The 57,671-nt window shown below is 56.9% G+C and carries 45 protein-coding genes and 11 pseudogenes (1 of these 56 running past the window's edge); 18 read left to right on the top strand and 38 right to left on the bottom strand.

Features of this window, described 5'->3' with window-relative positions; all coding sequences use genetic code 11:
- A pseudogene (locus tag JCM25354_RS18980) lies at positions 1–1,603 on the bottom strand (TonB-dependent receptor plug domain-containing protein) (it extends 784 nt beyond the left edge of the window).
- 559 nt (positions 1,604–2,162) lie between these two features.
- Here JCM25354_RS18980 and JCM25354_RS18975 point away from each other — a divergent pair.
- A pseudogene (locus JCM25354_RS18975) lies at positions 2,163–3,217 on the top strand (Rieske 2Fe-2S domain-containing protein).
- A gap of 8 nt (positions 3,218–3,225) precedes the next feature.
- The gene (locus tag JCM25354_RS13080) at positions 3,226–4,188 is read left to right on the top strand and encodes a bifunctional GNAT family N-acetyltransferase/(deoxy)nucleoside triphosphate pyrophosphohydrolase (RefSeq protein WP_025886338.1); all 963 of its coding nucleotides are present in this window, start codon (positions 3,226–3,228) and stop codon (positions 4,186–4,188) included.
- Here the strand turns inward: JCM25354_RS13080 and JCM25354_RS13075 are convergent.
- Positions 4,177–5,082, bottom strand: a complete 906-nt coding sequence (locus JCM25354_RS13075) for an SMP-30/gluconolactonase/LRE family protein (RefSeq protein WP_025886337.1) — start codon at positions 5,080–5,082, stop codon at positions 4,177–4,179. The genes JCM25354_RS13080 and JCM25354_RS13075 overlap by 12 nt on opposite strands.
- Before the next feature lie 105 nt (positions 5,083–5,187).
- On the opposite strand from JCM25354_RS13075, the gene JCM25354_RS13070 reads away from it, so the two are divergent.
- Complete coding sequence (locus JCM25354_RS13070) at positions 5,188–5,940, top strand: competence/damage-inducible protein A (RefSeq protein WP_025886336.1); 753 nt, start codon at positions 5,188–5,190, stop codon at positions 5,938–5,940.
- 73 nt (positions 5,941–6,013) lie between these two features.
- Here the strand turns inward: JCM25354_RS13070 and JCM25354_RS13065 are convergent, their stop codons facing one another.
- Genes JCM25354_RS13065 through JCM25354_RS13055 form a run of 3 tightly spaced genes read right to left on the bottom strand, consistent with a single transcriptional unit; the run spans position 6,014 to position 8,196 of the window.
- On the bottom strand, positions 6,014–6,970 hold the full coding sequence (locus JCM25354_RS13065) for an acetyl-CoA carboxylase carboxyltransferase subunit alpha (protein WP_025886335.1): 957 nt from the start codon (positions 6,968–6,970) through the stop codon (positions 6,014–6,016).
- Between the two features lie 45 nt (positions 6,971–7,015).
- The gene (locus JCM25354_RS13060; RefSeq protein ID WP_025886334.1) at positions 7,016–7,945 is read right to left on the bottom strand and encodes a tyrosine recombinase; all 930 of its coding nucleotides are present in this window, start codon (positions 7,943–7,945) and stop codon (positions 7,016–7,018) included.
- A gap of 14 nt (positions 7,946–7,959) precedes the next feature.
- Complete coding sequence (locus tag JCM25354_RS13055; protein WP_025886333.1) at positions 7,960–8,196, bottom strand: hypothetical protein; 237 nt, start codon at positions 8,194–8,196, stop codon at positions 7,960–7,962.
- Positions 8,197–8,343: 147 nt separating this feature from the next.
- Here JCM25354_RS13055 and aroB point away from each other — a divergent pair, with 147 nt between their 5' ends.
- The 3 genes and pseudogenes from aroB to JCM25354_RS21420 all read left to right on the top strand — a co-directional run bounded on the left by aroB (position 8,344) and on the right by JCM25354_RS21420 (position 11,797).
- On the top strand, positions 8,344–10,026 hold the full coding sequence (aroB, locus tag JCM25354_RS13050; RefSeq protein ID WP_025886332.1) for a 3-dehydroquinate synthase: 1,683 nt from the start codon (positions 8,344–8,346) through the stop codon (positions 10,024–10,026).
- Positions 10,027–10,335: 309 nt separating this feature from the next.
- Positions 10,336–11,474: pseudogene (locus tag JCM25354_RS18970) on the top strand (OmpA family protein).
- Between the two features lie 179 nt (positions 11,475–11,653).
- Positions 11,654–11,797 (top strand): hypothetical protein, encoded by a 144-nt coding sequence (locus JCM25354_RS21420; protein ID WP_159103502.1) that lies wholly within the window; start codon positions 11,654–11,656, stop codon positions 11,795–11,797.
- A 164-nt stretch (positions 11,798–11,961) separates the two neighbouring features.
- Here the strand turns inward: JCM25354_RS21420 and JCM25354_RS13030 are convergent, their stop codons facing one another.
- Entirely contained in the window at positions 11,962–13,524 is a 1,563-nt protein-coding gene (locus JCM25354_RS13030; RefSeq protein ID WP_025886330.1) for a peptide chain release factor 3, read from the bottom strand.
- 105 nt (positions 13,525–13,629) lie between these two features.
- The gene (gene rpsD / locus JCM25354_RS13025) at positions 13,630–14,247 is read right to left on the bottom strand and encodes a 30S ribosomal protein S4 (protein WP_025841209.1); all 618 of its coding nucleotides are present in this window, start codon (positions 14,245–14,247) and stop codon (positions 13,630–13,632) included.
- Between the two features lie 335 nt (positions 14,248–14,582).
- On the opposite strand from rpsD, the gene JCM25354_RS13020 reads away from it, so the two are divergent.
- Positions 14,583–15,053 (top strand): LysM peptidoglycan-binding domain-containing protein, encoded by a 471-nt coding sequence (locus JCM25354_RS13020; protein WP_025886329.1) that lies wholly within the window; start codon positions 14,583–14,585, stop codon positions 15,051–15,053.
- Between the two features lie 11 nt (positions 15,054–15,064).
- Here the strand turns inward: JCM25354_RS13020 and JCM25354_RS18965 are convergent, their stop codons facing one another.
- Both JCM25354_RS18965 and JCM25354_RS21415 read right to left on the bottom strand, forming a co-directional pair.
- Entirely contained in the window at positions 15,065–16,321 is a 1,257-nt protein-coding gene (locus JCM25354_RS18965) for an MATE family efflux transporter (protein WP_051537413.1), read from the bottom strand.
- A gap of 5 nt (positions 16,322–16,326) precedes the next feature.
- Entirely contained in the window at positions 16,327–16,491 is a 165-nt protein-coding gene (locus tag JCM25354_RS21415; protein WP_159103501.1) for a hypothetical protein, read from the bottom strand.
- A gap of 96 nt (positions 16,492–16,587) precedes the next feature.
- On the opposite strand from JCM25354_RS21415, the pseudogene cysS reads away from it, so the two are divergent.
- The 3 genes and pseudogenes from cysS (at position 16,588) to gloA2 (ending at position 19,108) form a co-directional block, all read left to right on the top strand.
- Positions 16,588–17,941: pseudogene (gene cysS / locus JCM25354_RS18960) on the top strand (cysteine--tRNA ligase).
- Positions 17,938–18,717, top strand: coding sequence for an RNA methyltransferase (locus JCM25354_RS13005; RefSeq protein ID WP_025886328.1), 780 nt, complete (start codon positions 17,938–17,940; stop codon positions 18,715–18,717). Before cysS ends, JCM25354_RS13005 begins: the two are co-directional and overlap by 4 nt.
- A gap of 10 nt (positions 18,718–18,727) precedes the next feature.
- Positions 18,728–19,108: an SMU1112c/YaeR family gloxylase I-like metalloprotein gene (gloA2, locus tag JCM25354_RS13000; protein WP_025886327.1), complete on the top strand. Its 381-nt coding sequence runs from the start codon at positions 18,728–18,730 to the stop codon at positions 19,106–19,108.
- A 24-nt stretch (positions 19,109–19,132) separates the two neighbouring features.
- Here the strand turns inward: gloA2 and JCM25354_RS12995 are convergent, their stop codons facing one another.
- The 11 genes and pseudogenes from JCM25354_RS12995 to tkt form a co-directional block, all read right to left on the bottom strand.
- Entirely contained in the window at positions 19,133–20,515 is a 1,383-nt protein-coding gene (locus JCM25354_RS12995; protein ID WP_035447850.1) for an MFS transporter, read from the bottom strand.
- 220 nt (positions 20,516–20,735) lie between these two features.
- Positions 20,736–21,644, bottom strand: a complete 909-nt coding sequence (locus tag JCM25354_RS12990) for a DUF4349 domain-containing protein (protein WP_159103500.1) — start codon at positions 21,642–21,644, stop codon at positions 20,736–20,738.
- Positions 21,645–21,899: 255 nt separating this feature from the next.
- On the bottom strand, positions 21,900–22,205 hold the full coding sequence (locus tag JCM25354_RS23580; protein WP_369345790.1) for a hypothetical protein: 306 nt from the start codon (positions 22,203–22,205) through the stop codon (positions 21,900–21,902).
- Positions 22,154–22,423 (bottom strand): gluconokinase, encoded by a 270-nt coding sequence (locus JCM25354_RS23575; RefSeq protein ID WP_369345789.1) that lies wholly within the window; start codon positions 22,421–22,423, stop codon positions 22,154–22,156. The genes JCM25354_RS23580 and JCM25354_RS23575 overlap by 52 nt, the downstream gene beginning before the upstream one ends.
- Positions 22,420–23,135: pseudogene (gene rpiA, locus JCM25354_RS18950) on the bottom strand (ribose-5-phosphate isomerase RpiA). The gene JCM25354_RS23575 and the pseudogene rpiA overlap by 4 nt, the downstream one beginning before the upstream one ends.
- Positions 23,128–23,877, bottom strand: a complete 750-nt coding sequence (pgl, locus tag JCM25354_RS12975; protein WP_025886324.1) for a 6-phosphogluconolactonase — start codon at positions 23,875–23,877, stop codon at positions 23,128–23,130. The pseudogene rpiA and the gene pgl overlap by 8 nt, the downstream one beginning before the upstream one ends.
- A 17-nt stretch (positions 23,878–23,894) precedes the next feature.
- Entirely contained in the window at positions 23,895–24,758 is an 864-nt protein-coding gene (locus tag JCM25354_RS12970) for a Cof-type HAD-IIB family hydrolase (RefSeq protein WP_025886323.1), read from the bottom strand.
- Positions 24,759–24,786: 28 nt separating this feature from the next.
- Positions 24,787–26,334, bottom strand: a complete 1,548-nt coding sequence (gene zwf, locus JCM25354_RS12965) for a glucose-6-phosphate dehydrogenase (RefSeq protein ID WP_025886322.1) — start codon at positions 26,332–26,334, stop codon at positions 24,787–24,789.
- A 134-nt stretch (positions 26,335–26,468) separates the two neighbouring features.
- Positions 26,469–27,464, bottom strand: a complete 996-nt coding sequence (gene gnd, locus JCM25354_RS12960; protein WP_025886321.1) for a phosphogluconate dehydrogenase (NAD(+)-dependent, decarboxylating) — start codon at positions 27,462–27,464, stop codon at positions 26,469–26,471.
- A 91-nt stretch (positions 27,465–27,555) separates the two neighbouring features.
- Positions 27,556–30,423: a bifunctional transaldolase/phosoglucose isomerase gene (locus tag JCM25354_RS12955; RefSeq protein WP_025886320.1), complete on the bottom strand. Its 2,868-nt coding sequence runs from the start codon at positions 30,421–30,423 to the stop codon at positions 27,556–27,558.
- A 156-nt stretch (positions 30,424–30,579) separates the two neighbouring features.
- Positions 30,580–32,699, bottom strand: a pseudogene (tkt, locus tag JCM25354_RS18945) (transketolase).
- Between the two features lie 387 nt (positions 32,700–33,086).
- Between tkt and JCM25354_RS12945 the strand changes: the two are divergent.
- From JCM25354_RS12945 to JCM25354_RS12915, 7 genes and pseudogenes are all read left to right on the top strand, one after another.
- Positions 33,087–34,097 carry an MBL fold metallo-hydrolase gene (locus JCM25354_RS12945; protein ID WP_025886319.1) on the top strand — a complete coding sequence of 337 codons (1,011 nt, stop codon included), beginning with the start codon at positions 33,087–33,089 and terminating at the stop codon, positions 34,095–34,097.
- A 106-nt stretch (positions 34,098–34,203) separates the two neighbouring features.
- Positions 34,204–34,719 (top strand): ankyrin repeat domain-containing protein, encoded by a 516-nt coding sequence (locus JCM25354_RS12940; protein WP_025886318.1) that lies wholly within the window; start codon positions 34,204–34,206, stop codon positions 34,717–34,719.
- Positions 34,716–35,782: pseudogene (locus tag JCM25354_RS18940) on the top strand (pyridoxal phosphate-dependent aminotransferase). The gene JCM25354_RS12940 and the pseudogene JCM25354_RS18940 overlap by 4 nt, the downstream one beginning before the upstream one ends.
- 127 nt (positions 35,783–35,909) lie before the next feature.
- A complete protein-coding gene (locus JCM25354_RS12930; RefSeq protein WP_025886317.1) occupies positions 35,910–36,194 on the top strand; it encodes a hypothetical protein in 285 nt (94 codons plus the stop codon).
- A 58-nt stretch (positions 36,195–36,252) separates the two neighbouring features.
- Positions 36,253–37,494, top strand: coding sequence for an aminopeptidase (locus tag JCM25354_RS12925; protein ID WP_025886316.1), 1,242 nt, complete (start codon positions 36,253–36,255; stop codon positions 37,492–37,494).
- Positions 37,494–37,997, top strand: a complete 504-nt coding sequence (locus tag JCM25354_RS12920) for a hypothetical protein (protein ID WP_025886315.1) — start codon at positions 37,494–37,496, stop codon at positions 37,995–37,997. The genes JCM25354_RS12925 and JCM25354_RS12920 overlap by 1 nt, the downstream gene beginning before the upstream one ends.
- Positions 37,998–38,015: 18 nt before the next feature.
- On the top strand, positions 38,016–38,432 hold the full coding sequence (locus JCM25354_RS12915) for a hypothetical protein (protein ID WP_025886314.1): 417 nt from the start codon (positions 38,016–38,018) through the stop codon (positions 38,430–38,432).
- A 59-nt stretch (positions 38,433–38,491) separates the two neighbouring features.
- On the opposite strand, the gene JCM25354_RS12910 is transcribed toward JCM25354_RS12915, so the two are convergent.
- Complete coding sequence (locus JCM25354_RS12910; protein ID WP_025886313.1) at positions 38,492–38,815, bottom strand: hypothetical protein; 324 nt, start codon at positions 38,813–38,815, stop codon at positions 38,492–38,494.
- 474 nt (positions 38,816–39,289) lie between these two features.
- Here JCM25354_RS12910 and JCM25354_RS12905 point away from each other — a divergent pair, with 474 nt between their 5' ends.
- Positions 39,290–40,033 carry a response regulator transcription factor gene (locus JCM25354_RS12905; RefSeq protein ID WP_025886312.1) on the top strand — a complete coding sequence of 248 codons (744 nt, stop codon included), beginning with the start codon at positions 39,290–39,292 and terminating at the stop codon, positions 40,031–40,033.
- Here the strand turns inward: JCM25354_RS12905 and thiD are convergent.
- The 17 genes and pseudogenes from thiD to JCM25354_RS21820 all read right to left on the bottom strand — a co-directional run.
- Complete coding sequence (gene thiD / locus JCM25354_RS12900) at positions 40,018–40,812, bottom strand: bifunctional hydroxymethylpyrimidine kinase/phosphomethylpyrimidine kinase (RefSeq protein WP_025886311.1); 795 nt, start codon at positions 40,810–40,812, stop codon at positions 40,018–40,020. The two genes, JCM25354_RS12905 and thiD, sit on opposite strands and share 16 nt — an antisense overlap.
- A pseudogene (gene glmM, locus JCM25354_RS18935) lies at positions 40,812–42,176 on the bottom strand (phosphoglucosamine mutase). Before glmM ends, thiD begins: the two are co-directional and overlap by 1 nt.
- Before the next feature lie 114 nt (positions 42,177–42,290).
- The gene (gene ftsH, locus JCM25354_RS12890) at positions 42,291–44,213 is read right to left on the bottom strand and encodes an ATP-dependent zinc metalloprotease FtsH (RefSeq protein ID WP_025886310.1); all 1,923 of its coding nucleotides are present in this window, start codon (positions 44,211–44,213) and stop codon (positions 42,291–42,293) included.
- A gap of 145 nt (positions 44,214–44,358) precedes the next feature.
- A complete protein-coding gene (tilS, locus tag JCM25354_RS12885; protein ID WP_148301515.1) occupies positions 44,359–45,570 on the bottom strand; it encodes a tRNA lysidine(34) synthetase TilS in 1,212 nt (403 codons plus the stop codon).
- Positions 45,571–45,611: 41 nt separating this feature from the next.
- Entirely contained in the window at positions 45,612–46,448 is an 837-nt protein-coding gene (locus JCM25354_RS12880) for a tol-pal system YbgF family protein (RefSeq protein ID WP_025886308.1), read from the bottom strand.
- Between the two features lie 229 nt (positions 46,449–46,677).
- Entirely contained in the window at positions 46,678–47,154 is a 477-nt protein-coding gene (pal, locus tag JCM25354_RS12875) for a peptidoglycan-associated lipoprotein Pal (protein ID WP_025886307.1), read from the bottom strand.
- Positions 47,155–47,420: 266 nt separating this feature from the next.
- On the bottom strand, positions 47,421–48,767 hold the full coding sequence (tolB, locus tag JCM25354_RS12870) for a Tol-Pal system beta propeller repeat protein TolB (RefSeq protein WP_035447839.1): 1,347 nt from the start codon (positions 48,765–48,767) through the stop codon (positions 47,421–47,423).
- 41 nt (positions 48,768–48,808) lie between these two features.
- Positions 48,809–49,802: pseudogene (locus tag JCM25354_RS18930) on the bottom strand (energy transducer TonB).
- Between the two features lie 17 nt (positions 49,803–49,819).
- Positions 49,820–50,254 carry a protein TolR gene (gene tolR / locus JCM25354_RS12850; RefSeq protein ID WP_025886303.1) on the bottom strand — a complete coding sequence of 145 codons (435 nt, stop codon included), beginning with the start codon at positions 50,252–50,254 and terminating at the stop codon, positions 49,820–49,822.
- Between the two features lie 5 nt (positions 50,255–50,259).
- The gene (tolQ, locus tag JCM25354_RS12845) at positions 50,260–51,003 is read right to left on the bottom strand and encodes a protein TolQ (RefSeq protein WP_199899958.1); all 744 of its coding nucleotides are present in this window, start codon (positions 51,001–51,003) and stop codon (positions 50,260–50,262) included.
- 70 nt (positions 51,004–51,073) lie between these two features.
- The gene (gene ybgC, locus JCM25354_RS22700; protein ID WP_243444067.1) at positions 51,074–51,499 is read right to left on the bottom strand and encodes a tol-pal system-associated acyl-CoA thioesterase; all 426 of its coding nucleotides are present in this window, start codon (positions 51,497–51,499) and stop codon (positions 51,074–51,076) included.
- Positions 51,488–52,531, bottom strand: a pseudogene (ruvB, locus tag JCM25354_RS18925) (Holliday junction branch migration DNA helicase RuvB); the annotation flags it as partial. The pseudogene ruvB and the gene ybgC, both read right to left, overlap by 12 nt.
- Positions 52,532–52,595: 64 nt before the next feature.
- Positions 52,596–53,201 carry a Holliday junction branch migration protein RuvA gene (gene ruvA, locus JCM25354_RS12835; protein WP_025886300.1) on the bottom strand — a complete coding sequence of 202 codons (606 nt, stop codon included), beginning with the start codon at positions 53,199–53,201 and terminating at the stop codon, positions 52,596–52,598.
- On the bottom strand, positions 53,198–53,704 hold the full coding sequence (gene ruvC, locus JCM25354_RS12830; RefSeq protein WP_025886299.1) for a crossover junction endodeoxyribonuclease RuvC: 507 nt from the start codon (positions 53,702–53,704) through the stop codon (positions 53,198–53,200). Before ruvC ends, ruvA begins: the two co-directional genes overlap by 4 nt.
- Positions 53,701–54,449, bottom strand: a pseudogene (locus JCM25354_RS18920) (YebC/PmpR family DNA-binding transcriptional regulator). Before JCM25354_RS18920 ends, ruvC begins: the two are co-directional and overlap by 4 nt.
- Before the next feature lie 26 nt (positions 54,450–54,475).
- Entirely contained in the window at positions 54,476–57,202 is a 2,727-nt protein-coding gene (gene secA / locus JCM25354_RS12820; RefSeq protein WP_025886298.1) for a preprotein translocase subunit SecA, read from the bottom strand.
- Between the two features lie 197 nt (positions 57,203–57,399).
- Positions 57,400–57,671: hypothetical protein (locus JCM25354_RS21820; protein WP_206777982.1), on the bottom strand; the 272-nt coding region annotated here is incomplete at its 5' end.

Here is a 57,671-nt window from a genome sequence, read left to right as displayed (position 1 = left end):
CGCTGGGCGCCGATCGATTTTCCGGCGGCACCCACAGTCTGCAACAGTCCCGTGGCACCGGTCGGCGAAACATTGAGCGCTGAGTAATATTGTTCGGCCATGGTCGGGGCTCGGAAACCATTGCTGATAGTCGCACGTACAGCCAGCTTACTGGTGATGTCGTATCGCGTAGTCACCTTGCCATTTTCGGTATTCCCGACATCGGTATAATGCTCGAAGCGTCCTGCAAAATCGAGATCCCAATGCGGCAGGGGATGGAAATCACCATCCAGATAGCCCGCCCAGATATTACGCTGCCACTTGCCTGCGTTCTGAGGCGTCAAACCGGCAAAACCCTGTGTACCCCCCAGTTCATAGGAAGCCGGCTCGCCAGCCTTGATCTGGTACATCTCAAGACGATGCTCAGCACCGAAAGCCAACGTCATCGGCACGACGTCTGCAATACGGAAATTGCGGCGTGCATCGAAGTTACTGGTCCACTGTGCCAGAGAATAACTCTGACCACGCACAGTCGTAGGGGAGAACCCATAAGTCTTGTAGTAGTTGGGGTTGAAGGTATTCTTGTTCCCGATATCGTCATCATCCTGGCCGTAAAGGGTGCTCAGATCCCAGCTGAAACCGAGCAGGTTATCACCCTTGATACCCAGATTGGCCTGGAAGTCGTTTTCCTCGATCGTTTCCAGAGGCGAGAAGCCATAAGGATAGGCGCTCGGCGCTACGGTCGGCACACGATAATTCTCATAAGCCTCGGAATGACGATGAGCATAGGTGATCAGACCATAGGTCTCTATGCCTTCCGTAATGCCCTTGCCCCACTCGATCGAGAGATTTTCGCGGGTTTCCTCCGGGTTGGACAGAATGTTGTTGGAGTTGGCTGGCCAGCTGGAAGTCGGTGTCCAGCGATGATCGTTTGTGCTCTTGAGCTTTGAGACCCAGTGATCAGTGTGATAAACCTGCCCGCTCAGATGGACGAAGCCGTCATTACCCCATTTCAGACCGCCGTCAGCACCAATCAGATACTGCCAGCCAGTGCCGTTATACGCATTGGCGCCTGTCTGAGCGACAGTATTGATGCCGTGACTGGTCTTCTTGGTGATAATGTTCACCACGCCCGCAATGGCGTCCGACCCGTACAGGGCTGCAGCACCATCACGCAAGATCTCGATGTGATCGATTGCACCCGCCGGGATCATGTTCAGATCAACCGGGGTCGAGCCCTGCTGGGGACCTGCATCGGCATAGATATTGGCGGTCGTGTTGCGACGTTTGCCATCGACCAGTACGAGACTTCGTTGGGATTGAGGCCACGCATGCGAATAGCCGAGGTCAGCGCGCCAGCATCGGCACCATTTGCTGTCACCGTGATCGACGGATCAACGCGCGTAATGGCATCGGCCAGGTTGAGCTGACCCGAACGACGCAGGGTTGCTGCTGAAACGACCGTGACCGGTACCGCGCTGTCACGTGCCTTGCGATTGAAAGCATGAGTGCCGGTCACGATGACCGATTCACCGGCATCCCCACTTGCATCCCGGGATCTCCGGGTACGAATCTTCGGTACTGAAGCCAGAGCCTGGTTCGAACCGATAGATGTTCTGTGCAGGGCGGCACCCGGTTTTTTTTCTCCTTCGAGACGGTGTGCCCGGCTGGCTGCACAGCGGCCTGGGCATAAGCAAACCCAAACGGAAAGGAGAGAAGGGTCGCTGCGGCAAGTATTCTTCGTTTTGTGAACATCGTTCGAGCTGTCTCTCCATGGGATCATCAACAGGAGACAGTCTAGGCAGCAATGGAAAATCGTTACAACATCGGAATGTATTTTTCTTTCGCAAGCGGATTGATTGCGACCAAAAAAACACAGTTTGTCGCATGATACCAGCGTTAATGAGCTCTTATACGCAATATTCTTTCTCATTTTTTTATCCAGGCGCATGAAACTTACCTCACTCAGCAACGGCCCGAGAAAGGCGCTGTTCCTCTAGGCGGCAAGCCTGCTAATGTCCGGCTGCGTATGATTATGCACGGTCCCGAGGCGAGAGAATCCGGGGGTTTTCCCTCATGAAGCTTTCAGTCACGAGGCTGTCACGACAGGGATACCCATGACGGAAAGCCTAACCATCGACACGACAGCCGTTAATCACGCTGAACAACGCTGCTCTGATGCCCTGCGACTGGGCAAGGACACGGTCGACCTTCGAAAGGTCAAATGCGATCCGGATTACTGGTATCCTGTTGCCTGGTCGCACGAGCTGAAAAAAGGCAAGACAATTGCCACGCGTTTCGGTGGCCAGCCCATCGCTCTCGTCAGACCTCAGGAAGGCAGTGTTTTTGCTCTGGAGGACCGCTGTGCGCATCGTCAGGTCCCGCTCAGCAAGGGGCGTGTTGAAGGAGAGGCGGTGCAATGCTGCTATCACGGATGGGCGTATGGCCGTTCAGGGCGTTGCATCGATGTACCCTATCTCGGCAAGGGTAAACTGCCCAACGGCGTGCGTACCTATCCCTGCCGGGAAGTCGAAGGACTGATTTTCATTTTCCCGGGCGATGCGGAGAAAGCTGAAAGTACAGCTTTTCCGAAACTGGGCTCGGTAGCAGACCCGGCCTATAAAACCCGTCGCTTCGGCGAACAGGTGAAATGTCATTACAGTTTCATGCATGAAAACCTGATGGATATGAATCATCAGTTCATGCACTCCAAACAGATGGGGAAAATGAAACCCCGCTATCTGGGAGGTGAAAACGAGCCGCGCATGGTCGAAGCGCGCTACAGCTTTGCCCGTGTCGGTGGCAAACAACCCTGGGGCGAGACACTGATTTTTGGCGAACGTCGTGATGCAGCGCGAAATTCGCGCATCGCGATGTCATGACAATCCGTACTGTCTATCCCTACCAGACCCTGCACATCCGTACAGGTGATGAGCCACCCGTCATGGATCTGTGGATTGTCTATGTACCTCAGGATGAGGACCATCTGACCTGCCGCGTTTTCGGGCTCCTGTCGATACGCCGCCCCAAACTGAAAGGCGCGCTCGAACTGGCCTGGCCCCTTCTGGTTGGCTTTACAAACCGTATCTTTGCCGAGGACCGCGAAATCGTCGAGCTTGAACAGCAGGCATGGCGCGATCTTGGTGGTGACCGCAATCAGGAGGTATTCCCAGTCATCAACGCACTTCGTGATCTTTTGCGCCGTTCCGGTATCCAGCCTGATACTGCTGCGGAGTAGTTTCCCGGATGAGCCTCCAGCTCGACATCGCGCCCTATACGCTGCGCCCCCTCAGATCCTCTGATGGTGCAGAGGTACATCGCCTGGTCAATGACTGGAGTGTGGTTCGCATGCTCAGTCATCTCCCTTTTCCTTACCCGAGGGATTTGGCTGATCAGTGGATCACGAGCACCATCGATCGTCAGAGTGCCGGAACAGCCTGGCATTTCGCCATCTGCGAAGGTGAAACACTGATAGGCTGTGTTGGCCTCTCTCTCGGTCATCCGAACCAGGCAGCCAAGATCGGCTACTGGATCGGCCGTCCCTATTGGCAGCAAGGGATCGCAACTCTCTGCGTTCGGCAGGTAATTGAATGGGCGTTCGCCACACTACCTGTCTCGGAAATCATTGCCGATGTCGCACAAGACAATCTGGCATCGATTGCCCTGCTCGATCGCCTGGGGTTCGGGCGTTCAGGGGCAACACGCACCCCATTCCTCTCGCGCGGGCCTGACCCCTACCCTGTCCTGATCTACAGCAAGAAAAAAGAGAAACCGATCGACAGCACAGGTTCAAAGCCGGCTACGTCGCGCGTTCTGCTTGTAGTCGCTGGAATCCTGATCGATCAGGAGGGACGGATCCTCCTGGCACAACGGCCGCCAGGCAAACCCCTGGCCGGCATGTGGGAGTTTCCCGGTGGCAAGGTCGAGCCTCACGAATCCCCTGAGCAGGCGCTGGTCCGGGAACTCCATGAAGAGCTGGGCGTGGATGTCTCCGCCGGCTGTATCGCGCCGTTTGCTTTTGTCTCGGAAAATATTGGTGCCCGACACCTGCTTATGCCGCTCTATGTCTGTCGACGCTGGCGCAATCAGCCGGTCGGGAAGGAAGGGCAGGAATTGGCCTGGGTAACCGCTGATCAGCTCGAATCCTACCCGATGCCGGCCCCTGACCGACCGCTCATTCCCCTGATCCGAGAACTCTCACTCGGCTGAAAGAACGATATGGTGCTGGGGAAGGCCTGCCTTGTCAGCCCGGAATGCAAAGAGGCCACCAGATTGCGGCTGCCTGATCAGATCCTGCTGCGACATGCCCTTTCGGGCTGTCGTGACATACGCGGTTTGGCGATCATCCCCGCCAAAACAGACCTTGGTCACATTGGCGGCGGGAATATGGATGGAGAAACGCTCGACACCCTCAGGGGTGAAGCATCGCACGTGCCCGCCGCTCCAGGTCGAGCACCAGACATTTCCTTCGCAATCAGTCACGACACCATCAGGGTAACCTTTTTCCTCCGGCAGGTGAACAAAGACACGTTTGTTCTCCAGCGCTCCGTCAGGTGTGACATCGAAACAGTAGATCAGGCCATTTGGCGTATCACAGACATAGAGCCGAGTTCCGTCAGGCGAAACAGTAGGACCATTCGACACTGTGTAACCGGTATCATGACGTCTCAGAACGAACCCGTCTGCACCATGCGCTACGCTGTAAAGCGACCCTGAAGGACTCTCTTCCGAATCATCCATTGTGCCAAACCAGCCGCGACCATGCAGATCGACACAACCATCATTCAGACGATTGCCGGGCAGATCCGGCTCGACATCCAGCATTTTCACAAAACTGCCTTCCTGTGGATCGAACCGGTAGAGGCCGTCAGGCAAGCCAGCGAGAAAGCTGCCGTCGTTCACCGGCAAAAGGAAGGCAACCCTTCCAGGAGCCGCCCAGTGACTGGCTTCCCCAAGAGCCGGGATGAACCGATGCACTCTGGATCCGTTGATATCAACGAAATAGACGGCGTTTTCGCCAGAGATCCAGACGGGGCCCTCACCAAGCTCCGCGCGGACGTCATGAACACATGACGCATAGGCCTCATTACCTGATTCGGCCATTTCAGTTCTCCCGCGTAAAAGTCATATTATCAGCAGAGTGTAACGCAGAAAGACCCTCCGTGGTTGTTAACCTTTCGGTTCCTCGCAAAAGAGAGAAATTTTTCTATGCCCCCTACAGCCTGTCTCCTGATTATCGGTAACGAGATTCTTTCGGGCCGTACGCAGGACGCCAATATCCGCTTTATCGCAACAGGCCTTGCCCAGGCCGGAATAGCCCTCGAAGAAATCCGCGTCATTCCGGACAAGGCACGAAAGATTGTCGAGACAGTCGCCACCTGCCGCACGCAGTTCGATCATGTCTTCACCACAGGAGGGATTGGCCCGACTCATGATGACATCACGGCAGGCTGCGTGGCTGAAGCCGTAGGTGTGCCGCTGGAATGTCATGAGGAAAGCTTCAAGGCACTCGAAGCCTATCTTGGCAAAGAGAAATTCAACAAGGCCCGTCAGCGTATGGCCTGGCTTCCCAGAGGGGCCGTACCCATCAGGAACAGCGTCTCGATTGCACCGGGCTTCAGCATTGCGAATGTTCATGTGATGGCCGGGGTACCGTCCATCATGCAATCCATGTTCAGTACCCTGCTTCCCACATTGCAGGGAGGAGCGCCGCTCTGCTCGGTTGCATGGCATGCCGATCTACGGGAGGGGAGCCTTGCAGAGGGTCTGGAAGCGATACAGAACGACTTTCCCGAACTTGATCTGGGATCTTACCCGTTTGAAAGAAACGATGGGCGCAAAGGTGTCTCGCTTGTCGCCAAAGGATACGATGAAGAAAAGGTCAAAGCTGCCGGCAATCGTATCCGTGACCTGATTGTTTCTCTCGGAGTGATGCCTGTAGAGGGGGAACCCTCCCCCTGAAATGGCAAGACGCCCGGTTTTAAGGCCGGGCGTCTTGTCGGTCATCTGAAAGGAACGTTGTTTTTCAACAGTCTCACAGGGTGTCGCGTCCCATTGCCAGGAATTTCTCACGACGTTTGGCTACCAGGTTCTGGCTTTCGAATGGCATGAGCTCACCCAGCATGTCACTGATAGCCTCACCCACGGAAGCAATCGCCTCGGCCGGGAAGCGCTGAGCACCACCAATCGGCTCCGGAATGATCCGGTCAATCAGACGCAGCTTGAGCAGATCCTGCGCCGTCAGCTTCAACGCCTCTGCAGCAGTAGATGCCTGTTTTGGATCGCGCCAGAGAATCGAGGCCGCCCCTTCGGGGGCGATAACCGAGTAGATGGAATGTTCAAGCATCAGCACCCGGTCGCCGGCACCAAGCGCAACAGCGCCCCCGGAACCACCCTCGCCAATGATAATTGCAATCAACGGCACTGGGGCACGCAGGCAACAATCAGTGGAACGGGCGATGGCCTGAGCCTGGCCACGCTCTTCAGCATCGATTCCAGGCCAGGCGCCAGAGGTGTCGATGAAGGTAAGAATCGGCAAACCGAAACGCCCGGCCATTTCGACAAGGCGCTGAGCCTTGCGATAGCCTTCGGGCTTGGGCATGCCGAAATTGTGACGGAGGCGCGACTCCATATCAAAACCGCGCTCTGTGCCAATCACCATCACAGCCTGACCGCGGAAGCGGGCCAGGCCACCAACGACCGCCTGGTCATCATGGCCAAGGCGATCCCCGGCCAGAGGCGTATATTCCTCAAGCAGTCCCTTGAAATAATCGAGGGCACGCGGGCGCTGCGCATGGCGGGCGACCATGACCTTCTGCCAGGGCGTCAGCTTTGTATAGGCGGCCCGGAGCTGCTTCTCCGCCTTGTCGGAGAGCTTGCCGATTTCGTCGGCAATGTTGATGCCTTCGCCGTCCTTCGCCATCTGACGAAGTTCGGCAATCTTGTTTTCAAGCTCGGCAACCGGCTTTTCGAAATCGAGATACTGACGCATGACCCGCGGATAGCACGGCTTCCATCCTGACAACAATCCGTTGCGTCACGAGATTGTCTCGTCTGAGAGCGGATGATGCTGGGCAAGCACCTGCCTGAGACGTTCCTGCATCACATGGGTATAGATCTGCGTCGTGGCGATATCGGCATGACCAAGCAGCATCTGCAGCGCACGCAGATCGGCTCCACGCTCCAGAAGGTGAGTCGCAAAGGAGTGACGCAGCACGTGGGGAGAGACCATATCCGGATCGATACCAGCCCGAAGCGCCACCTGATAGAGAATCTTGTCAAACCCCTGACGGGTCAGCGGTCTCGATGGCTGACGTCCGGGGAAGAGATACGGACTGTCGAGATCACGATCATGATGCAGAAGGGCAAGGGCTGCTTCTCTTGCTCCCCGGGAGACAGGAATGAGACGCTCGCGACCCCCTTTCCCTCTGATCAGCACCATGGGTGCATCACGCACAAACACACGACCAGGCAGAGCCAGCAGCTCCGAGATACGCAATCCGGTCGTGTAAAGCAGCTCAAGAGCTGCCCGACTCACCACATCACGCCGGGGCTCGTCATGGCCGGTACAACCCTGCTCAATGAGTGCAGTCACCTGATCCTGGGAGAGGAGCCTGGGCAAGGCAGTCTGATGCCTAGGCATGGCAACACCCTCGGTTGGATCAGAAACGCACCATCCCTCCCTTACGGCAAAGCGATAGAACTGCCGGAGACAGGAAAGACGCCGTGCTGTCGTTCGTGAAGAGAGCCCGGCTTTTTCCTGCAAAACAGCATAAGCCGAGATCCACCCGCGATCGGCGTCCAGAAGCGTTTCTGACGCCCCGTCTTTGCCGTGGCGGAGGAAAGTCACAAAATCCTCCAGATCGGCACCATAAGCCTGACATGTGCGTGGGGCAGCATTACGCTCTGCCACCAGCATTTCAAGAAACGCCTCCGCTGCAGGCGGCAAGGCGCTCTCCCGTTTCATGCCGTCACCCGACCTCAGTGCTGGAGAGTTGGAGCAGCAACGGGCTCAGGCATTGCAGGCAGCGTTTGGCCAGACTGGGACACAGATTGCTGTTGGGTTGCAGCGAATTGCGTGCCGGGCAGATCCTTGTGCACGATTGTCTGAACCGGGAGTGGCGGGTTCATTCCCAGCTTGAGAAACGCTCCGCCAAGTCCCAGCACGATCAGAAGAAGAAGGGCAAGGGCAATTCGTGGAAAGCTCAGCGTGGACATGAAGGCTCCTGGACAAGCGGCGCGAAAGCAATGTTTTCGACACGAAGCCTGACCCTGTGGGGGTCTGGTCGGTGGCGAGCGGCTTTCCTGTATGTTAGCCTTGCATGAATGTCACGCCCCACCTTTTTCTCTGAACGAAATCGAACAATGTCTGACCTGCCTGATCCTGCCTGGGGATCGGTTTCCACCCTGCCTGTCTCCTCTCCCGGTATTATTGTTCTGGTCGGACTGATGGGAGCAGGAAAGACGACGATCGGGCGCAGACTTGCAGCCCGACTCGGTCTTGATTTTGTTGATGCCGACCATGAGATCGAACGCGCGGCTGGATGCACCATAGCAGAAATCTTTGCGCGCCATGGTGAGCCCGCTTTCCGGGACGGCGAACGGCGTGTGATCCAGCGATTACTTCAGGGCCCACCCAAGGTTCTGGCCACCGGCGGCGGGGCCTTTGTCGACATGCAGACACGCAGACTCGTCAAAACCCATGCCCGCTCGATCTGGCTGCGTTGCCCCTTGCCGATCCTGGTCAGGCGTGTCTCCGGACGGACGGGGCGCCCGCTCCTCGACAAAGGCAATGTCGAAACCACTCTGGCAACGCTCCAGGCACAACGTCACCCTATTTATGCAGAGGCAGATATCATCGTGGATTGTGGAGATGACAGCGTCGATCACGGCGCCCAGCGTATCATCGAGGCTCTCAATTCGTATGCGCATCCGCTCAGAGTCCCCGTCACGCTCGAATCCCATCGTTACGAGGTGCTGATCGGGTCGGATCTGATCAGTCGCGCCGGAGCCTATCTGGCGCCGGTCCTGCCGCAGAAACGCGCTGTTGTCATAACAGATGAAACGGTTGCCGCGCTGCATCTGCCACGCCTCATGTCCGCCCTTTCAGAAACGGGAATCCAGGCGAAAGCCTTTGTGGTGCCGGTTGGCGAGGAATCGAAATCGCTCACGCGCTACAGCCAGCTGATCAATGACATCCTCGATCATGGTATGGAGCGACGTACAACTGTCATTGGCCTGGGCGGTGGCGTTGTCGGAGATCTCTCGGGCTTCGTGGCATCAAGCATTCTGCGCGGCGTTCCCTTTGTGCAGATTCCGACAACACTTCTCTCCCAGGTGGACAGTTCGGTAGGCGGCAAGACGGGTCTGAACGCCCGCGCAGGCAAAAATCTGGTCGGCGCCTTTTATCAGCCGCAAATCGTGCTGGCTGACAGTTCCGCCCTGGCCACTCTCTCCCGGCGCGAGCGAGTGGCTGGCTATGCCGAGATCGTCAAGGCCGGTCTGATTGCTGACCCAGCACTCTTCAGCTGGTGTGAAGCCAATGGCGCCGATATTCTTGATGGTGATCCATCGGCCTTGGCCGAGGCCGTTCAGCGCGCCTGCATGTTCAAGGCACGTGTCGTGATGGATGATGAAAAGGAAACGGCGGCTCAGAACGGTCGCGCCTTGCTTAATCTGGGGCATTCTTTCGGTCACGCACTTGAGGCCCATTTCAACTACGATGGACGCCTGCTTCATGGCGAGGGCGTTTCGATCGGATTGCATCTGGCGGCAGCCCTCTCTGTTGCACTTGGTTATTGTCCCGAAAGCGATCTCCACCGGCTGGATACTCATCTGCGTGGTCTGGGCATGCCAGCAGGACTGGACTGGCTTGATGAACAGCTGAGTGCCTCGGAACTGATCGGCTCCATGGCCCGCGACAAAAAGGTTCAGGACGGACGCCTGTCATTCGTGCTGCTGCACGGAATCGGCAAGGCATTCACCAGCCGCGATGTTGAAATGGACACGGTGCGTGACGTTTTGGTGCAGGCAGGCTGCAAGCCGTGATGTTCCGAGACAAATTTATTGATTTTCTTACGAATCAGTCAGCTGCCTCACGATCCCTTGATGAGGTTACACCTGAAAAAACCCGTTAGAACGACGTGTTGCATAAGAAATCATTAATCTCTCGGAATGAAGTGTTGCAGTTTGGACACGGCTATTTTGTCTAATCGTCAAATACCTGTGGAACTCACTTCTCGAACAGGAACTGACGGCTCTATACGCACTTATGCATCGCGCTGGGCTTGTTGTTGCTTCGCCTCTCCGGAGGCAACACGGCAAGCTTGAATGGATGAATTTATGAGGACGAAACTAATGCGTCTCCGCACGGCACTTCTGGCCATGACGTCGATGGCAGCCGCCCCGACGATCGCCATGGCGAGCACCATCACCGGCCCGTATGTCAATATCGGCGGTGGCTATAACCTGGTTCAGCAGCAGCACGCTCACTTCTCCCCGACGACGCAGGCTGACGGCAGCACGGGCAACAATGCGACCAAGTCGCGTTATCGCCACAAGGACGGCTTCACGGGCTTCGGTTCGTTCGGCTGGGGCTTCGGCAACGGTCTGCGCGCTGAAGTCGAGGGTGTCTACAACTACTCCCAGATCAACCACCGTCGCCCGACCTGGGCCAATGGCACGACCAGCGGCTCCGATCAGTCCTATGGTGGCTTCATCAACGTCCTGTATGACATTGATCTCGCCCAGTTCGGCATCAACCTGCCGATCACCCCGTTTGTTGGCGTTGGCGCAGGTTACCTGTGGCAGCACTACAACCCGATCACCACGGCTTACACCAATGGCGCTGTAAACCGCGTTGGCGGCACGCAGGGTGGCTTTGCCTATCAGGCATCGTCGGTGCGGCTTATGACATTCCGGGCGTTCCGGGTCTTGCCCTTACCGGTGAATACCGCATGATCGGCCAGACCTTCTCTGATGGTGCATACCGCTCCACCTCGTGGAACAGCACCGGCCTGCACAAAGGCAACGTGAACTTCGATCAGCGCTTCAACCATCAGTTCATTGTTGGTCTGCGTTATGCCTTTGACACGGCTCCCCCGCCGCCGCCGCCGGTTGCAGTTGTTGTTCCCCCCCCGGTTCAGCCTGCACGCACCTATCTGGTGTTCTTCGATTGGGACAAGTCGAACCTGACGGGCCGCGCTCGTGAGATCGTTGCCCAGGCAGCTCAGGCTTCCACGCACGTCCAGACGACGCGCATCGAAGTCAACGGCTACACCGACAACTCTGCTGCACACCCCGGTGCTCGCGGCCAGAAGTACAACCAGGGCCTCTCGGTCCGTCGTGCACAGTCGGTCAAGGCTGAGCTGATCCGTGACGGCGTTCCTGCTGCTGCGATCGACATCCATGGTTACGGTGAGCAGCACCCGCTGGTCCCGACGGGTCCGAACACCCGTGAACCGCAGAACCGTCGCGTCGAAATCATCCTTCGCTGATTTCGACCTGATCTGAAGACTGCTTCGGTAGCCTTCAGATTGGTTCAGAAAGGCCCTTGGCAGTTATGCCAAGGGCCTTTTTCTTTGCCTGCCAGCCATGCAGAAACTACAGTTCATTACAAGCTCGTAATTCAGGAGAATCACCTGGCGTCATCGATTCCATTCAGGAGGATTACGTCATGACCAGAATTGCTCATTTCAGTGAAATACCAGACCTGCATCGCGCAACGCTCAGCACCCGAAAAAATGGCCTGGGCCTCGTATGTGGAGCCATACTGGGAGGACTGATCGCGCTCGGAAGCATTGCCCTGCTTATGCTGTGAGCAACCCGCTCCTGTGATGTAAGACACCACTTCACGGCGCGGGAGTTTTTCTCACTTCAGCCAGAGACCATCATTGCGACATTTTCCGGGTTTGCGACATATAAAAAAGGCCCCGGTATTAACCGGAGCCCCCAATCAAAAACATGGAATGCCTGCTAACCTGGTCAGCTGCTGAGACCAATCTGCTTGATATCGTGAAAAGCAAGGTCAGCATTCATTTCGACCGTCCGTCTCATCATGAAATTGGAACTGGCGAGAAAAACCGGATCTCCATCAAGATCATCTGCCATGGCAGATCGATTGACCATCGAGAAGGTTTCGACCTTTGAGCGATCTCCTGTCACCCATCGCGCAATCGTATAGGGCGTTGATTCGAACCCGATCGCCACTCCATACTCTCCCTGCAGACGCGATTGCAGAACGTCCAGCTGGAGAGTCCCGACCACACCCACGATCGGTGGAAGACCATCCTGAGGGCGGAAAAGCTGCACAACCCCCTCCTCTGCAAGCTCAACGAGGGCCTGACGCAGCTTTTTGGCTTTCATCGCGTCATCAAGACGCACACGCCTGAGAATTTCCGGCGCAAAATGTGGTACGCCGGTAAAGCGCAGTTCTTCATTTTCCGAAAGTGTATCACCAATGCGCAAAGTGCCATGATTGGGTAGCCCCACGACATCACCGGCAAAAGCTTCCTCTGCCAGCTGACGATCTCGGGCAAAAAAGAACTGTGGTGTATGCAGTGCAAACTGCTTGCCGGTACGAACATGCTTCAGACGCATGCCTCGCGTCAGCCGGCCTGAACAGATGCGGGCGAAGGCCATGCGATCACGATGGTTGGGATCCATGTTAGCCTGGATCTTGAAAATCAGGGCAGTCACCTGCGGCTCATCAGCCTTTACTTCACGTGTCTCGCTGGGCTGGGCGCGTGGCTCAGGTCCGTAGGCAACCAGGGCGTCCAGAAGATCGGTCACACCGATCTCCTTCATGGCGCTACCAAAGAAGACAGGTGTGAGATGGCCTGCATCAAAAGATTCACGGTCGAAAAGCGGCAAGGCTGCCTCTGCCAGTTCCAGCTCCTCTGAAAGTGCAATCATACGGGCGTCCGACTGCGGCAAGCTGACGGCCTCCCCACGGATCTCACGCGTACGCATATCATAGGTACCGGCAAACTGGCCGGCACGCCCGATCGGCCAGGTGGCAGGTGACGTATCAAGCGCCAGTGTTGAGGCGATTTCGTCCAGCAACCCGAAGCAATCCTGCGCTTCACGGTCCATCTTGTTGATGAAGGTCACGATAGGAATATCACGCAGGCGGCAGATTTCGAAAAGCTTACGCGTACGATCCTCAATACCCTTGGCAGCGTCGATCACCATGACAGCGCAATCCACAGCGGTCAGGGTGCGATAGGTATCTTCGGAGAAGTCCTCATGGCCCGGCGTGTCGAGCAGGTTGAAGACACAGCCGCCATATTCGAAAGTCATGACCGAGGTAACGACCGAAATACCACGATCGCGCTCGATGCCCATCCAGTCCGATTTGGTGCGGCGGCGCTCACCCTTTGCACGCACATTACCGGCAAGCTGGATAGCGCCACCAGCGCGCAGGATACGCTCCGTCAGGGTCGTCTTACCGGCGTCGGGATGGGAAATGATGGCAAAGGTCCGGCGGCGCCGGATCTCGCTGGCAAGGCCGGTGGCAGAAACGGGGGCGGACGCGGCTTCGGACATCGAAAAAGCCTTCGGTAAACGGCAAATACCTGAAACGACAAATGCCGGACCGGGGGTGAACCCGATCCGGCATTGGCCAGAAACACCCGGTAGGAAAACCGGAGTTTAGCGCGAGTAGAACTCGACCACGAGGTTCGGTTCCATCTGCACGGGGTACGGCACATCGGACAGACGCGGGCTGCGAACGAACTTGCCCTTCATCTGGCGATGATCGACCTCGATGTATTCCGGCACGTCGCGCTCAGCAGACTGGGCGGCGTCGAGAACAACAGCAAGCTGCTTGGACTTTTCACGAACTTCGATCACGTCGCCATCGCGAACCAGATACGAAGGAATGTTCACCTTGCGACCGTTAACCGTCACGTGACCGTGGTTCACGAACTGACGGGCAGCGAAGGGGGTGATCGCGAATTTGAGGCGGTAGATCACCGCATCCAGGCGACGCTCCAGCAGGTCGATCAGGTTCTCCGACGTATCGCCCTTGCGACGCACGGCCTCATCATAATACTTGCGGAACTGCTTCTCGCTGATGTTGCCGTAGTAGCCCTTCAGCTTCTGCTTGGCCATCAGCTGGATCGAGAAGTCGGAGGGCTTCTGCTTGCGGCGCTGGCCATGCTGACCAGGACCGTATTCCCGCTTGTTGACCGGCGACTTGGCGCGGCCCCACAGGTTCACGCCCAGACGGCGGTTGATTTTATACTTGCTCTCTTGGCGCTTGCTCATGTGCAAGAACTCGCTTCGACTTCGGGCTGCCCTGTGCTGCGCGGCAACCACATGTTGCACCGGTAGGCCTTCCCCCTAATTAGGAAAGACGGGCGCATCCCTCGAACCGCAACCTCGGGATGCAGATCCCGGTCTGGTTACGGCCGGCATGTCCACGTTCCCGGCAATAGCGGCGGCAGGTATAGGACCTGCCCCGGACTGTCAATGAAAATCATCTCCGAAGCTGGCATGAACAAAGGGAACAAAGACAGGACTGACACGTCAGAAAACACAGGAATACCGTGCGTGTATTTCTCATGCGTTTGCCCTAACACCTGCTGCAGGAACGTCCTATCATGGCTATTTTCAAGTTCAATCGTGCTGCCGGTCGCAAACTGAATGACAAGGCAGAAGTTGAGGCCATCAACCTCGCTGGATCACCTGTACCACGCGCCCCTCATGAAAGCCTGATCAAGCGCGCTTTCAAACAATACGGGCTTTCCCAGCTCTCAGTCTCACATATTACTGTCCGTGATACGACAATTGCTGTGAAAGCCCAAGTGGAGAGCGCGGCAGAGCGAGATGCACTCATTCTTGCAGCAGGCAATATTGCCGGGATTGATACAGTTCATGCCGATATTTCGGTACCAGAGGGTACCCCTGCTCCGATTTTTCATCAGGTTGCACCAGGCGAGACGCTTGCTACCATTGCTGACGAAACAGACGCTGATGTGACGGCGCGCGAACTGCATGATGCGAACAAGGATGAGCTTGTCCATAGCGAGGGTGTCTATCCCGGTCAGACCATCCGAATTCCAAAGGTATAATCTGCCTATCTTTAAGCCGGGTCCGCCAGATCTTGTGAAACGCCTGTTCCAGTTTCTCTCAGCCTGCGTCTGAACGTGATGGTCAGGCGCACGGAAAGAAGAATGGCCAGAATACCCAGCCCGGTTGCAAGACCTATCCACAGACCTGCCGCGCCATAGCCTGCATGAAAGGCAAGCCAGTCACCACCGAATATGGAGACCGGCAGGTAGGTCAGAACCATAAGAACCATGGGCATGAAAGTATCATGACACCCCCGCAGCGCGCCGGCACAGACACACTGCACACCGTCAAGAACCTGAAAGACACCCGCAATCTTGAGCAGGGAGACAGCAATGGGCATGACCTGGGCGGCGTCTGAACTTTTCCCGTTCAGATAGAAGCCGGCAATATATTCTGGAAAAACGATCAGCACCGTTGCCGTAAAGCAGGTCCATGCAATGACCAGCATCAATGCCCCGAGAGTCGACCGCAAGGCAGCCTGAGGGGAACCTGCTCCCAGCCAATAGGCCACCCGGATATTGACTGCCTGTGACAGCGCGAGGCTGATCATGAAGGCGGTACTCGTCACGCTGAGCGCAATCTGATGCGCTGCAGAGGAAACTGCCCCCAGCGCGCCAGCATGAAGCCCGGTCATCTGAAAAGCGAGCAATTCCGCTCCTGTTGCCCCCATCATGGGCAGACCAAGACGCAGCATCTCGATCATTGCCCGATGGTCGGGGCGCGTCAGACGCAGATGGTGCTTCAGATGCGCCTGGCGACGCGCCAGCACGACCAGTAACAGGGCTACCGACCAACCCGTCACGATCGTGGCACAGGCAGAGCCCCAGAGTCCCATTTGCGGCAGACCGAAACGTCCATGAATCAGTCCGGCATTAAGAAACCCGTTCATGACCGCCATACCTGGCATCGTCCAGAGCAGCAGACGCTCACTGCCGAATGCGGGCAGAATGATCCGCAAAAGGCCGATCACCACCAGATTTGGCAAAAGCGCCCAGAGCAGGAGATGCATGAACCGGCTGCCCTGCGTCACGATCTGCGCAGGCTCATTGAAGTAGGCAAGCAATGAACCTGCGGGGAGCAGGATTGCCAGAACCGGCAGACAGAGCAGAAGCGCCAGGACAACTCCGGATGACACGATGCCCGACAGATCCTCAAGTGTCTTCTGGGCGGCAAAGGCCTGTCCTCTTGCCCGCGATATGAGAATACTCGCCCCACCCAGAGCCGCCTGGAAAGTAATGAACGTGCAGAAAAACAGGTTGGTTGTCATACCGCCTATGGCGAGCGCCGAGCGCCGAGGCTGCCAAGCAGGACCGTATCGGTCACATTCATGGCCATCTCGCTCAACTGGGAAAAGCTGAGCGGAGCGGCGATCCTGACCAGCGCACTCAAGTGCTGACCCCAGCGTAGAGCCGTTATTATAGGACGATTTTCTGTCATAATGCTCTGCTTATACAACCGGAGACAGAAAACCAGCGTTGTTGGTCGTAAATTAGAGTTGCACTGCGCACGGGGCTGACGCATCTACTCTGAATCATGGCCACCCCTCTTTATTCCCTGTCCCTCCATGACAGCCAGACACGGCAGAAACAGGTTTTCGCGCCGCTGGACCCAGCCAATGTGCGCGTCTACTACTGTGGGCCTACGGTCTATGACGCTGTGCATATAGGCAATCTGCGCGCAATGCTGAGCGCCGATATTCTCGTACGCCTGCTGCGCCGGCTTTATCCCGCTGTCACTTTCGTACGCAATATCACCGATGTTGATGACAAGATCACTGCCCGCGCCCGGGAGAACGGCGAAGATATTGCCAGCCTGACGACACGCACCACCATTGCCTTTCATGAAGATGTGGCAGCGCTGGGCATTCTGCCGCCAGACATCGAACCCCGCGCCACGCATCATATCGATGACATGCTGAGCATGATTGCGCAGCTGATTGCCAATGGCCATGCTTATGAAGCCGAAGGCCATGTGCTGTTCGCTGTCGATCGCTGCGCCAGTTATGGCAGCCTCTCAGGGCGCAGCTGATGATCTTCTGGCAGGTGCCCGCGTGGACGTAGCCCCCTATAAACGTCATCCGGGCGATTTCGTATTATGGAAGCCCTCTACCCCTGAGCAGCCCGGATGGGACAGTCCTTACGGGCGCGGTCGCCCCGGTTGGCATATCGAATGCTCGGCCATGTCCCACCGCTATCTCGGCGCCAGCTTCGATATTCATGGTGGTGGCGACGATCTGATGTTCCCGCATCACGAAAACGAACGTGCACAGTCGCTCTGCTGCCATCCCGGCAGCAGTTTTGCGCGCTATTGGCTGCATAATGCCATGCTCCTTTCCAATGGCGAGAAAATGTCCAAATCCCTGGGCAATTTCTTCACCATACGCGAGGTTCTCACGCGCACACCTGCCGAAGCCTTGCGTCTTCTGATTCTTGGAACGCATTACCGTTCGGTTCTGGATTTCACCTGGGAAAAACTCGAGGAAGCCAAACGTGTCCTTGATCGCTTCTATCGCGCCCTCGAAAAGACACCTCCTGATGATAAAGGGCTCGTCCCGGATACGTTCATGAACGCTCTGTGCGATGACATGAACACGCCTCTGGCCCTCTCCTGCCTGCATCCCCTGGCCGATGCCGCTCTGGGGGGTGATATTCAGGCTGCATCATCACTCAGGGCATGCGGTGCGGTTATCGGTCTGCTGCAATCCTCACCTGATGAATGGTTCCGCGCAGGTTCGGATGAAACCGCCATCAATGCCCTGATCAGCCAGCGCGTTGCAGCCAAGAAGGCACGTGATTTCGCCCTTGCTGACAGTATTCGCTCCCAGCTTGCCGGACAGGGTATTATTCTAGAAGACACAGCACAGGGTACGACATGGAGGCGCGCATGACCGGGCGAGACGGCGGCGCCGATATCGGACCGATCGGGGAATTCAGCCCGGTGGTTATTCTTGTGCGCCCGCAGCTGGCTGAGAACATCGGCACCACTGCACGCGCCATGGCCAATGGTGGCTTGTTCCATATGCGTCTCGTCGCGCCACGCGATGGCTGGCCGCAGGAGCGTGCCTGGTATGCCTCATCTGGCGCCGATCGTATTCTTGATGCTGCACAGGTTTTCGACACAGTCGATGAGGCCGTTGCCGATCTGCACCATGTCATGGCCACCTGCCCCCGGCCGCGTCATATCGTAAAAACTGTCATGACAGCACGTGGGGCGGCCTCGGAACTGCGGGCCATTGCTGATCGCGGGCTGAAGGCCGGACTGCTTTTCGGCCCTGAGCGTGCCGGGCTTGATAACGAGGACATGGCCCGCGCCGATGTACTGATACGTTATCCCCTTAACCCCGATTTCATGTCACTCAATCTGGCTCAGGCCGTCCTGATCATGGCTTATGAGTGGTGGATGGCAAGCGAGACCACCCCCCCGCGAACGCTCATGACCAACGAAACCCATGTCGCGACGAAGGGCGAACTCGAGAATTTTCTCGGACATCTGACCCGGGATCTCGACGAGTGCGGTTTTCTCCGTAATGAGCAAAAACGACCCGGCATGGTACGCAATCTGCGCCATCTCTTTCAGCGTGGTGAAGTGACCGAGCAGGAGTTACGCACCATGCACGGTGTTGTCACCGAATTATCCAATGGCCGCAAAGCCCGTCAGAAATAGGTCACAGACGATGTTCAATTGCGTCCATCATATTGCGATCATCGCATCGGATTATCAGAAATCGCGTGCGTTCTATACGGAGATCCTTGGCTTCCGCATTGTTCGGGAAGTCTGGCGTGCCCAGAGACAATCCTGGAAGTGCGATATCGCCGTCGGGGATATGCAGATTGAGCTTTTCTCTTTCCCGACGCCTCCGACACGCCCCACGCAGCCGGAAGCGGCAGGACTTCGACATCTGGCGTTCAGCGTGGAACATATGCAGGAAGCCGTTGCTCATCTTGAGCAGAGCGGTATTGTCTGCGAACCTGTCAGAACCGACCCCTATACAGGGAAACTCTTCACTTTTTTCTCTGACCCTGACGGTTTGCCGCTCGAACTGTACCAGATCTGAAATCGACTTCCGGGACGCATAACATCAGATAACGCGCCCCTCCTCTTTGGCATAATATTCCGATAGAGGGGGCGCGACTTCCTCCAGCGATCGGTTTTCGGCATCCACCCCCCAGATCCACGCGACCATACTGGCCACAAGCATCAGGATCGCGGCGACAACATAGCCCATGACAAGCAATGACAACCGGCCTGTCCCGATCAGATGACCAAAGATGACTGGTGCCGCAACCCCACCGAAAAGAGTGCCGACAGCATAAAAAACGGCGATCGCAAAGGCGCGCATTTCGAGCGGGAACAGTTCGCTCGCCGTCAGATAGGCGGATGAGGCGGCCGCCGACGCAAAAAAGAAGATCCCGCACCAGGATAGCGTCTGGGTAGCGGCCGTCAAAGCATGAGTACCCATGGCGTAGGCAACTGCAATCATGAGTATGCCTGAAATGGCATAGCTCAGCCCGATCATACGTCGGCGCCCCCAGGTATCGAACCAGCGAGCCAGAACCAATGGGCCGCACAGATTGCCAACAGCCAGAGGAAGAATATACCAGCCAACTTCTGTGGGTGGAACACCATGGTATTTTGTCAGAACCATTCCATAGGTAAAGAATACAGCATTATAAAGAAAAGCTTGGGAAATCATCAGAACAAGGACGTAGAGAGAGCGTGTTCGATAACGCTGCACCATAATTTTGATCATGTCAGTCGGACTGAAGACACCAGCGGGGTAGATAAGCACTTTGGGTAAAGGGCTCTCCCAGCCACCTGAAGGCTCTGTACAGTGCGATTCGACGTGACTGACAATTGCATCCGCTTCCTTGACGCGACGATGGGTCATGAGCCATCGGGGGCTTTCGGGAACAAAGCTGCGAAGGAACAGGACAGCCACACCGAGAAGCGCCCCCAGCGCAAAGGCTACGCGCCAGGCCAGCCAGACCGGTATGATCGCCGAATTCAGCAGCCAGACAGAACCGAGCGCACCAAAAGCGGCTCCTGCCCAGAATGTACCATTGACCATAACATCAACACGCCCCCGTAAACGGGCAGGTACGAGTTCATCGATAGCCGAGTTTATGGCTGAATATTCCCCGCCAATACCCATGCCCGTTACAAAGCGCGCGATGGCGAAGCTCGTCAGGTTCCATGAAAAGGCAGAAGCGCTCACACCAACAACGTAGAGAGCAAGGGTCAGAAAGAAGATCTGTTTGCGACCGAGCTGATCAGTCATCCAGCCAAAGATCAGGGCACCAAGTACGGCCCCTGCAACATAGGTCGAAGAAGCAAAACCGATGCCGTCAGCGGAAAGCCCAAGCGTATCACCGCGCTGCAACGAGGGAGCAAGTGAACCTATTACCGTGACTTCGAGCCCGTCGAGTATCCATGTAATACCGAGCGCCACAACGATGAGCATGTGAAACCGCGACCAGGGCAGACGATCCAGCCTGGCAGGAATATCCGTCTCGATAGGTCTGCTATGGGTTTTATTGCCATAGAGCTTCTCGCCTTGATGCCTGGACAATTGCAACGGGTCGACCTCACTACGATTACAGAAAATTCATCCTCTGATATCGACTCTGACGCGCAAAGGCGGCAAGGGTTCGCCCCGTCACAATTCCCTGAGTGAAACAGAGCTATCCCCTGCTGAACCACCCCCGACGAATGGCGCGTCTGACGACAAGCATTCCGAGTATGACAAGCGGTGCCCAGACCACTGCCTGGATCAGGAAAGCCCACACATCCGCAATGGTCTCGCTGAACAGAGCTCCGCTTTCTTTCCAGCTGCGCCGTAACGGACCGAGGGTTTCAACTGCGCTTTCGTAAGTAACATTGACCTCTTCCGTATCGACCTGACGTGAAAGATCCTTCTTTTCTTTTGCAGCCCCCTCCAGCGCCGACTGAGCCTCGGAGAGTTCTTTCGCCACCTTGATCAGATCATCCGTCTTGCCCGCACTCTGCGTCTCCAGAGCTTCGAGACGGTCCCGATACGCCGTCATCTGAGCAAGACGTCTGTCAACATCGACAATATCGTTGTGGAGATCGCGCTCATTGGTACGGAATTGCCGGGTTACCACCTTACTGGCGACCTCTCCTGCCAGTGGTGCTGCGGCTACCGCAAGAAAGGCTTCAACCTTGTCATGAGGCAGGCGCGCTGAGAGCCGCGCATAGCGTCGTGTTGCGCCCCGATCACTGTCATCAGTATCTTCCGAGGCTGAAGCGAGCTCACAGCCGGCCGTTGCAAGGCAGTAGTCCCGCAGATGCGCCAGATGGTCGCCAACCTTCCCGGTTGGAACTGTCAGCGAAATACTATGGTCATAGGCGATGGACCCCTGTCCCGCTTTGCGCAGGAAAGACCGCCCCATTGAAGCAGGAACCACAACCGCCATGGGAGGGGGGGGCGGCGAAGCAGAGTCGTAATCAGCCTCGCTTTGACCTGGCAGGGAATGTCTGTGTTTGCAACCGCCAAGACCAATCATGACAACGCCTAATGCGGCGATACCGCTCAGGCGGATGATCTTGAGCCTGGGTCTTTCCTCAATCATTTTCTGCTTCCGTTTCTGCTGAGGCAAAACAGGACCATGGAGAAGCTGTACCATGAAGTCCAACGGATAAGGCGTGAGGTGCAGATACATGGATCAGGAAGCATCCCTGCACAAAAGACTTATCCCCAGATTCAGGGAACAACTCTGCGGATCATCTTGTGCATAAGCTGTTAATGGCGTGGGACAGAATACTCCTCCCTGCCCTTTGGATCGATCCATCGACTTTCGACAGACCAATCCAGACCGCTCTGGATCTCAGACTGCGCGGGACTTCAATGACGCCAGCAGCTTGGCCATTACAATATCGGGCGTGCCTGCACTATCCACAGTGATGACATTCTCATCCTTTCCCGGCGGCTCCAGAGTGGCGAGCTGACTCGGGAGAAGACTGGGCGGCATGAAATGGCCAATCCGGAGCTTCAGACGTTCTGCAATCGTTTTCTCGCTCGTCTCAAGATAGACGAACGTAATATCCAGCCCGTTGCGCAGCGTATCGCGATACTTGCGCTTTAGGCGGAACAGGTGAGGACCCCCCCTGTTTCTACGTGCATTCTGAGCCATTCATGGCAGATCTGCAGCCAGGGCGCCCGGTCAGCATCATTCAGGGGAATGCCGCTATGCATCTTGGCGACATTCGCAGCCGGATGGAGGTCATCCCCTTCCTGAAAGGGATACCCGAAATGATTGGCAAGCCCCTGGGCCACGGTTGTCTTGCCACAACCCGAGACACCCATCACGACAAAGAGACCGGAACCGGCCTTTACGCCAAACCCCGTCATGCCTTCAGCCTCTGAAGGCCTGACGCACCGGCAACCAGCACTTCGGTTGTCATATCAAGGAAAAGCCCATGATCGACGACACCAGTGATGGAAATAATGCGATCGGCCAGCGCACGCGGATCATCGATACGCTCATAATCGCAATCGATGATCACGTTGTGATTATCCGTCATATAGAGCGAACCATCCCCGTTGCGACGCGGCACACAGCTCTTGGCACCGGTTTTTTTCAGGAGATTTTCGACGCGTTCCCATCCCCAGGGAATGATTTCCACAGGCACAGGCATATGGGTACCGAGGTCAGCCACGATCTTGCTTTCATCAACGATCACAATGAATTTGCGTGCTGATACGGCAACAATCTTCTCGCGCAAGAGAGCCCCCCACGCCCCTTGATGAGAAAGAGAGACCCGGTCTGGACTTCATCCGCACCATCGATCGCAACATCGAGATAGGGATCGTCAGCAAAATTGGTAATGGGAATATCGAGGCTCTGCGCCTGTTCGGCGCTCGCCTCCGATGTCGGAATAGCCCGGATTTTCAGCCCTTCACGACGTACGCGCTCACCCAGTGCATCGATCATGAATTTCGCCGTACTGCCCGTACCGAGCCCCACCGCCATACCATCCTCGATATAGGAAATAGCATGGGTTGCGGCTTCACGCTTCAGCTCTGCCACGCGAGACGCGGCGTCTTGTATGATTTCAGCCATTTTCGAGCGCTCCAGCTGCGGCCTTGTCCACCAGAAAAACCACCTCACCTTCTGAGGTGATATGCGCTGCAGGCAACGATTCATCACCGCTGCGGACACGGGCAAGCATCTCTGCCTTGCCCTCGCCCTCGATCAGAAAAACCACATTACAGCTTGAGTGAATCGCCTGATATGTCAGTGAAACGCGATCATGAGGCGCGTTGTCCGGTGTGCAGGCTGCAACCCATTTGGTTTTCTCCTGCAGGATAGGCTGACGCGGAAAGAGTGATGCCGTATGCCCATCCGGCCCCATACCCAGCATGACGACATCGAAAAGCGGCTTGCCGGGAACAAGATGATGGCTGCCGTACAGATCCTGAAGGGCATTCTGATACAGGGCAGCATCATGCTCAGTCGTACCATCTGACGGAACAGGATGTACGTTTTCTGTCGGCAGATCGACATGTTCGAGCAAGAGCTCATCGGTCATGCGATAATTGCTGTCGTCATGGGTAAAAGGCACATGCCGGTCATCGCCAAAGAAGATCTGGGTACGACGCCACGGGAACCTGGCAGCGTATTCAGGCTCTGCCATGATCTTGAACAGACGCTTGGGCGTCGACCCTCCAGACAATGCCACGACGAAATAGCCGTCAGTCTTGGCCAGCGCCTGATCCAGAAGCCAGTGTGCCATTTTCTGGGCGACAGCCTCGCCATCATCCAGGATGACCATCCGGGCTGACGTCACATCATGTCCACTCATTTTCTCGTTCCTTTGTATCAGGCCGCGCGGGGTGCTCTGGGCAACACAAAACGCTGCATGGCCTCTGCCCAGCCCTCTGCGTCATTTCGCCCTGTCGTAACATGGGCATGGGCCTGGACTTCTTCGGTTGCATTGCCCATCGCAATGCCAAGCCCGGCAATGCGCAGCATCGGCACATCATTGGACATGTCTCCGATGCAGGCAACCTCACTCATGGGAATACCCAGACGATCGGCCAGCGCCCGCGCTGCGAACCCCTTGTTCGCATCCTTGTGGGTAATATCTAGATAGTAATCTGCCGAGCGATGAGCACTGGCCTGCCCTTCAAGCATCGCTCCGATCTCCACCTCCATGCGCTGCAACAGCGCAAAGTTGCTGCTTGCTGCCACGATCTTGCCAACGCCTTCACGATAGGGCTTGAAATCCGGGACTACCACCGGCTCGATCCCTACAACGCGACGTTCATGATCCACATAATAGGTGCCGGGATCATGAATGAGCCATTCATGGCCGCGAAAGAGCCAGGTATCAACATGATGCACCGAGAGCGTGTCGCAGGCAGCTTCGACGCTCGAAACCGACAGTGAAAGCGAAGAAAGAATCTCATCATCCGGGCCGACGATCAATCCGCCATTCAGCGCACCGAAAGGCGTATCAAGCGAGAGCTCGCGATGATAGCGCAGAATTCCCTCTGCCGAACGCGCACTTACAAGACAGAGCGTGATACCTGCCTCACGTAGCTGTTTCGCAACCCGGAAGGTCGATTCCGTGATATTCTTGTCCGGTCCGATCAGGGTTCCGTCGATATCGGAAACAACCATACGAATGGTGGATGCCATAGGCGGCAAGGCCGCGTGAACGGCATCCAGATCATGTGTCATGGTTTTACTATCCTGTCTGGGCAGAGCATCAATTGTTCAGATCGAGCCAGCGACGACCGCTGCGTGCCAGCAACTCATCGGCTTCACGTGGTCCGTCGAGCCCTCCCGGATAGAAGCACAGAGGTGATTTTTCAGCGATATTCTGCGTAAAGGCAGGTTCAACGATACGCCAGCCTTCCTCGATCGTATCGGCACGCTGGAAGAGTGTCTGATCGCCAATGAGGCAATCATAGATCAGCGTCTCATAACCCGTGCTGGGCCCTTCGCTGAACCAGTCGGAATAGTCGAACTTCATGCGGACACCGCCCAGACGTACCGAAGGCCCCGGCACCTTGGCAGAGAACTGCATGGTCACGCCCTCAGTCGGCTGGATATGCAGCACCATGATATTGGGGGTCAGCTTGTCTACTGGCGTATCACGGAACAGGGCAAAAGGCGCCTGCTTGAAATGAATGGCGATTTCCGTCTTTCGGCGGCGAAGACGCTTGCCGGTACGCAGATAGAAAGGAACGCCAGCCCAGCGCCAGTTGTCGATACGCAGCTTCATGGCCACATAGGTTTCGGTCTGGCTGCCCATGCCGACATCGGGTTCCTCGCGGTACCCACGCAGGGCCTCAGCGTCATCTCCCACACCAAAAGAACCGCTGACATATTGTCCGCGTACAACCTGCGAAAGATCGATAGGCTGAATGGCGCTGAGTACCTTGGCCTTTTCGTCACGCACGGCTTCTGCATCAAAAGAGGTCGGTGCCTCCATGGCCACCATCGACAGCAGCTGCATCAGGTGGTTGGGTACCATGTCGCGAATGGCCCCGGTGCTCTCATAGAAACGTCCGCGGCGTTCAACACCGACGGTTTCAGCTGCCGTGATCTGCACATGATCTATATTCTGACGGTTCCACAGAGGCTCGAAAAAACCGTTTGAAAACCGCAGGGCAAGAATGTTCTGGACCGTCTCTTTCCCGAGATAATGATCGATACGGTAAATCTGGTTTTCATCGAGAGAACGCTGCAGGCGGGCGTTGAGCGCCTTTGCCGATTCCAGATCCGCGCCAAACGGCTTTTCAATGATCACGCGGCGCGAAACAGTATCTGTCTGCTCGGCCAGACCGGACTCACCAAGAAGATCAACGATAGGCCCGAAGAAACGTGCGGCAACGGCGAGGTAGAAAACTGCTGAACGATCGCCGATCTTTTCCTTCAGTGCCTCGAAAGTTGAAATCTCTTCAAAGGAGCCGCGCAGGTAAGTGATGCTTTTCGAGAGTCGGTCCCAGACGTCCTGTCTCAACAACGTAGCGCTTGTGCCGCGCTTGCTCACAAAATCATCAAGTGCGCTTTTGAGCTGCTCCAGCAACCCCTCGGTGGTCATCTCAGCCCAGTCCACCACGACGATAGAAAAATCCTCGCTCAACAGACCGGCAGCGTCCAGATTGTAGATGGCCGGAACCAGAAGGCGTTTCGTCAGATCACCGCCACCGCCGAAAATGACCATGGAGCCCGGAGGCGCTGGGCGTACGCCGCGCGATACTTCTGAATTGGACAATGCCGCACGAGCTGAAGCGGAAACCTCGACCATATGCCAAACCTTTTTAGTCGATAAACTGAAAGCCGGAATGCAAGCAGGAGCTCGTATGCTCCCGCTGACATTCAGGCCAAGAGTGTAACGAGGAAAAAAAAGGCCGGGACCAGATATGGTCCCGGCCCGAAACATCACTTCTTCTCGACGTGTCCACCGAAGCCAAAGCGCATTGCAGAGAGAATCTTCTCTGCATAGTTGTTGCCGCTGCGCGAGCGGAAACGGGTGAAGAGCGAGGCCGTCATGACCGGCACCGGCACTGACTCCTCAATGGCGGCTTCGATCGTCCAGCGACCTTCACCCGAGTCAGCCACCTCACCCGAGAACTCGGAGAGGGATTCGTTCTTGGCGAGCGCATCAGCTGTCAGATCGAGCAGCCAGGACGAAACCACGCTGCCACGACGCCAGACTTCAGCGATATCAGCCATGTTCAGGTCGAAGCGCTGGTCTTCCTGCAGAACCGGCGAGTTCTTCGACTTCATGACGTCAAAGCCTTCGGCGAAGGCCTGCATCATGCCGTACTCGATGCCGTTATGAACCATCTTGACGAAGTGACCCGAACCGGCCGGACCACAATGCAGATAGCCTTCTTCGGCGCGGGGATCGAGACCTTCGCGGTCGCGACCGATGGTGCGCACGACGTCGCCCTTGCCCGGCGCCAGCGCCTTCAGGATCGGGTCGATATGATCGGCCGAGTCCTTTGTGCCGCCGTACATCATGCAATAGCCGCGATCGAGGCCCCAGACGCCACCCGACGTGCCAACATCGATGTAGTGAATGCCCTTCTCCATCAGCTCATGGGCGCGACGCACATCATCCTTGTAGTAGCTGTTGCCGCCGTCGATCACGATGTCGTCCTTGCCGAGCAGGCCACGGAGTTCCTGCACACAGGCTTCGGTGATCTCACCGGCTGGCAGCATGACCCAGACGATCTTGCGCTCTGCAGAGAGCTTGCTGACCAGATCGGAAACGGAGTTTGCAGCGATCGCACGGCCTTTTTCGGCACGGTCGAATGTCTTGGACACAACTTCAGGTGTGCGGTCGAACAGCACGACGTCATGACCGTGACGGGTCAGACGCACTGCAATGTTGCCACCCATACGGCCAAGGCCAACAATACCGATTTGCATCTTTAAAACTCCTGCACAGTTTTCCTGTGCCCTCTAACTACCACGTCAAAAAACAATCCGCCCCGTCGGAGCGGGGCGGATTGCGTCAGTCTCAGACGGCCTTCTTGATGACTGTCGCCAGTTCGGCGAGGCCAGCTTCAAGCGGTCCCTTGATATGCACGCGCAGGGCACGACGGCCACGCTCGGAGAGCACATCAAAATCACCACGTGCCTGGGCAGCCTTCACAACACTGAAAGTGAAGCGTTCACCCGGCACGGCCAGATCAGCATGATCGTCCACAGTAATCTGCAGGAACACGCCGCTGTCAGGGCCACCCTTATAGGCCTGACCGGTCGAATGCAGGAAGCGCGGGCCAAATTCTGCTGCCGTTGCCACCTTGAGCTGGTCGCGCAGAGCGAGGCGTACGTTCTGGATCCACTCGCGTGTCTTCAGATCGCGTTCCACATAGGCCAGAACACCCACATAATCACCCGCCTTCACGCGGCCGAAATGCGCCTTCAGGATTGCCAGAGCATCACCATTGCCAAGAGCCTTGGCATTGTTTGCATCAGCAAAGAACTCGAACGCACCCGATGTCGCGAACGGGGTCTCAGACGGAAGCTTGCCCGTCTCGTTGAAGGCAGTTGTGAGCTTCTTGGTTTCGATCTTGCTGAACTCGACATCTGGCTGATCGAACGGATCGATCTCCAGTACCGAACCTGCAACCGCTGTGGCATATTCCCAGTGGAAAAATGCCTGGGCGATATCGAGCTTGTCTGCAAGATCAATGGTTACAACCGGCTCACCAGCCGCCGCGAGAGCGGCGATGGCCTTTTCCTGGTTCGGGCAGGCTGCACCTGTCAGACGCAGATAGGCAAACACACGATCCTTGCCGTAGACGCCCGGTGCACCGAGAGTCTCGTCATCAATCGGGATAAGCCCTGTGCCCTTCTTGCCGGTCGATTCAGCCAGAAGCTGCTCGAGCCAGGCGCCCAGATCGTAGATCGCGGGCGAAGCGATGATGGTCACCTTGTCGCGGCCGAACTTCGTTGCAGCGGCACCAAGAATAGCACCCAGCTGAAGCGCGGTGTTCTGTGCCGGCGGCGTACTGGCAGAAGCGCTTTTCACCGAACGCAGCGCTGACTCGAGGAAGGCGCGAACGTTCAGACCAGCAGCAGCTGCCGGGACGAGACCGAAATTGGACAGTACCGAGAAACGGCCACCAATCTGCTTCTCACCGTAGAAGATCTTCCAGAACCCGTCGCTCTTCGCAACCTGCTCCATATGAGAGCCGGGATCGGTCACGGCCACAAAATGGGCACCCGGAGCCGAGCCAAGCGCCTTCTCAGCCGCGGCAAAGAAATAGGCCTTCAAAATGTTCGGTTCCAGCGTGCCGCCAGACTTGGACGAAACGATGAAGAGCGTCTTTCTGAGGTCTACAGCATTTTCAAATGTCTTGACCTGCTGGGGATCCGTGCTGTCGAGCACATGCAGCTTCGGGAAGCCTGCGATCTGACCAAAGGTCTCGGCAATCACTTCCGGACCAAGGCTCGAACCACCCATACCCAGCAACAGCACGTCGCTGAAACCCTTGGCCTTGACTTCGCTGGCAAAAGCTTCGAGCTCGGAAACATGAGCCAGACGCTCATCAACGATATCGAGCCATTTCAGCCAGCTGGCCTCGTCACCGCCAGTCCAGACAGAGGCGTCCTTGGCCCAGAGCTTACGGCCCTTGCCGGTCTTGCGCCAGTCTTCGAGAACTGCATCAGAAGCAGTTTTCAGATCAGCCGGAAGGTCAGCCTTCTGCTCGATCAGTTTGGACCCGAGAAACGTGGCCTGCTTGTTTGCTACCGCCCCAAGCAGCTGGTCGAAAGCGTCGCAGAACGAAGCGCAGCCTTCTGTTACAAGGGTCTTGGTCACGCCATCGAGGTCGAGACCAAGCTTGGCCTGCTGTTCGATCACCTTGAAGGCGTCCTCGACGTTTTCGGTCAGGCTGGCGCGAAGCTTGCCGTGATCACGGAAGGCGTCAAAGGTTGCGGGCGGAATGGTGTTGACCGTGTCTTTACCGATCAGTTCTTCAACATAGAGAACGTCGGAGAAGGTCTTGTCCTTGGTCCCAGTCGAGGCCCAGAGCAGACGCTGGGGATTGGCACCGGCTGCGGCCAGCTTCTTCCAGCGCTCGGAAGCCGTGACTTCAAGATAATGCTGATAAGCAACCTTGGCGTTCGCGATGGCTACCTTGCCACGCAGAGCCTTGAGAGCCTCAGCGTCCTTGTCGCCTTCCTTGACGCGGCGATCAATGGCACCGTCAATCTTGCCGTCAATACGTGACACGAAGAATGAGGCAACGCTGGCAATTTTACTGATGTCCTTGCCCGCGGCATGGCGGATTTCGAGGCCCTTGATATAGGCTTCAAGAACATTCTTGTAGGCTTCGAGTGAGAAGAGAAGCGTGACGTTGACGCTGATGCCTTCAGACGTGACTTCCTGGAATGCCGGGATCCCTTCGGGCGTGCCCGGGATCTTGATCATCAGGTTTTCTTCGCTGACGGCAGCCCAAAGACGACGTGCTTCGTCGGCTGTGGCCTTCGTCTCGAAAGCGAGATAGGGCGACACTTCAAGGCTCACATAGCCGTCGAGACCCTTGGTCTTCACGAAGACCGGGTGCATGACCTTGGCAGTTGCCTGAATGTCGGTGATGGCGAGCTTCTCGTAGAGTTCACCAGGGGAGAGGATTTCCTTTGCCAGCAGATCCTTGATCTGTGCATCGTAATCCGTACCGTACCCCATGGCCTTTTCGAAAATGGCCGGGTTGGAGGTGACGCCGCGAAGGCCGTCTTCATCAACCAGCTTCTTGAGGCTGCCATCGGCAGTATAGGATCTCTGGATGAAGTCCAGCCAGGGTGACTGGCCATAATTGGAAAGATCACGCAGCGGGTTCCCGCCTGTAGCGGCACCCTGCTTCTGTTCGACGTCCATGACGTACTCCTGTCTGTCCACCTGACGGGTTCCCTGTGGACACCCGCCTCAGCTCAGGTCGGCCTTCCGACCCTGACCTCATAAGAGGGGGCCAAAGCACGCTATGGCCCTCAGGAGCCCGACCGCCGAGGAAGCGACCGGGCCCCGGTAGTCGTCTTATTTGCGAGCAGCCTGCTCGCGAGCTGCGTCGTATACCTTCTCCGGCGTGAAGCCGAATTTGGTAAGCAGGCTCTTGAGCGGCGCAGAAGCACCAAAGCTGTTCATGGCGATGATTGACCCGCCAATACCTGTGTAACGATCCCAGCCGAAAGCAGCAGCCTGTTCGACAGCCACGCGTCCCTTGACGTCAGGCGGCAGCACGCTGTCCCTGTAAGCCTGATCCTGCTCTTCGAAGAGATCGAAGGACGGGAAAGACACGACACGGGCCTTGATGCCCTCTGCCGTAAGCTTCTCATAGGCATCAACCACCAGAGAGACTTCCGAACCGGAAGCCATCAGGATGACATCCGGCTTGCCTTCACAGCTTGCAAGCACATAAGCGCCCTTTGCGACACCCGAAGCGCAGGCATATTTGCTACGGTCCAGCGTCGGCAGATTCTGGCGGCTGAGGATCAGCACAGCAGGCTTATGCGTCTGCGGGATAAGCGTACGCCAGGCTTCGGACACTTCGTTCGCGTCACCCGGACGGATCGTCATGATACCCGGCGTTGCGCGCAGCTGGGCAAGCTGCTCGATCGGCTGATGGGTCGGCCCATCTTCACCAACACCAATAGAGTCATGGGTGAAGATATAGATGACCGGCAGCTCCATGAGAGCCGACAGGCGGATCGGCGCCTTCATGTAATCCGAGAAGATCAGGAAGCCCGATCCGTAAGAGCGCAGACCGGCCAATGCCAGACCGTTGCAAATCGACCCCATTGCATGTTCGCGAATACCGAAATGCACATTGCGACCGGCGTAGGTCCCTCCCCACTGCGGCGGCTGGAAGGACCCTGCCCCTTCAAAGGTGAGATTGGTCTTGGTTGACGGCGAGAGATCGGCTGATCCGCCCATCATCCATGGCAGGTTCTTGGCAACGGCATTGATGACCTTGCCCGAGCTGGCACGCGAGGCAACACCTTTCGGATCGGCATCCCATTTCGGAATATCCTTGTCCCAGCCTTCCGGCAGACGACGCTCGAAGATCGCACGCAGTTCAGCAGCTTCCTTCGGATATTCACTGGTATAACGATCAAACAATGCATGCCAGTCGGCACGCGCTTGGCACCACGCTTGCCCAGACCTTCCTGGAAGTGCTCGAGCACACCTTCAGGAACATGGAAGGCATCGGTCCAGGGCCAGTGATAGGCTTTCTTGGCACCAGCGATTTCTTCCTCGCCGAGCGGCTCACCATGAGCGGAGGCCGTACCGGCCTTTTTGGGCGCACCAAAGCCGATAACCGTATGCATGACGATCAGGCTCGGACGATCCTTGACCGAACGTGCTTCTTCAAGAGCCTTGCCGACAGCAGCAAGGTCGTTGACGTCGTTGACGGTCACAACGTGCCATTTATAGGCGCGGAAACGTTCAGCGACGTTTTCTGTAAAGGCGAGATCCGTGGAGCCTTCGATCGAAATCTGGTTGGAGTCATACAGCCAGATCAGATTGCCCAGACCCAGATGCCCAGCCATGGAAGCCGCTTCGGACGAAACGCCTTCCATCATGTCGCCGTCACCACAGAACACATATGTATGGTAGTCAAAGAGATCGAAACCCGGGCGATTGTAATGGGCGGCGAGATATTTCTCAGCCATCGCCATACCAACCGAGTTACCACAACCCTGACCAAGTGGCCCGGTGGTGGTTTCGATGCCCGCCGTGTGGCGGAACTCGGGATGACCCGGTGTCTTGGAATTGAGCTGACGGAACTGCTTGAGGTCTTCGAGGGTCAGCGACGGTGTATCAAGAACCTTGTCTTTCGCAACATCGCGGATGCCGGTGAGATAGATTGTCGAATACAGCAGCATCGAGGCATGACCAACTGACAGGACAAAGCGGTCGCGCGCCGGCCAGAGCGGATCTGCAGGATCATATTTCAGATCATTCTGCCAAAGTGCATACATGACAGGAGCGAGCGCCATCGCCGTTCCCGGATGACCTGAATCGGCCTTCTCCACACCATCCATCGACAGGGTGCGGATGGTGTTGATGCTCAGCTGTGCGATGTCAGAGACACTGGCGCCAGCCGCTCCACCTGTTTCCGCGCCGAACGCGGACGGGTTGCATAAAGAACGCATCAAAAATCGACCTCCGAATTAACTCTCTGCGATGGAAAACCATCCGCCGGACAGACATCAATGTTCAAGACCGGTTTGCTGCCTGATACAACCCCACCAGGGATCCTTTTCGCATAGGCGACTTCGCAGAGTTTATGACCGCACTCACCTCACATGGCCTGACCATGGGGAGACGATCACGAGAACACCTTACCATACGCCTATGGCCTGACGATGTTCCGCCGCGCCGCACATATTGCCTTCACAACCCCGACAGCATTGACATCAAACTGAAACCTACCGGCCTGGCAATACATTGCGTTGCGCATAAAACGCTCATTACCCACATTGTGCTAGAGCCAAACTCTTCACGACTGCTCGACCACACGAAAATTTGCAGGATTTGCCGTGCATCCTTTTCCGAAATCGGACCATTGCGACGGTCACGCCTTTCAGAACCCTCCTTCTTATCGTCTTTCCCCTCCCCTCGTCGTCGCGCCGCCGCGTGAAGACAGGGAGCCACGCTTCAGGAGCATTCTTTCATGGCAGATGAGCCTGCGCCCCCGATGGCCTGACGACGTCGCGACCAACCCGCCGGATGCCCTGCCTGCGCTGGAGCCGGGAGAGTTCTCCGTCAGCTTTATCAACCACTCCAGTTTTCTGCTGCGTATCGGCCGGGCGGGACAACGTCCTCTTACCCTCCTGACCGACCCCATCCTTTCCCAGCGCTGCTCGCCGTTCCGTCATTTCGGCCCCAAACGGGTAGTACCCCCGGGTCTGGGTTTCGCTCAGATTCCAAAGATCGACATCGTCCTTGTCTCCCATTGTCATTACGACCATCTGGACAGACCAACCCTCAGGCGCATCGCTCGCCGCGACCAGCCGCTCTGCATTGCCCCCTTGGGCAACAGACGTCATCTCAATGGTCTTGCCTTCTCCAGAGTGATCACAATGGACTGGTGGGATCGACTGCCAGTCGACAAGATTGCCATTACGCTGGTTCCGGCGTTGCATGGCTCAGCCCGCACCCCCTTTGACGGGAATCGGGCACTCTGGAGTGGTTTTCACGTGGAAAGCCACAGACAGAAACTGCTGTTCGCCGGAGACACGGCGCACGGCCATCACTGGCAAGCCATCCATGCGCGTCTGGGCGCTCCGGATTTTGCCCTGCTTCCGATAGGCGCCTACGAACCGGCCTCTCTCATGCAATCAGTGCATATGACCCCGGAACAGGCCGTCGAAGCAGCGACCCTTCTTCACGTCCGTCAGGCTGTTGCCATGCATTTCGGCACATTCCAGCTTACTGATGAAGGTTACTGGGAACCAGGCGGCCGCCTCAGGCACTGTCTGGCAACCCTGGGACTGCCGGAATCCCGCTTCATCATTCCCGAGCGTGGCCAGTGCCTCAGACTTGCCTGACCGTAAACGCATGGAAGGCCCGTAAAGAAGAAAAGAAGGTGTCACGCTTCCTGATCGGCAAGGGGTAAGCTATCCTGCCTTCACCATGACAGTTTCAGGCCCTTCCATGACAGAGATGATGCCAGCAGGCAGTTTTTCGTCCGAACAGATTACGGCACTCTTCATTGATGCCGCACGCCTGGGCGATACAGAAATGCTGACCCGTTTTCTTGATGCCGGCATGGTCGTGGATGCCCAGGACAGCCGTGGCTACACGGCCCTCATCGTGGCGGCCTATAACGGCGTGTTGCCCGCAACGGCCCTCCTCCTTGAACGAGGAGCAGATCCAGACATGCAGGATGCCAAGGGGGCGACAGCCCTCTCTGGCGTCGCCTTCAAGGGCCATCTGGCCGTTGCCGAGCTTCTGATAAGCGCCAATGCCAAACTTGATATTCCGAGTCATCTGGGGCGCACGCCGCTCATGTTCGCCGTCATGTTCGGCAGACAGGACATGGTGCGGCTGCTGCTGTCCCATGGCGCGGACCCCAACCAGCGCGATGCCGAAGGGCTCTCAGTGCGCGATATCGCGGAAAGCCACGGCCAGAGCCATCTTTTCACTTCCGACACTGTGATACCGTTATGAGCCGCTTCTGGAATCCGATTGTCTCTGAGCTGCATCCATATATTCCAGGCGAGCAGCCCCATTTTGTTGACATTCTCAAGCTCAACACAAACGAACTGCCTTATGGTCCGAGCCCTGCCGCACTCGATGCCATGAAGGACAGCTGCGATGATACGCTTCGCCTCTATCCTGATCCGACAGCCCGTGACCTCCGTCGGGTTATCGCTTCAACCTACGGCACGACAGAGGAACGTGTCTTTGTCGGCAACGGGTCGGATGAAGTGCTGGCCCACGCCTTCAGGGCACTGGTCTCACCGGCGCTCCAATGCTTTTCGCCGACGTAAGTTATGGCTTCTATCCTGTCTATTGCGGCCTCTTCGGTCAGCCTTATCAGGAAATTCCCCTCAATGACCGTTTCGAGATCGACATTGAGGATTATACGGTTCCCTGTGGTGGCATTGCGATCGCCAACCCGAACGCCAATACCGGCCACGCCTTGTCGCTCGACTCCCTGTCACGTCTCGCCACACTTCAGCCTGACCGGACAATCATTGTCGATGAGGCCTATGTCGATTTCGGCGCCCAGTCCGCCATCCGCCTGACCGAGGAACACGACAATATCCTCGTCGTTCAGACATTGTCGAAATCCCGTGCCCTGGCCGGGTTGAGGGTTGGCTATGCCGTCGGTCATCCCGATCTGATCGAAGGTCTTGTACGGGTAAAAGACAGCTTCAATTCCTATCCGCTCAGTCGCATCGCCCAGGCAGGTGCCGCCGCAGCGATTGCCGACAGCTCCTGGCTGACGCAAAAGACCCGTCAGGTCATGGCCACGCGCGGGCGTTTTGTACAAAGCCTAGCCGGGTTGGGCTTTGACATTCTGCCATCCTGTGCCAATTTCGTTCTTATACATCATCCTGCCCATCAGGCTGACAAATTGCTGACGGGATTGCGGGAACGCCATATCATCGTACGACAGCTCAGTGCGCCTCGTATTCGCGACTGGCTACGCATCACGATCGGCACAGACCAGGAAATGGACAGGCTGATTGAGGCTCTTGCCTCCATGGGTCTGACACCGCGCTGACTTCCGGCGCCTTCCTGGCCTTCTGACAAAAGCCAAATCGGCCCAAAAGGGCGCGATCCCGCGCCTTTTGGGCCGATTCAAGTGACATCCTCTGGCAAGAACCAGAGCAATATGAAGAGATTCGACCATGCGCTCCCATATCGGACAGCTCTCCGACAACCAGCCGATCCGCCGCAATCTCGCGGAAAAGCAGAAACAGCTTCGCGACCTCAAGGAAACGCTGGCGACAATGAAGCCGCATACCTCTCCCGCGCTGAAAGAGAGCGTCCAGCGTCGCATTCGCGAACTTGAGGTCGAGATACGCACAGCTTCGCGTGACGATAAACAAGGTAGTCGCGACAAGCCCTCCCGTCAGGAAAGACCGCGGCGGACGCCACGTCGCGCCCATCACGCCGAGACCTTCAGCGACTAAAAATCCGGTTTCACCCCGGCACTGATCCAGAATGGACATAGCCCCCAGGAGACTTCTGATGTCCGCTACCGCTCTTCCCTTCGCCGAACGCCTGGACAGACTCGGTGAAGTAGCTGTCAGAATCGGCCTCAATCTCCAGCCCGGACAGGAGCTGATTATTTCAGCCCCCCTGGAGGCTGTGCCGCTGGTTCGACGCCTGACCGAACACGCCTATCGCGCCAGGGCAAGTCTGGTAACCACGCATTACAGCGATGATGAGACCACTCTCGCCCGTTATCGCTTCGCGTCCGATGAAAGCCTCGACACAAGTGCGGCCTGGATGGCGGACGGCATTGCACGGGCTTACCGTGAGGGTGCAGCAAGACTCGCCATTACCGGCGCCAATCCCACCCTGCTGAACGGACAGGACCCCGGTCGGGTCTCTCGCGCCAGCCGCGCCGCTTCGCGTGTCAACCGCGAAGCAATGGAAATCATTACCCGCTTCGACACAAACTGGACAATCGTAGCCTATGCCACGAGAAGCTGGGCGGCTCAGGTTTTCCCGGATCTGCCAAGCGATGAGGCACAATCACGCCTGTGGGACGCGATTTTCGCCTCTTCACGTCTAGATACGCCCGATCCGGTTGTGGCCTGGAAGCAGCATAACGCTCTTCTTCATGCCAAGGCCGCCATGTTGAATGAACGCCGTTTCGACTCCCTGCATTTTACCGGGCCAGGTACGGATCTTCTGGTCGGACTCGCCGATGGCCACGCCTGGGCCGGAGGTGCAGAACGCACCACAAACGGCATCGAGTGCAATCCCAATATTCCGACCGAAGAAGTCTTTACAACACCCCATAGCCATCGCGTCAGCGGTCATGTGGCCAGCACGAAGCCACTCTTTCATCAGGGAACGCTTATCGACGATATACGCGTGACCTTTGCCGGAGGACGTATCGTCGAAGCCCATGCCAGCAAAGGCGAAGAGGCCTTGCAACGTATTCTCGACAGCGATGAGGGGGCTGCCAGACTCGGTGAAGTCGCACTCGTCCCTCATGCCTCTCCCATTTCTGATACAGGCATCCTGTTCCGGAACACATTGTTCGATGAGAACGCATCAAGCCATATTGCGCTTGGGCAAGCCTATACCAAATGCATGCTCAACACCGAGGGAGCAACGCCAGAGGAGCTCGCTGCGCGTGGCGTCAATACAAGCATGATCCATATTGACTGGATGATAGGCTCTGCCGAAATCGATCTGGACGGTATTCACAAGGACGGTGAAAGAACACCTCTCATGCGTAAGGGAGAATGGGTCTGATGAGCCATTTCATCAAAACCGGAGCTGCGGCCCTGGGTATTGTTATGCTCGGCACGACGCCGCTCATGGCCCAGACAGTGGCGCAGAATGCGCCACAGAGCCAGCAACAGGCACTTTCACCCGCCATGCGCGCCGATATTGAAACCGGGCTGAGGTACACCTTGCCTGGTGATTTTCTGCCTCGCGCCGCTGAAACCTTGCAGGCCCTTCAGGCAGCCAATATACGCCCGCCAAACTCGACCCGACTCTCCCTGCAGCAGACGATCAGCCAGATTGCCTCAACTCCTGGCGTACCAGAGATACTTAACGCGCACGGCTTTACGCCTGAAAGCTTCACCATGGGCATTACCGCATTCGGCATGACCCTGGCTGCAACAAATGGACAGACCCTGCCTGCCGGTTTTCCAGCCCCCAACCCGAGCAATGTCGCCCTGTTTCATACCCATCCGGAACAGGTGACCGCATTGATGCAGGCCATGGGTACACCCCCCGGTCAGAACTAAAGTCACGGTAAACTGCACATGAAGGAATTCGCGCTTGATCCGATGAATCTGCCAGCTACTGATATTGTTCAGCTCGCACAGGCAGGGCTTCTCTGCCGTGCTGAGCGCGAAACACCGGCAGGTGGTGTCCCCGCCTTTCTGACCCGACAGGACTGGGACAGGCTTACTACAAGATTTTCTTCTGAAGCCCCCCAACCCGAACGACTCCTTGAGGCCGTGGAACGCGCAGTGTGGAGATTATTGGCTCATGCGGCTGCCACTCTCTCACAACAGCCCAAGGGCAACGTCAGCGCGACCATGAGCGCACGCACAGACCTTTTTACAGAGAATGGGGAGACCTATCTCTCCTTCGTCCGGGACCGGTCCCATCCAGTCGCCTGCGTTATCATAGGCACGCGCCCCTGGTACGAAATCGAAACTGAAAGACGCCTGTAAATATCTGACGCTTCCACCCGGAATGCGGCAGAAAACCCGAGATATACAGAGCCGCCGCCCTAGAGTGAATTGGCCCCCTCCTCACATTCATCAGAGGGAAGCGACGCATTCCTGGCCAGCACAAATACATGATAGGCCACAGCGACGTCGATTGCGACTTCACGCTCGGCTCTGCGTGCCTTTTCGATGGCGCCACGCGCCTCAGGCAACCAGTTCACAAATCCCTCTACAGCCTTGTCGCTGTCATTGGATGCCAGGACCGCACGTTCGGCCCCCACGATTCTTGCCTCCGCATTGCGTCGGGTAAGACGCACACTGGTTTCACGGCGTAATACAGCCATCAATGCCTGTGCACGATCAAGCAGTTCACGCTCTCTCTGCATTCTCGTGTTTCTTCTGATCCACATGACACTTGCCCCTCGTTCCCGGTTCGCAAATGGCCATCGCCGTCTTACTGCCCGATCGCGCTCAATACAGAGAACCAAACGAAATAATCTGTGAAAGACCGTTTTCCTGACCGTTTATACATGCCGATAGCCCGATCAGACATACAACCTATACGGGTATCGCATGTCACGAAAATGGGGCACATTGATAATACTTTCCACCGTTTCGTTAAAATTCGTTATCACTTTAACTATCCAGGACGGAAATTTTCACCATACCTTCACCAACAACAGAAAGAAATTTGTTATAGCCTCTGGTTAATTTCAGAATCATCCAAGAAAATACTAGAATTGACACGTTAAAAACACGTTACTAATTCTGAAAAATGTTTTGGCTTCAAGAACGTATTTTGCTTGCTGACAGCAACCTTAGGTAGTAACACAGCAACATCAACCCTGGAGATTGATGAGATGCGCCTCCTTCTTGTGGAAAGCGATCAAGCTGCGGCTCAAGCTCTGATCAAAACCCTCAGACAGGGCGGTATTACTGTTGATCATGCTCATACCGGGCATGAAGCAATCGATATGCTGCGCCATTATGATTATGATCTTGCCCTGACCGAACTTACTCTGGACGATATGGAGGGAAATGAAGTCATACGGCGTGCTCGTAAAACACAAATACAAACGCCGATTATTGTGCTGAGTACCCTCGGAAGCGCTCAGGCCAAAATCAAGGCATTTCATGCTGGTGCAGATGATTACATCACCAAGCCTTTTGATTCAGAGGAACTTCTCGCACGCCTCCAGGCTGTTCTGCGCCGGTCGCGTGGCTTCAGCACTACAGTTGTAACAATTGGCCCCCTGTCGCTTGATCTGAACGCCAAAAGTGCATCGATCGACGGTCACCATGTGCAGCTGACTGGCAAGGAATATGCCATTCTGGAATTGCTCGTACTCCGCAAGGGCAATGTCCTTACAAAAGACGCATTTCTGAACCATCTTTACGGGGGCATTGATGAGCCGGAGATGAAAATTATCGATGTTTTCATCTGCAAGTTGCGCAGAAAGTTGCAGCAATTTGGTGCAGGCCATCTGATTGGCACCGTCTGGGGGCGAGGCTATGTCCTACGTGAAGACAGCAAGGCTGTTACTACGGAAGCCAGTCACGAACAGGCAAAGATCAGCCCCTCTGTTCTTCAGCCTTCTTTCTGACACATGTGATTCATTGGTCTGGCGCTACCTTTTCCGAAAGGCGGCGCCTGCAAGATCGCCTGACGGACATAGTTTCTACCACGTCTGACAGCGTTACTGACCGTATCACCCTGTGCGAGACAGACAGCGATGGCACTGGCGAGAGTACAGCCTGTACCATGTGTATGCAGCGTATCGATTTTCTTGTCCCTGTAGTGCTCTCTGTTTTCACCTGAGAGCAGAATATCGATGACCTCGTCGCCGCGCAGATGCCCTCCCTTCGCCAGAATCCAGCTTATATTCTGAGCTTCCCTGACTTCGAGAGCCGCTCCCTCCATTTCCTGAGCCGTCAGGAGGGTTCGACCGCTCAATATCTCCAGTTCTGGCAGATTGGGCGTCAGAAGAAAGCAATGCCTGAAAAGACGCTGAAAAGCGGCTTCTCCATCTCTGGTTATCAATCTGGCACCGCTCGTCGCAACCATCACAGGATCGATCACGCAGCGTATTTCCGGATAACGGTCAAGCGTGTCTGAAACAGCTTCCATAATCTCGGCATTGCCCAGCATTCCTACTTTGATGATATCAGCTCCGATATCATCAAGGACGGCACATATCTGGTCAGCCACCATACCAGGGGACAGACAGGCGATATTGGTGACACCAAATGTATTCTGGGCGGTAACGGCCGTGATTGCAGTCATGGCAAATCCGCCAAAAGCACTGACCGTTTTGATATCAGCCTGAATACCGGCACCACCACCGGAGTCGCTTCCGGCAACAATCAGGACACGCCCCCTCATCAGGCGGAAACCGCCCTTTGAACGGCGTCGCAGATTGCGGAGACGACCTCTTCCACCAGTGCAGGATCCTCGCTTCTGCCATAACCCGAACGAGCGGTTCAGTGCCGCTTTTGCGTAGCACCAGACGCCCTTTCTTCCCAAGCCTCGCCTCAGCCTTGTGACGTGCTTCAGTAAGAAGATCGGTTTCCAGAGGATCTCCCCCCTGGTAACGGACATTGCGCAACAACTGCGGATAAGGTTCAAAAACCCGCAGAACCTCGCTGGCAGGACGTCCTTTTTCGACCAGAACAGCCAGCACCTGTAATGCGGCGATCAGTCCATCACCTGTCGTCGCAAAATCGGAGAGGATCATATGGCCGGATTGTTCACCGCCAAGCCTGATAGCCCGGTCACGCATGCGTTCGACAACATAGCGATCACCCACCGCCGTGCGATGCAGGGTAATACCATGATCTGACAGTTTTTTCTCGAGACCCAGATTGGACATGATCGTCGCCACGACATCATTGCTACCCAAGCGGTCGTTCTTCTGCAGAAAAGAGTGATCAGCCCCAGGATCTGATCACCATCGACGATCTGCCCCTTCTCATCGACGATGATGAGACGATCAGCATCGCCATCGAGCGCGATGCCGAGATGCGCTTTATGAGTGATCACGGCCTCACGCAGGGCCTCGGGATAGGTAGAGCCGCATTTGGCGTTGATATTCACTCCGTTGGGCTCGCAGCCGATCTTGATGACCTCTGCCCCTAACTCCCACAACGCGGTCGGGGCTACACGATAGGCCGCACCATTGGCGCAGTCGAGGACGATACGCAGCCCTTCGAGGCGTGACCCTCTCGGAAAAGACGCCTTGGCTGCCTCGATATAGCGACCAGCAGCATCGTTCAGACGCGAGGCGCGACCAACCTCTTCCGGGGGAGCCATCCGGGCCGTCAGATCCTGCCCCATCATAGACTCGATTTCCGCCTCGACATCGTCTGACAGCTTGAAACCATCGGGGCCGAAAAGCTTGATGCCATTATCGCCAAACGGGTTATGCGAGGCCGATATCATCACGCCCAGATCGGCGCGTAGTGAACGGGTCAACATCGCTATGGCTGGCGTAGGTAACGGACCGACGAGAATGACATCCATGCCGGCAGAGAGAAATCCCGATACCAGTGCGCTTTCTATCATATAGCCCGACAGGCGCGTATCCTTGCCCAGTACGACACTATGACGATGCGCTCCACGACGGAAATAGAGCCTGCGGCCTGACCCAGACGGAGCGCCACATCGACTGTCATCGGAAAACTGTTGGCGGTGCCTCGAATACCGTCTGTGCCGAACAGCTTACGCTCTGCCTTGCGCTCTTTACTCATGACCGTCCCTTTTCCCGCTTGCCCGTGTCGTAGCACGTCGCTCTTCAAGCATACCCCGCATTACGAAAAAAGGGGGGCTTATGCCCCCCTTTCTCTCTCAGTCTTGACCTTGGCTCAACCCGCCTGAGGCGACGGATCGAGAGCCTCTGTTCCTGCGGCAGGCTCAGGCTTCACTGTCGGCACGGAGGCGCGGCGATTATCGGGGGCGGAGTCATCTACCGCTACCCGCTCTACCGGTTCATTACGAATAACCTTGCCAACCTCATCGCCCGTAAGCGTTTCAAACTCGAGCAATGCATTTGCAAGACGATGCAAATCGTCGATATGCTCCAGAAGGAGTGCATGAGCCCGGCGATACGCTTCGTCGACAAGCTCCTTTACTTCACGGTCGATCTCACGCGCGGTCTGTTCGGAAACGTTCTTGTTCTGCGTCACCGAATGCCCAAGGAAGACTTCCTGTCCATTGTCGCCATAGGCAATCATCCCCAGCCTGTCGCTCATGCCCCATTCGGTGACCATGCGACGGGCCAGATTGGTTGCCATCTTGATGTCACCTGAAGCGCCTGTGCAGACATTCTCGGCGCCGAAGATGAGTTCCTCAGCAACGCGACCGCCCATCGCCAGAACCAGGTCGGCTTTGCATTGCGCCTTGCTCTTCGAATAGCGATCACCTTCCGGCAGGCTCATGACCATGCCGAGCGCGCGACCACGCGGTATGATTGTCGCCTTGTGCACAGGGTCGCATCCCGGCGTCAGGATTGCGCATATTGCGTGACCGCCCTCGTGGTAAGCCGTGTTTCGCTTTTCTGAGTCGCTCATCACCAGCGAGCGACGTTCGGCACCCATAAGCACCTTGTCCTTGGCATTTTCAAATTCGAGCATGGCAACCGTCCGCTTGCCAAGACGGGCAGCGAGCAAAGCGGCCTCGTTAACAAGATTGGAGAGATCTGCACCCGAAAAACCAGGGGTACCACGGGCAATAACCTTCGGATCGACGTCAGAGGCAAGCGGCACCTTGCGCATATGAACACGCAGGATCTTTTCACGCCCTGCAACATCCGGGTTCGGCACCACAACCTGACGGTCGAACCGGCCAGGGCGCAGCAATGCAGGATCAAGCACATCAGGGCGGTTGGTCGCCGCAATGAGAATCACACCCTCGTTGCTCTCAAAACCGTCCATCTCGACAAGCATCTGATTAAGAGTCTGCTCACGTTCGTCATTGCCACCGCCAAGACCGGCTCCGCGATGACGGCCCACAGCATCGATTTCATCGATAAAGATGATGCACGGGGCGGATTTCTTGCCTTGTTCGAACATGTCACGCACACGGGACGCCCCGACACCCACGAACATCTCGACGAAATCAGAGCCTGAGATCGTGAAGAACGGCACATTCGCCTCACCGGCAATCGCACGGGCCAGCAAGGTCTTGCCGGTACCGGGAGGCCCGACGAGCAGTGCCCCTTTGGGGATCTTGCCACCCAGACGGGTAAATTTCTGCGGGTCCTTCAGGAACTCCACAATTTCTTCAAGCTCGGATTTTGCTTCGTCGATACCAGCAACATCGTCGAACGTAACGCGTCCCTGCTTCTCGGTCAGAAGTCGTGCCCGGGATTTTCCGAAACCCATGGCTCGCCCGCTGCCTGATTGCATCTGACGAAAGAACAGGATGCCAATCCCGAGCAGGAAAATCATCGGCAACCAGCTGGTGACTGCACGCAGGATCGGGCTGCCATCAGCATCCACCGGTTTGGCAACAACTTCCACACCTTTTGCCGTCATTCTCGGCACAAGACCCAGATCAACCGGAGCATAGGTTTCGAAAGAGGTACCGTCCTTGAGCGTGCCGGTAATATTCTGGTTCTGAACGACAACCGACCTTACCTTGCCCTGATCGACATCACTGACGAAATCGGAATAGGCAAGTTGTTGTGACGCGCGCTGGCTCCCACTTGGCTGGAACGCCAGGAAAAGCAGCAACGCCAGAACGATGATGATCACCCAGAGTGCCAGGTTGCGGCCAAAATTGTTCATCACTGTCTCTATTATTTCCAAACTTTAAGTCGAAGATTGATCGACGGTGAGACGATAGCCCATGGCTATCTGCCAGGAACTGGCAGCAACCACACACTTGTCAGGCTAACATAAGCATTCGGCGATATGTTCCCACCCCCCGGGATCAAGTTTTCAGGGAATCTCGATATTCCGGCCAGAACGAAAAGTCGCTTAGCGGGATGGCAGGTCGGAAGGCGACACTCGCTCTTGCCCATTCAATATCAGCAAAAGCTCCCAGAAGAGGTACAGCAACAAGCTTGTTGCCCTGCCATAAGGCAGGCAGACCACGCAGAACAACCGAAGGGAGCGCATGGTGACGAAACCTGCATGATTCTGCGCCGAGCGCTGCAATCACTGCCCCTTCCTGAGGCAGGACGCCTTCCAGTCGAAAGCGCCGGTCCCACAGAATACCGTGATCTGCTGTCCGCCGTTCGACCACAGCGCCAGGCTCTCTCGCCAACATCCAGCCTCTGCCCAGCCGACCAGCAACGCAAAGCTGCACACCGCCAAAGGTCACAGGTTGAGGACTGGCGATTACCCTTTCCAGAATGGCAGAAGACGGAGGGTATGAACTGCCGCCGATTACCTGCCAGATCCGCCCCAGAAGGGTGGTATCCTCAGGAAGTGTTTCCATCACCGCAAAACCCAGCGGATCGATATGCAAGGCTGCTAGAGCCTGTACCATTCCGTTCTCTCGCACGTTCCGCCGTTGCCCCTGAAAAGCAAGCTGAGTGCGACAGGAACTGCGTGCTTCCCTGTCGAGAGACTGACGAATGCGAACACGCTCGAAGACAGGGTTCTTGTTGCTGGGATCTTCTACCCAGGAGATACCCCCGGCTCTCAGAGTCGTTCTTAGTCGTTCAGGTGGGATTTGCAGCAAAGGCCGCAGATAGCGCAATTCCGGAGTCTCGCGTGCGAATGCCATAGCGGCGAGACCGTGGGACTTGCTGCCATGTGTCTTGCGCAGAAGGAATGTTTCCACTTGATCTCGTTCATGATGACCAAGCGCCAGATCGAGAATACCACGCTCGAGACAGGCTGCGGTCAAGATCTCATAACGCGCCTTGCGTGCCTGTTCCTGGACACGACGCCCCGGATCGAGATGATCGAGAGTAAGAATTACGGCGGGCATGCCGAAGCTTTCAAGTCGTGCTGCCGTTTCTACGGCTTCGCTATCGGATCCCGTTCTCAATCCATGATCAACGATCAAGGCCAGAGCAGAACGCCGCCATCTTCGCATCAACCAGGCAAGACACAGACTGTCAGCTCCCCCTGACACCGCCACGCCGACCGTATACGAGGGCTCATCGGGAGGAAACCTCCCGAAAACAGACATCAGATCGGCAAATTCCTCGTCGCCGATCGGCTCTTCATGCCTCAATGGCAGCTTGCACGCCCCTTGAATGTCGTGACTGCAGCTTTGACGCGCGGCGCCGGGGAGGGAAATTCTGCTTCCAGCTTCTGGAGGGCCTGACAGGCTGAATTCTTGTCACCCAGAGCCAGCATGGAGGCCGAAACACCAATAAGGGCTTCTGCGGCGCGAGGTGATTTCGGTGCCCGGTTATAGGCATCGTAATAGGCCAGCGCCGAATCCCGGTACTGTTTCTGCCCTGCAAGGGACTGAGCCAGCAAAAATTGCGATTCAAGCTTGCCGTTGGGTGTTTTGGCCAGTTTAAGCGCCTGAGAAGCGTCGCTCTGAGCCGTGTCGTAATCCCGTGCCTTGAGAGCAGCCTGCCCCGTCTTGAGAAGTTCTATCGCTGTAACCGGCTTATCCGGAGCCGCTGCTGGCACCGAAGGAGAGGCTACAGATGCCGCAGGTGACGCACCACCACCACCACCATTCTGGGAAGCAAACTGCATGTCATCGATCTTTTTCGAGACGGCGGCATTCTGCGTCTGAACCTGATTGATGAGCTGATCGAGTTCACCACGCATTTCCCGGTTTTCGTTTTCTAGTGTCGATACCCGTTGCAGAAGCTGAGAGACCAGATCACTACTTCCGGCAGGAACAGCCGGCGCTGCTGCAGTGGCCGTACCTGCACCCTGACCGCGGCTCTGCACCTGCTGAAGCTGCTCACTGAGCTGCTGGATCTGGTTCTGCAGGGCAATGCCTTCACGGCTAGAGATCTGTGCCTGAGCGTCAGGCATGACCAGAAAAGAAATCAGCGGAACAGTCGAGAGGATGAAGAACCGGGAAACTCGGGCACCGCGCATGGCGCATCCTTCAGTCAAATCGTGAGTGGGTGCGGGCAGGTTACCACGCAGAATCGAAGTCACCATAAAACAAAACCGGCTGGCGCATAAGCGCCAGCCGGTTTCAAGCTCTCTTTACCTTAGGGCGATCCGATCTGACCGACAGATCGAAAAAGGGGGCTGTTCTGGCTCGTGGCTGGAGAACCCCCGCCGTCAGGCAACAGAAACAGTCTCTACAGAGACTGCCCGATTACTTGACCGACGTGATCGCGTTACGGTTCTGAGCCCATGCCTGCTCGTCATCGCCGTCAGCTGTGGGGCGGTCTTTGCCGTAGGAAATTGTCGTGATGCGCGAAGGTGCTACGCCCTTGGCAACCAGATAATCGCGAGCCGCATTTGCACGGCGCTGACCCAGTGCGATGTTGTATTCTTCCGTACCACGGTCGTCGCAGTTACCAGCGATCTCGACGCTGACCTGCGGGTAACGGGCAAGCCATGCAGCCTGCTTGTCGAGGGTCGCCTGAGCATCGCTCGAAAGCGTGTTGCGGGCCAGATCGAAGAAGATGCGATCACCGACATTGGCGACCAGATCGGCTTCACTGCCGGGCGCAGCGCCGGTTTCCTGAGCCGTTGCACCTGCACCGGTCGATGCACCCTTGTTTGATTCGTCCGAGCAGGCAGCCAGAACGACTGCCAGACCAAGCGCACCGAGAAGCTTGAAATTCATTTTTGCCAACCCTGAATATAGTCCCCATCCGGGACCAGGAAGCGTGACGACAACTAATTATGAAGGTCGGAGTTCCCGTTTTGCTTGCTGGTTACCAGAACCATTGGGCCTTACCGATACCGACGACCAAGATCGGCCATACTCATTCCCGAGAACTGCGGTCAAGCGGGATGATAACCGTCACGAGGCATGTCGCGCGGATTTCATGATAAAGTCAGAACTTAGTGTCTCAGGCGCCACAAAACGCAGCGCCAGAGACACAGAAATCACCCTTGCAGAGGCGACCAGGCCGGATCGGAAGCACCGGTCGCAGTGCGAACAGGACGTTCATGAAAGCCGGTGATATCCACGGTTCCGATTCCACTTGAGAATCCGGCTCCACCAGCGCCTGATGCCGACTGACGACAGAAAGCAATCACGCGCCCGTTAGGACAGAAAGTCGGACTCTCGACTGTGAAGCCTTCGGTCAGGATACGCTCACCCGTACCATCCGGCCCCATGACGCCGAGAGAGAAGCGACCTCCAGCGAGTCGTGTGAAAGCGATCTGGTCCCCGCGGGGCGACCAGACAGGCGAGCCATAAGTCCCATGGCCATAGGAGATGCGTCGCGCTCCCCCGCCGGAAGCACTCATCATGTAAAGCTGTGGGGAGCCACCACGATCGGAATTGAAGACGATCTGGCTTCCATCGGGACTGAAGCACGGACTGGTATCGATCGCCCCTGAATTGGTGATCTGACGCTTGGCACCCGAACCGAGATCAACGACAAAGATATCGGACCCACCACCACGTGTAGCGGAGAGAACTACCTGACTGCCATTGGGTGAAAAGCGCGGCGCGAAGGAAATTCCCTCGAATTCCCCCAGCATGCGCTGACTGCCGGAACCAAGATCAAAGGTATAAACGCGCGGACGGTTATTGGCGTAGGACATGAAAGCGATCTGGTCGCGCACGGGGTTGAACCGCGGCGTCAGCGTCAGCCATTGTCCGGATGTCAGCATATGGCTGTTGGCACCATCCTGGTCCATGACGGCCAGTCGGGTAATCTGGTGATGACGCGGCCCGGTCCGGGCAATATAGGCGATACGGGTATCAAAATATCCCTTTTCACCGAGCATACGTTCGTAAATCACATCAGCGATCGTATGGGCTATCCGACGCCAGTTGGCGGCAGAAGCTGTATAGGCTGTACCCTGGATCTGTTCACCGGTCAGAACATTCCACAGGCGCATCTCAACGCGTGTGCTGCTCGACCCGGCCGCGCTACCGGTTACTGCAGCGCGCGCACCTTGCGCTTTCAGCGCGGCAAAATCCGGCGTGCCCGACGAACCGGGCAGAATGGAGAACAACCCGGTAGATTCGAGATCTGCCGAAACCACGCTGGTGATCTGTTCGCCAAGTCCCGGTCCGAAAGAAGGGATTGCAATGGGGATCGGCGCCGTACGCGCCTGATCGACCGTGATTTCAGCTTCACCCGGCGCGCTGGCAGCCTGCGCAAAAGCGCTCAGCGGCGTAGCCAGCAGACCGCCTGCGGCTATTGAAGCGCCAAGCAGGGAGCGGCGCGATAAAAAGGTGGAAAGGCTCTGTGCCTGATCGTCGGTCAACAGGGGCATATCGACTGGCATGACTTCGCTTCTCTTGCGCTCTTTGAGGATCATGGGCGGAACACGAATTTCAGTTCGTGCGTCTTGCCCAGAAGGTTTGAGGGTATTGGAAGTTTCGAACAGGTTGGACTCAGCACGGCATCACGAGCGCGTTCAGCCAATGCCCGATAGGATGGGTCTGCATTGGCCTTCGCCTGTGTATCGGGAGCGAAACGCGCCATTCTTGCCTCTCCGGTCGCATCGACGGTGACAATAAGATGCGCACTAAATGAGGCATAATTGCGTGCCTCTGTATCTTCCGAGTAGCAACGGCGCACAGAGCCGCCGATAGCTTTCTGTTCAGCAGCACTCAGTGCATTCGTGATGTCACCATTGGGCGCTCCTCCCCCGTTGGGCGCCCCACCCTGTCTCGGATTGGCCCGAGCTTTCGGAGGATGGGTCTGCTTCTGGTCCGCACGAAGCGAATCGAGAGTTGCCAGGAGCGAATGCGAATCGGCCTGGGTCTTCTTTGCCGCGTTTGGCTGCGTGATGTGCGAGAAGGTCGCGTCTCAGGCAGCTTGTCCACAGGCTGTGTCTGCGGTGATGGTGGCGCAACCTGTTTCGACGCTGATGGCGGTGACGGTTTGGGCGGTGACGCTTGATGGGCTCCGCCGTGTCGTCAACCATCTTTTCCGGTGTCTTCACATCGGGCAGAGGCGGCGTCTTGCTTTCCGCTGGTGGCGGAATGGGTGGCGGTGGTGGCGCAGGCGGTGGCGGCTCTTCCACAGGCTGCGGCGTCGGAGGTGTAGGCGCAGGTGGCGCGTCAGTTGGCGTAGGCGCTGGCGCCGGAGCAGGCTTGGGCGCAGGCGTATCGGCCTTGTGCGGAGTCGCAGGTGGGCCGGAATCCTCGAAAGCCATCTCGATCGGTGGGGGTTCGGGGGGTTCTGGCGGCTTGCTCATGGGCATCCGCACAAGAAGAAAGCCGATGAACAGCGCGTGCGCTGCCACCGACGCTCCCAGCGCATAGCGGAAGCGCCGGACATCGGACCGACGGGGACGCAGCAAGGCTGCTTCTCCTCTGGTTACTGGCCCGCGGCGGGCTGCTGGGCAAGCAGCGCCACGTGCGTGAAGCCACCCGAGGTAATCTTCCCCATGATGTCCATCACCTGACCGTAATTGATATGAGCATCCGCACGAACGAAGATGCGATGCTCCTTGTCATTCTGCGCCGCTTGCTGAAGCTGCGCGACGAGCTGGTCCGCCGATACGGGATCCTCGCCCAGATAAATGCCGCCATCCGCCTTGATCGACACCGTGATCGGCTTCGTATCGGCATTAAGCGGGCTTGCATCTGTCTTGGGCAGATCGACATTGACGCCGCTCGTCATCATGGGCGCTGTCACCATGAAGATGATGAGCAGCACGAGCATGACGTCCACAAGCGGGGTCACGTTGATTTCCGACGCCGGACGTCGCCTGCGGCCGCGCGCGGGGCCGCCCCCTGCAGACATGCCCATGGGCCTTAGCTCCGCTCTTCCGACTGACGTGAAAGGATCGCGGCAAATTCGGTACCGAAGGCGTCCATACGCTCGGCAAAATGATCGAGCGCGCTGCTTGTCACGTTGTAGGCGACATACGCCGGAATGGCTGTCACGAGACCAATGGCTGTTGCGAAAAGCGCTTCAGAGATACCGGGGGCAACCACAGCCAGATTGGTATTATGCATGGCAGCAATCGAGCCAAAGGCGTGCATGATGCCCCATACCGTGCCAAAAAGCCCGACGAACGGCGCTACCGGGCCGATAGTCGCCAATGCCACGACACGGCGGCTGAGACGATCCATCTCACGCGTGACTGTGATGTTGATGGCGCGATCCACGCGATCACGCACGCCACCACGGGCAAGATCGATGCCGGTAATCCGTGCAGAGCGTCGCCATTCACCCATCGCCGCGCCAAAAACAGCGGCCATCGGATGGAGCGGCTTGGCGCCGTCGGAGTCGTAGAGATCCTCCAGACTGCCACCGGACCAGAAACGGTCTTCAAACTCTGTTGCCTCGCGATTGACGCGACGCATCAGAATAATCTTCTCGATGATCACAGCCCAGACGAAGGCACTGCACAAGATCAGTCCCACCATGACCAGCTGCACCACGATGGACGCATGAAGGAACAAGTCCAACGGTGACAAACCAGAAGCGGCGGCCCCTAGGTCAGCCGCATTTACCGCTCGATCCAAAAAAACCTCCTGAGCTTCGTTCTGCATCACGCCTATACAGTGCAAGCGATAGCCTCGCCTATCCCGAATCGTTACGCGTTTTCGTTCCCGCCGATCCTCAGCCCTGATTCGATAACGCCTCGATTGAAGCACGCCATCGCGGCGGAATTCGGGCAGGCCGACCTGAACCTGGCACAATGCATGCCAGCTCGACTGTCAGCGTGGCAGCATGCATGTCGCCACACGTCACGACCTGACGCAACTGGCAACGCGCAGCCCCTATGGAATCAATTGACGTTGTGATTTCGGCCCAGTCGTCAAGCCGCAGAGGCTGGTGATATTCTATGCCCAGTTTTGTTACGACAAAGACCAGACCGGCCTCTTCCTGGAGGGCTGAAACCGGTGTGCCTGCCATACGCAGCGCCTCGGTGCGTGCTCGTTCAGCGAAAGCGAGGTAGCGCGCATGATAGACAATACCCCCTGCATCCGTATCTTCGTAATAGACCCGAAATCCGGCCTTATGCGCTTCATCGCCCTCTCCCAGCAAATCAAACTGCGTTGCCGTGGCCGAGGCTGGTGCTTTCATGCCGAGATGCGTCCAGCCACGCTCCCCCAGCATGCGGCCGCGTGACGTGCGCAGGACGAGCCCCTCCTGGATCAGATAGGGTTCGATCACGTCTTCCAGCGTATCGCGTGCTTCGGCAAGAGCGGCTGCCAGTGTCTCGACTCCTACCGGACCACCATGATGATGCTCGGCGATACGCAGCAGATAACGGCGATCCATGGCGTCCAGTCCAACCGAATCGACTTCAAGACGTGAAAGTGCCGCATCGGCCATTTGACGTGTGATGGCACGTCCTTCGGGTGCTCCTACAGCCGCGAAGTCACGCACACGGCGTAGCAGACGCCCGGCAATACGAGGCGTGCCACGCGAACGACGGGCAATTTCCTCGGCCCCTTCTTCGGTCAGATTCATGCCAAGCTTGGACGCTCCACGCGAGACAATCAGACGAAGTTCTTCCGGCGTATAGAAAACCAGACGCAGAGGAATGCCGAAACGATCCCTCAAAGGTGTGGCCAACAGGCCGGCACGAGTGGTTGCGGCCACTAGGGTGAAAGGGGCCAGGTCAATCCGCACAGAGCGCGCTGCCGGCCCTTCACCAATGATCAGATCAAGCTGGAAATCTTCCATCGCAGGATAGAGGACTTCTTCGATAGCCGGTTGCAGACGATGAATCTCATCGATGAACAACACATCATTGGGCTGGAGATTGGTCAGAATCGCCGCAAGATCCCCGGCACGCTGAATGACCGGCCCGGATGTCGCCCTGAATCCGACACCCAGCTCACGCGCCACAATCTGCGCGAGCGTGGTCTTACCGAGTCCCGGCGGACCATGCAGCAACACATGATCAAGCGCCTCGCCGCGGCTGCGGGCAGCCTGAACAAATACGGACAGATTCTCACAGCTGGTCCGCTGTCCGGTGAAATCATCGAGCGTCTGGGGACGCAAACCGTGATCACTGTCATCCATACGGCGTTCGGGATTCAGCGTGCCGCGATCTGTCTCACTCATAATCCTGCTCCACAGGGGCACAGTCCGTATGTGTTACCAATATGCAGCACGTCAAAGGCTCTGCTCATCTCGCGAGATCCTTCAGTGCCAGACGAATGATCTTGTCCAGGGTCGCCCCTTCATGCTCGATCAGGATCCGGCTAAGAACCGGCCAGGCTTCAGCGCGACGAAAACCGAGCCCTGCCAGGGCCTGAAGCGCATCAGTCTCGATGCTGCCCGCAACCGAGGCCGCGACCTTGCCCAGAGGCGCAGCGCCGCCACCCGGCATCTTGCCCACCTTGTTCTTGAGTTCGGTCACAATACGCTCTGCCAGACGCGCGCCCACACCGGCAGCACGCGTCAGCATGGCCTTGTCACCCGCGCTGATAGACAGGACCAGATCACCCGGCGTTGAAACAGAGAGAATTGCCAGCGCCACCTTGGCGCCCACGCCCTGAACCGTGGTCAGCAGGCGAAACCATTCCTGCTCATCAGAGGTCAGGAAACCAAAAAGCTGGATGGCATCCTCACGCACCACGGTCTCGATCAGAAGACGCGTCTTTTCGGGTGCAGCAGGCAGATTGGCAAGGGTTCGGCTGGAAGCGGAGACAAGATAGCCCACTCCGTTCACATCCAGAATACAGCGATCCGTTTCCGTGCTGACAATAACGCCGGTCAGAAGCCCGATCATGCCATACGCTTTCCGGCCTGAACGAGGCGTGACGTCTCACGGTGATGCGCGTGACAGATGGCCACGGCGAGAGCATCGGACGCATCGGCCTTGTGAATTACCGCTCCGGGCAGAAGGCGTTTGACCATCATCGTAACCTGCTCTTTCGTGGCCGCACCTGTACCTACAACCGATTTCTTGACCATCATGGCCCCGTATTCCGCTACAGGCAGCCCTTCATAGGCTGGTGTCAGCAGGGCAACACCACGCGCGTAACCCAGCTTGAGCGTTGATGACCCGTTACGGTTGACATAGGTTTCCTCAACCGCAGCCTCTGCGGGCTGATATTCGCGTATCAGTTTCTGCAAGGCACCGTGCAGTTCGCACAGGCGCAGAGGCACGGATTCAGCCCCGTCGGTTGCAATGACACCAGAGGCCACATGCTGAAGGCGATTGCCCTGCACATCAATCAATCCCCAGCCCATGAAACGCAGGCCGGGGTCGATTCCAAGAAGTCGGATCAAGCAGCCAGAGCCTGAGCGACATCATCGGGGATGTCGAAATTGGCATAGACCGCCTGGATGTCGTCATTGTCTTCCAGAACGTCGATCAGCTTCAGTACGGAGCGTGCCTTTTCCTCATCCAGCGTCACCGTGTTCTCAGGGCGCCAGTCGAGCTTGGCCGAGCTGGGTTCGCCGAACCTGGTTTCAAGCGCATCGCGGACAGCGAAGAGATTTTCCATGGCACAGGTGATCTCATGCCCGTCTGCTGTCAGCTCGGCATTATCAGCACCGGCCTCGATCGCCGCATCCAGCATGTCTTCCTCTGACGCTGCGGCAACCGGATAGGTCACGACGCCAAGACGCTGGAACATGAACGATACCGAATTGCTCTCCCCCATGGACCCGCCATGCTTGGAGAAGGCAGCACGCACTTCGCTGGCCGTACGATTACGGTTATCGGTCAGGCCCTCGACAATCACGGCAACGCCTGCCGGGCCGTAGCCTCATAGCGTACCTCGACATAATCCTCTCCGCCACCGGCACCGCTGGCCTTCTTGATGGCGCGCTCGACATTATCCTTGGGCATGTTGGCTTCACGCGCTGCAATCATGGCGGCGCGCAAGCGGGGGTTGGAAGACGGGTCAGGCAGGCCGGAACGGGCCGCAACCGTGATTTCACGCAGGATCTTCGCAAACTGCTTGGCGCGCTTGGCGTCCTGCGCGCCCTTGCGGTGCATGATGTTCTTGAATTGCGAATGACCGGCCATCCGAGCCTCTCCTCAACCTTGCTTTCTCAGGCCAGACGGCCATGACAATGTTTGAACTTCTTGCCCGACCCACAGGGGCAGAGCGCGTTGCGCGGCGTTTCCTGCGCATAACCCTGAGCTTCGGATATATTCAGACCATCGCCTGATGGTGCCTGGAACAAACCCGAAGGCTGCATGCCGACCTGCCGCGGCTCCAGCCCTGCAGACGAGAATCCCTCGTCATTGGGCGCGAAGATCTGCTGCGCCTCGGTACCGGGGAACGGATCAGCCTGCTGCACCACCTCGATACGCGACATGGTGGTGGTGACACGCAGACGCATGTCGTCCAGCATGGCTGTGAAAAGCTGGAAAGCCTCATGCTTGTATTCGTTGAGCGGGTCACGCTGGCCATAGGCGCGCAGACCAATACCCTGACGAAGCTGGTCAAGCGCATGAAGATGCTCTTTCCACACCGCATCGAAGGACGTCAGCAGAACCTGCTTTTCGATATGCCGCATGATGCTCGGCCCGATATTGGCTGAACGTGCCGCCTGTGCCTGGTTTGCTGCCTCTTCGACACGCTGGATAACAAGATCGGCGTCCATGCCGTCTTCCTTCGCCCATTCACGAATCGGCAGATTCAGATTGAGCAGGGACAGCAGATCGGCTTCGAGCGCCTCGCTTTCCCACTGCTCTGCGAAGGCCTTTTCGGGAATGCGGGCATGAACCGCATCCTCTATACTCTGCTGACGCAGGTCATGGATAATCCCGGAGACATCTTCCATCGCCATATATTCACGGCGCTGGGCGTAAACCTCCTTGCGCTGGTCGTTCATCACGTCATCATATTTGAGGACGTTCTTGCGCATGTCGAAATTGCGCGCCTCGACCTTTTTCTGCGCGCGTTCAAGCGCCTTGTTCAGCCAGGGATGAACGATGGCCTCGCCTTCCTTCATGCCAAGCTTGGTCCAGAAAGCCCCCATGCGCTCGCCGCCATAGATGCGCATCAGATCGTCTTCGAGAGACAGGAAGAAACGTGATGCACCCGGATCACCCTGTCGACCGGAACGACCACGCAGCTGGTTGTCGATACGCCGGCTCTCATGGCGCTCGGTACCGATCACATACAGACCGCCCAGCTCCTTTACCTTGCCGTGATTGACCGCAATCTCCTCACGCAGGCGACGGATTTCTGCCTCATGTGCCGACTCATCCTCGATCTTCTCGAGGCTTTGACGGATCAGCATGTCCAGATTGCCACCCAGTTTGATGTCCGTACCACGCCCTGCCATGTTGGTCGCGATGGTGATGGCACCCGGTGCGCCGGCCTGAGCGACGATCTGGGATTCCATCTCATGGAAGCGTGCATTCAGCACACTATGGGGAATGTTCTTGGCTTTGAGCTGATTGGACAGATGCTCGCTTTTTTCGATAGAAGTGGTGCCGACCAGAACCGGCTGCCCCGTTTTCGCGATTTCCTGGATAAGGTTGGCAACGGCTTCGAATTTTTCCCGTGCCGTAATGTAGACCTCATCATCCGTATCCTTGCGGGCAACGGGGAGATTGGTGGGAATCTCGACCACATCCAGCTTGTAGATCTCGGCGAATTCGTCGGCTTCGGTCATCGCCGTGCCGGTCATGCCCGAAAGCTTGGGATAGAGACGGAAATAGTTCTGGAACGTAATAGAGGCGAGTGTCTGGTTTTCAGGCTGGATCTCGACATGCTCTTTCGCCTCGAGCGCCTGATGCAACCCGTCGGAATAGCGACGGCCATCCATCATGCGGCCCGTGAACTCATCAATGATGATGACCTTGCCACCACGCACGATGTATTCGACATCGCGTGCAAACAGCGTATGGGCGCGCAGTGATTGCTGCACATGGTGCATGACGGCGATGTTATGCACGTCGTAAAGGCCACCTTCAGCGAGCACGCCCGCCTCATGAAGCATTGCCTCTACCTGATCGGAACCCTGCTCCGTCAGGATCACCGTACGAAGTTTCTCATCCCGCTCGAAGGCTTCCTTGTTCTTGACGAGCTGAATCACAACGTCATCGACAGCCCGGTACAGATCAGAGCTGTCATCCGCAGGCCCCGAGATGATGAGCGGTGTCCGTGCTTCGTCAATCAGGATCGAATCCACCTCATCGACAATCGCATGATAGAAAGGACGCTGGACCATTTCCTCCAGCGTGTATTTCATGTTGTCACGCAGATAATCGAAGCCGAATTCGTTGTTCGTTCCATAGGTGATATCGGCCGCATAAGCCGCGCGTCGTTCGTCATCGGAAAGATTGGGTATGATCACGCCCGTGGTCAGGTCGAGAAAGCTGTAAAGCTTGCTCATTTCCTCGGCGTCACGCTTGGCCAGATAATCATTCACCGTGACAACGTGAACGCCCTTGCCTGCGAGCGCGCTGAGATAGACAGCCAGTGTCGCAACGAGTGTCTTGCCCTCACCCGTACGCATTTCGGCAATACGCCCCGAATGCAGCACCATACCGCCCACAAGCTGCACATCGAAATGACGCATGCCAAGCACACGACGCGATGCCTCGCGGCAGACGGCAAAAGCTTCCGGCATGATCTTGTCGAGGTTTTCTCCCCCGGCGATACGGCTCCTGAACTCCTGTGTCTTCGCGCGCAGTGCCTCATCGTCGAGCGCCTGTACTGCGGGCTCGAGCGCATTGATTTCAGGCAGACGCTTCTGATAGCCCTTCAGAGAGCGATCATTGGCTGTGCCGAACACGGCGCGGGCGATACGAGCGAACATGACTGTCCTTCTGGCGACCTGGTCCGAAAAAAAACGGACCGCAAACTGAGAGGCGGGGTATCCCGACCCGCACGTATCAGGTCATTCCGAAGCCAGGGGCGATGGAAACCGGAATACGGCGAAAGCGTAGCGCACCCGCCGAAGCAGGATCGGGATCGTCCACGCGGGAAAGGAGATAGGGCGCACCCATGCCCCGGTCAACCGAGTGCCCCCGCTTCATCCCCTATGAACAGGCGTGAATGCACGTTTTCTTCATGACGAGTATCATCAAAACACCGCATCAGCCCGAAAGCGGCCTTGTCGCGCGATAAAGCCTGCGCCATGTTGGCAAGAGTTCCACGAGATTTTCGAGGTTGTTTCTCCATGCGGCTTATCCGCCCGGCCCTTTTCTGCGCTGCTCTCCTCTCCGGCACGACTCTGGTGGCTCCGGCCTTCGCGGCCCCTGCCCCTGCCGCCCCGGCGAATGCAG

Source organism: Asaia prunellae JCM 25354 (assembly GCF_000613885.1).
In the GTDB taxonomy this organism is placed as follows: domain Bacteria; phylum Pseudomonadota; class Alphaproteobacteria; order Acetobacterales; family Acetobacteraceae; genus Asaia; species Asaia prunellae.
The sequence above is the reverse complement of the archived record's forward strand: the minus strand, read 5'-3'. Positions and strand labels throughout refer to the sequence as shown.

Excerpts from the sequence above, each read along its gene's own strand:
- JCM25354_RS13080 (WP_025886338.1), top strand. The coding sequence starts at position 3,226 with ATGAGCCTCCAGCTCGACATCGCGCCCTATACGCTGCGCCCCCTCAGA.
- JCM25354_RS13075 (WP_025886337.1), bottom strand. The coding sequence starts at position 5,082 with ATGGCCGAATCAGGTAATGAGGCCTATGCGTCATGTGTTCATGACGTC.
- JCM25354_RS13070 (WP_025886336.1), top strand. The coding sequence starts at position 5,188 with ATGCCCCCTACAGCCTGTCTCCTGATTATCGGTAACGAGATTCTTTCG.
- JCM25354_RS13065 (WP_025886335.1), bottom strand. The coding sequence starts at position 6,970 with ATGCGTCAGTATCTCGATTTCGAAAAGCCGGTTGCCGAGCTTGAAAAC.
- JCM25354_RS13060 (WP_025886334.1), bottom strand. The coding sequence starts at position 7,945 with ATGAAACGGGAGAGCGCCTTGCCGCCTGCAGCGGAGGCGTTTCTTGAA.
- JCM25354_RS13055 (WP_025886333.1), bottom strand. The coding sequence starts at position 8,196 with ATGTCCACGCTGAGCTTTCCACGAATTGCCCTTGCCCTTCTTCTTCTG.
- aroB (WP_025886332.1), top strand. The coding sequence starts at position 8,344 with ATGTCTGACCTGCCTGATCCTGCCTGGGGATCGGTTTCCACCCTGCCT.
- JCM25354_RS21420 (WP_159103502.1), top strand. The coding sequence starts at position 11,654 with ATGACCAGAATTGCTCATTTCAGTGAAATACCAGACCTGCATCGCGCA.
- JCM25354_RS13030 (WP_025886330.1), bottom strand. The coding sequence starts at position 13,524 with ATGTCCGAAGCCGCGTCCGCCCCCGTTTCTGCCACCGGCCTTGCCAGC.
- rpsD (WP_025841209.1), bottom strand. The coding sequence starts at position 14,247 with ATGAGCAAGCGCCAAGAGAGCAAGTATAAAATCAACCGCCGTCTGGGC.
- JCM25354_RS13020 (WP_025886329.1), top strand. The coding sequence starts at position 14,583 with ATGGCTATTTTCAAGTTCAATCGTGCTGCCGGTCGCAAACTGAATGAC.
- JCM25354_RS18965 (WP_051537413.1), bottom strand. The coding sequence starts at position 16,321 with ATGACAACCAACCTGTTTTTCTGCACGTTCATTACTTTCCAGGCGGCT.
- JCM25354_RS21415 (WP_159103501.1), bottom strand. The coding sequence starts at position 16,491 with ATGACAGAAAATCGTCCTATAATAACGGCTCTACGCTGGGGTCAGCAC.
- JCM25354_RS13005 (WP_025886328.1), top strand. The coding sequence starts at position 17,938 with ATGACCGGGCGAGACGGCGGCGCCGATATCGGACCGATCGGGGAATTC.
- gloA2 (WP_025886327.1), top strand. The coding sequence starts at position 18,728 with ATGTTCAATTGCGTCCATCATATTGCGATCATCGCATCGGATTATCAG.
- JCM25354_RS12995 (WP_035447850.1), bottom strand. The coding sequence starts at position 20,515 with ATGCTCATCGTTGTGGCGCTCGGTATTACATGGATACTCGACGGGCTC.
- JCM25354_RS12990 (WP_159103500.1), bottom strand. The coding sequence starts at position 21,644 with ATGATTGAGGAAAGACCCAGGCTCAAGATCATCCGCCTGAGCGGTATC.
- JCM25354_RS23580 (WP_369345790.1), bottom strand. The coding sequence starts at position 22,205 with ATGGCTCAGAATGCACGTAGAAACAGGGGGGGTCCTCACCTGTTCCGC.
- JCM25354_RS23575 (WP_369345789.1), bottom strand. The coding sequence starts at position 22,423 with ATGACGGGGTTTGGCGTAAAGGCCGGTTCCGGTCTCTTTGTCGTGATG.
- pgl (WP_025886324.1), bottom strand. The coding sequence starts at position 23,877 with ATGAGTGGACATGATGTGACGTCAGCCCGGATGGTCATCCTGGATGAT.
- JCM25354_RS12970 (WP_025886323.1), bottom strand. The coding sequence starts at position 24,758 with ATGACACATGATCTGGATGCCGTTCACGCGGCCTTGCCGCCTATGGCA.
- zwf (WP_025886322.1), bottom strand. The coding sequence starts at position 26,334 with ATGGTCGAGGTTTCCGCTTCAGCTCGTGCGGCATTGTCCAATTCAGAA.
- gnd (WP_025886321.1), bottom strand. The coding sequence starts at position 27,464 with ATGCAAATCGGTATTGTTGGCCTTGGCCGTATGGGTGGCAACATTGCA.
- JCM25354_RS12955 (WP_025886320.1), bottom strand. The coding sequence starts at position 30,423 with ATGGACGTCGAACAGAAGCAGGGTGCCGCTACAGGCGGGAACCCGCTG.
- JCM25354_RS12940 (WP_025886318.1), top strand. The coding sequence starts at position 34,204 with ATGACAGAGATGATGCCAGCAGGCAGTTTTTCGTCCGAACAGATTACG.
- JCM25354_RS12930 (WP_025886317.1), top strand. The coding sequence starts at position 35,910 with ATGCGCTCCCATATCGGACAGCTCTCCGACAACCAGCCGATCCGCCGC.
- JCM25354_RS12925 (WP_025886316.1), top strand. The coding sequence starts at position 36,253 with ATGTCCGCTACCGCTCTTCCCTTCGCCGAACGCCTGGACAGACTCGGT.
- JCM25354_RS12920 (WP_025886315.1), top strand. The coding sequence starts at position 37,494 with ATGAGCCATTTCATCAAAACCGGAGCTGCGGCCCTGGGTATTGTTATG.
- JCM25354_RS12915 (WP_025886314.1), top strand. The coding sequence starts at position 38,016 with ATGAAGGAATTCGCGCTTGATCCGATGAATCTGCCAGCTACTGATATT.
- JCM25354_RS12910 (WP_025886313.1), bottom strand. The coding sequence starts at position 38,815 with ATGCAGAGAGAGCGTGAACTGCTTGATCGTGCACAGGCATTGATGGCT.
- JCM25354_RS12905 (WP_025886312.1), top strand. The coding sequence starts at position 39,290 with ATGCGCCTCCTTCTTGTGGAAAGCGATCAAGCTGCGGCTCAAGCTCTG.
- thiD (WP_025886311.1), bottom strand. The coding sequence starts at position 40,812 with ATGAGGGGGCGTGTCCTGATTGTTGCCGGAAGCGACTCCGGTGGTGGT.
- ftsH (WP_025886310.1), bottom strand. The coding sequence starts at position 44,213 with ATGAACAATTTTGGCCGCAACCTGGCACTCTGGGTGATCATCATCGTT.
- tilS (WP_148301515.1), bottom strand. The coding sequence starts at position 45,570 with ATGTCTGTTTTCGGGAGGTTTCCTCCCGATGAGCCCTCGTATACGGTC.
- JCM25354_RS12880 (WP_025886308.1), bottom strand. The coding sequence starts at position 46,448 with ATGCGCGGTGCCCGAGTTTCCCGGTTCTTCATCCTCTCGACTGTTCCG.
- pal (WP_025886307.1), bottom strand. The coding sequence starts at position 47,154 with ATGAATTTCAAGCTTCTCGGTGCGCTTGGTCTGGCAGTCGTTCTGGCT.
- tolB (WP_035447839.1), bottom strand. The coding sequence starts at position 48,767 with ATGCCCCTGTTGACCGACGATCAGGCACAGAGCCTTTCCACCTTTTTA.
- tolR (WP_025886303.1), bottom strand. The coding sequence starts at position 50,254 with ATGGGCATGTCTGCAGGGGGCGGCCCCGCGCGCGGCCGCAGGCGACGT.
- tolQ (WP_199899958.1), bottom strand. The coding sequence starts at position 51,003 with ATGCAGAACGAAGCTCAGGAGGTTTTTTTGGATCGAGCGGTAAATGCG.
- ruvA (WP_025886300.1), bottom strand. The coding sequence starts at position 53,201 with ATGATCGGGCTTCTGACCGGCGTTATTGTCAGCACGGAAACGGATCGC.
- secA (WP_025886298.1), bottom strand. The coding sequence starts at position 57,202 with ATGTTCGCTCGTATCGCCCGCGCCGTGTTCGGCACAGCCAATGATCGC.